The sequence below is a fragment of the Rhizobium sp. FG113 genome (assembly GCF_057809895.1).
This window is the reverse complement of record NZ_JBMDKV010000030.1, coordinates 1-46,436: the sequence shown is the minus strand read 5'-3', so window position 1 is coordinate 46,436 and position 46,436 is coordinate 1. Positions and strand designations below refer to the sequence as shown.

The 46,436-nt window shown below is 59.4% G+C and carries 38 protein-coding genes and 1 pseudogene; 19 read left to right on the top strand and 20 right to left on the bottom strand.

Annotated elements, in window-relative coordinates; all coding sequences use genetic code 11:
- Positions 1-36: 36 nt before the first annotated feature.
- From ACODTZ_RS33830 to ACODTZ_RS33815, 4 genes are read right to left on the bottom strand one after another with little or no spacing between them, the layout of a single operon-like run.
- Positions 37-1,086, bottom strand: a complete 1,050-nt coding sequence (locus ACODTZ_RS33830; protein ID WP_489031447.1) for a substrate-binding domain-containing protein — start codon at positions 1,084-1,086, stop codon at positions 37-39.
- Positions 1,087-1,140: 54 nt separating this feature from the next.
- A complete protein-coding gene (locus tag ACODTZ_RS33825) occupies positions 1,141-3,120 on the bottom strand; it encodes a hydantoinase B/oxoprolinase family protein (RefSeq protein WP_489031445.1) in 1,980 nt (659 codons plus the stop codon).
- Positions 3,117-5,174, bottom strand: a complete 2,058-nt coding sequence (locus tag ACODTZ_RS33820; RefSeq protein ID WP_489031443.1) for a hydantoinase/oxoprolinase family protein — start codon at positions 5,172-5,174, stop codon at positions 3,117-3,119. Before ACODTZ_RS33820 ends, ACODTZ_RS33825 begins: the two co-directional genes overlap by 4 nt.
- 17 nt (positions 5,175-5,191) lie before the next feature.
- The gene (locus tag ACODTZ_RS33815) at positions 5,192-6,289 is read right to left on the bottom strand and encodes an ABC transporter ATP-binding protein (RefSeq protein WP_489031451.1); all 1,098 of its coding nucleotides are present in this window, start codon (positions 6,287-6,289) and stop codon (positions 5,192-5,194) included.
- A gap of 182 nt (positions 6,290-6,471) precedes the next feature.
- Between ACODTZ_RS33815 and ACODTZ_RS33810 the strand changes: the two genes are divergently transcribed.
- Positions 6,472-7,482 (top strand): LacI family DNA-binding transcriptional regulator, encoded by a 1,011-nt coding sequence (locus ACODTZ_RS33810; RefSeq protein ID WP_489031441.1) that lies wholly within the window; start codon positions 6,472-6,474, stop codon positions 7,480-7,482.
- A 46-nt stretch (positions 7,483-7,528) separates the two neighbouring features.
- Here the strand turns inward: ACODTZ_RS33810 and ACODTZ_RS33805 are convergent, their stop codons facing one another.
- The 8 genes from ACODTZ_RS33805 to ACODTZ_RS33770 all read right to left on the bottom strand — a co-directional run bounded on the left by ACODTZ_RS33805 (position 7,529) and on the right by ACODTZ_RS33770 (position 14,367).
- Positions 7,529-7,948 carry a type II toxin-antitoxin system VapC family toxin gene (locus ACODTZ_RS33805; RefSeq protein WP_489031439.1) on the bottom strand — a complete coding sequence of 140 codons (420 nt, stop codon included), beginning with the start codon at positions 7,946-7,948 and terminating at the stop codon, positions 7,529-7,531.
- The gene (locus tag ACODTZ_RS33800) at positions 7,945-8,199 is read right to left on the bottom strand and encodes a FitA-like ribbon-helix-helix domain-containing protein (protein WP_209234147.1); all 255 of its coding nucleotides are present in this window, start codon (positions 8,197-8,199) and stop codon (positions 7,945-7,947) included. Before ACODTZ_RS33800 ends, ACODTZ_RS33805 begins: the two co-directional genes overlap by 4 nt.
- Before the next feature lie 200 nt (positions 8,200-8,399).
- Complete coding sequence (gene mnhG / locus ACODTZ_RS33795) at positions 8,400-8,762, bottom strand: monovalent cation/H(+) antiporter subunit G (RefSeq protein WP_197067351.1); 363 nt, start codon at positions 8,760-8,762, stop codon at positions 8,400-8,402.
- Positions 8,759-9,040, bottom strand: coding sequence for a K+/H+ antiporter subunit F (locus tag ACODTZ_RS33790; RefSeq protein ID WP_037185734.1), 282 nt, complete (start codon positions 9,038-9,040; stop codon positions 8,759-8,761). Before ACODTZ_RS33790 ends, mnhG begins: the two co-directional genes overlap by 4 nt.
- Entirely contained in the window at positions 9,037-9,513 is a 477-nt protein-coding gene (locus ACODTZ_RS33785) for a Na+/H+ antiporter subunit E (RefSeq protein WP_489031436.1), read from the bottom strand. Before ACODTZ_RS33785 ends, ACODTZ_RS33790 begins: the two co-directional genes overlap by 4 nt.
- Positions 9,513-11,132, bottom strand: a complete 1,620-nt coding sequence (locus ACODTZ_RS33780) for a monovalent cation/H+ antiporter subunit D (RefSeq protein ID WP_037185738.1) — start codon at positions 11,130-11,132, stop codon at positions 9,513-9,515. Before ACODTZ_RS33780 ends, ACODTZ_RS33785 begins: the two co-directional genes overlap by 1 nt.
- Complete coding sequence (locus ACODTZ_RS33775) at positions 11,129-11,464, bottom strand: Na+/H+ antiporter subunit C (protein ID WP_018897795.1); 336 nt, start codon at positions 11,462-11,464, stop codon at positions 11,129-11,131. Before ACODTZ_RS33775 ends, ACODTZ_RS33780 begins: the two co-directional genes overlap by 4 nt.
- Positions 11,464-14,367, bottom strand: a complete 2,904-nt coding sequence (locus tag ACODTZ_RS33770) for a monovalent cation/H+ antiporter subunit A (protein WP_489031433.1) — start codon at positions 14,365-14,367, stop codon at positions 11,464-11,466. The genes ACODTZ_RS33775 and ACODTZ_RS33770 overlap by 1 nt, the downstream gene beginning before the upstream one ends.
- Before the next feature lie 139 nt (positions 14,368-14,506).
- Here ACODTZ_RS33770 and ACODTZ_RS33765 point away from each other — a divergent pair, with 139 nt between their 5' ends.
- The 14 genes and pseudogenes from ACODTZ_RS33765 (at position 14,507) to fhuB (ACODTZ_RS33700) (ending at position 30,296) form a co-directional block, all read left to right on the top strand.
- Positions 14,507-14,779: a helix-turn-helix domain-containing protein gene (locus tag ACODTZ_RS33765; RefSeq protein ID WP_489031431.1), complete on the top strand. Its 273-nt coding sequence runs from the start codon at positions 14,507-14,509 to the stop codon at positions 14,777-14,779.
- 20 nt (positions 14,780-14,799) lie between these two features.
- Positions 14,800-15,480 carry a dimethylsulfonioproprionate lyase family protein gene (locus tag ACODTZ_RS33760; protein ID WP_489031429.1) on the top strand — a complete coding sequence of 227 codons (681 nt, stop codon included), beginning with the start codon at positions 14,800-14,802 and terminating at the stop codon, positions 15,478-15,480.
- 386 nt (positions 15,481-15,866) lie between these two features.
- Positions 15,867-17,984 carry a TonB-dependent siderophore receptor gene (locus ACODTZ_RS33755; protein ID WP_489031427.1) on the top strand — a complete coding sequence of 706 codons (2,118 nt, stop codon included), beginning with the start codon at positions 15,867-15,869 and terminating at the stop codon, positions 17,982-17,984.
- A 49-nt stretch (positions 17,985-18,033) separates the two neighbouring features.
- On the top strand, positions 18,034-18,924 hold the full coding sequence (locus tag ACODTZ_RS33750) for an alpha/beta hydrolase (RefSeq protein WP_489031425.1): 891 nt from the start codon (positions 18,034-18,036) through the stop codon (positions 18,922-18,924).
- Positions 18,925-18,981: 57 nt separating this feature from the next.
- Positions 18,982-19,758: an ABC transporter ATP-binding protein gene (locus tag ACODTZ_RS33745; RefSeq protein ID WP_489031449.1), complete on the top strand. Its 777-nt coding sequence runs from the start codon at positions 18,982-18,984 to the stop codon at positions 19,756-19,758.
- Between the two features lie 13 nt (positions 19,759-19,771).
- The gene (locus ACODTZ_RS33740; RefSeq protein ID WP_489031423.1) at positions 19,772-20,653 is read left to right on the top strand and encodes an iron-siderophore ABC transporter substrate-binding protein; all 882 of its coding nucleotides are present in this window, start codon (positions 19,772-19,774) and stop codon (positions 20,651-20,653) included.
- Positions 20,650-22,617, top strand: coding sequence for a Fe(3+)-hydroxamate ABC transporter permease FhuB (gene fhuB / locus ACODTZ_RS33735; RefSeq protein WP_489031421.1), 1,968 nt, complete (start codon positions 20,650-20,652; stop codon positions 22,615-22,617). The genes ACODTZ_RS33740 and fhuB (ACODTZ_RS33735) overlap by 4 nt, the downstream gene beginning before the upstream one ends.
- Before the next feature lie 51 nt (positions 22,618-22,668).
- Positions 22,669-22,767 (top strand): annotated as a pseudogene (locus tag ACODTZ_RS33730) (hypothetical protein); the annotation flags it as partial.
- A gap of 223 nt (positions 22,768-22,990) precedes the next feature.
- Positions 22,991-23,749 (top strand): DJ-1/PfpI family protein, encoded by a 759-nt coding sequence (locus tag ACODTZ_RS33725; RefSeq protein WP_489031419.1) that lies wholly within the window; start codon positions 22,991-22,993, stop codon positions 23,747-23,749.
- Positions 23,750-24,054: 305 nt separating this feature from the next.
- Entirely contained in the window at positions 24,055-24,666 is a 612-nt protein-coding gene (locus ACODTZ_RS33720; RefSeq protein WP_489031417.1) for a DUF1684 domain-containing protein, read from the top strand.
- 138 nt (positions 24,667-24,804) lie between these two features.
- A complete protein-coding gene (locus ACODTZ_RS33715) occupies positions 24,805-25,332 on the top strand; it encodes an RNA polymerase sigma factor (RefSeq protein WP_489031415.1) in 528 nt (175 codons plus the stop codon).
- A gap of 26 nt (positions 25,333-25,358) precedes the next feature.
- Positions 25,359-27,440, top strand: coding sequence for a TonB-dependent siderophore receptor (locus tag ACODTZ_RS33710; RefSeq protein WP_489031413.1), 2,082 nt, complete (start codon positions 25,359-25,361; stop codon positions 27,438-27,440).
- Between the two features lie 77 nt (positions 27,441-27,517).
- Positions 27,518-28,327: an ABC transporter substrate-binding protein gene (locus tag ACODTZ_RS33705; protein ID WP_489031411.1), complete on the top strand. Its 810-nt coding sequence runs from the start codon at positions 27,518-27,520 to the stop codon at positions 28,325-28,327.
- A gap of 10 nt (positions 28,328-28,337) precedes the next feature.
- A complete protein-coding gene (fhuB, locus tag ACODTZ_RS33700) occupies positions 28,338-30,296 on the top strand; it encodes a Fe(3+)-hydroxamate ABC transporter permease FhuB (RefSeq protein ID WP_489031409.1) in 1,959 nt (652 codons plus the stop codon).
- A gap of 393 nt (positions 30,297-30,689) precedes the next feature.
- Here fhuB (ACODTZ_RS33700) and ACODTZ_RS33695 read toward each other — a convergent pair whose 3' ends face one another.
- A complete protein-coding gene (locus tag ACODTZ_RS33695; RefSeq protein ID WP_489031407.1) occupies positions 30,690-31,433 on the bottom strand; it encodes a GntR family transcriptional regulator in 744 nt (247 codons plus the stop codon).
- Positions 31,434-31,530: 97 nt separating this feature from the next.
- Here ACODTZ_RS33695 and ACODTZ_RS33690 point away from each other — a divergent pair, with 97 nt between their 5' ends.
- Positions 31,531-32,022, top strand: coding sequence for a hypothetical protein (locus ACODTZ_RS33690; RefSeq protein WP_489031405.1), 492 nt, complete (start codon positions 31,531-31,533; stop codon positions 32,020-32,022).
- Between the two features lie 55 nt (positions 32,023-32,077).
- On the opposite strand, the gene ACODTZ_RS33685 is transcribed toward ACODTZ_RS33690, so the two are convergent.
- Positions 32,078-32,521 (bottom strand): hypothetical protein, encoded by a 444-nt coding sequence (locus ACODTZ_RS33685; RefSeq protein WP_489031403.1) that lies wholly within the window; start codon positions 32,519-32,521, stop codon positions 32,078-32,080.
- 176 nt (positions 32,522-32,697) lie between these two features.
- Here ACODTZ_RS33685 and ACODTZ_RS33680 point away from each other — a divergent pair, with 176 nt between their 5' ends.
- Positions 32,698-33,816, top strand: a complete 1,119-nt coding sequence (locus ACODTZ_RS33680; protein ID WP_489031401.1) for a metallophosphoesterase — start codon at positions 32,698-32,700, stop codon at positions 33,814-33,816.
- Between the two features lie 80 nt (positions 33,817-33,896).
- On the opposite strand, the gene ACODTZ_RS33675 is transcribed toward ACODTZ_RS33680, so the two are convergent.
- Positions 33,897-34,676 carry an IclR family transcriptional regulator gene (locus tag ACODTZ_RS33675; RefSeq protein ID WP_489031399.1) on the bottom strand — a complete coding sequence of 260 codons (780 nt, stop codon included), beginning with the start codon at positions 34,674-34,676 and terminating at the stop codon, positions 33,897-33,899.
- Positions 34,677-34,825: 149 nt separating this feature from the next.
- Here ACODTZ_RS33675 and ACODTZ_RS33670 point away from each other — a divergent pair, with 149 nt between their 5' ends.
- The gene (locus ACODTZ_RS33670; protein WP_489031397.1) at positions 34,826-35,941 is read left to right on the top strand and encodes a LacI family DNA-binding transcriptional regulator; all 1,116 of its coding nucleotides are present in this window, start codon (positions 34,826-34,828) and stop codon (positions 35,939-35,941) included.
- Positions 35,942-35,947: 6 nt separating this feature from the next.
- Here the strand turns inward: ACODTZ_RS33670 and ACODTZ_RS33665 are convergent, their stop codons facing one another.
- The 5 genes from ACODTZ_RS33665 to ACODTZ_RS33645 all read right to left on the bottom strand — a co-directional run bounded on the left by ACODTZ_RS33665 (position 35,948) and on the right by ACODTZ_RS33645 (position 43,946).
- Positions 35,948-37,813: an ABC transporter ATP-binding protein gene (locus tag ACODTZ_RS33665; RefSeq protein WP_489031395.1), complete on the bottom strand. Its 1,866-nt coding sequence runs from the start codon at positions 37,811-37,813 to the stop codon at positions 35,948-35,950.
- 13 nt (positions 37,814-37,826) lie between these two features.
- Positions 37,827-38,711: an ABC transporter permease gene (locus ACODTZ_RS33660; protein ID WP_489031393.1), complete on the bottom strand. Its 885-nt coding sequence runs from the start codon at positions 38,709-38,711 to the stop codon at positions 37,827-37,829.
- Complete coding sequence (locus ACODTZ_RS33655) at positions 38,711-39,646, bottom strand: ABC transporter permease (protein ID WP_047510939.1); 936 nt, start codon at positions 39,644-39,646, stop codon at positions 38,711-38,713. The genes ACODTZ_RS33660 and ACODTZ_RS33655 overlap by 1 nt, the downstream gene beginning before the upstream one ends.
- The gene (locus ACODTZ_RS33650) at positions 39,643-42,252 is read right to left on the bottom strand and encodes a hypothetical protein (RefSeq protein ID WP_489031391.1); all 2,610 of its coding nucleotides are present in this window, start codon (positions 42,250-42,252) and stop codon (positions 39,643-39,645) included. Before ACODTZ_RS33650 ends, ACODTZ_RS33655 begins: the two co-directional genes overlap by 4 nt.
- A 74-nt stretch (positions 42,253-42,326) precedes the next feature.
- A complete protein-coding gene (locus tag ACODTZ_RS33645) occupies positions 42,327-43,946 on the bottom strand; it encodes an ABC transporter substrate-binding protein (RefSeq protein WP_489031389.1) in 1,620 nt (539 codons plus the stop codon).
- 248 nt (positions 43,947-44,194) lie between these two features.
- Here ACODTZ_RS33645 and ACODTZ_RS33640 point away from each other — a divergent pair, with 248 nt between their 5' ends.
- Complete coding sequence (locus ACODTZ_RS33640; RefSeq protein ID WP_489031387.1) at positions 44,195-46,375, top strand: alpha-amylase family protein; 2,181 nt, start codon at positions 44,195-44,197, stop codon at positions 46,373-46,375.
- Positions 46,376-46,436 lie beyond the last annotated feature (61 nt).

Sequence of the window (46,436 nt, the reverse complement as noted above, 5' to 3'; positions counted from 1 at the left end):
GGGCTGGGTGGTTACAAGCCGCACCCCGACCGGGTTTTAGCGGCCGATCTCGCGGTTCCAGCGGTCGACCCATTCATTGCGAACCTGGGCGATCTGCTCGTAGGGCGGGAAGGCGGTGTTCTGCCAGGGCGTGATGCGCGGCTTCAGCTTGTCGCTGTAGACGACGTCGGTATTGGTCACGCCATAGTTCATGATGTCGGCGAACTTGGTCTGGTTCTGCGCATCCAGGACTTCGTTGATATAATCCCAGGCCAGCGGATTGGCATTCTTCGGCTTCTGCACGGCCACGCCGTTGAGCGAGCCGCCCTCTTCCGGGTTGATGAAGTCGATCCAGGTGGCGCCACTGTCATAGTGGTTCCAGGTGCGGCCATCGAAATAGATGCCGCAATCGGCTTCACCCGAAGACAGGTGGTTGAAGAAATCGTTCGGCCCGCCCCAGAAGACGAGGTTGGACTTCATCTTCTCCATGGCGGCGAAGAACGGATCGACATTGTCGACACCGCCGCCCAGCGCCTTCGCCATGGCCCAGATCAGCATGATCGGGGTAACGGCATAGGAAATCGACGGAACCGAGGCGATCAGATCGCCCGAGGAAACCCGGTCGACGAACTCGGCAAACGACTTCGGCGGGGTCTTGACCCGCTCCTTGTGGAAGGTGATGCCGCCGACGCCATAGTCGAACAGCGTACCCTTGCCCATGACGCTGTCGGTCAGTTCCTTCGGGATCTTGGCAAGGTTCGGCAGCTTGTCGACTGTAAAGTCATCGACAAGGTCGGCCTTGGCGGCCGTCAGCGCCAGGTCGGGCGTCATGATCAGCACGTCGACAGGCGGCTTGGCGGCATTGGCCTCGACCTGCGCCAGCCATTGCGGCGGGCCACCGAGGGAGACGTTTGCCTTGGCCTTGGTCTTGGCTTCGAACGGGGCCACGAAGCAGGTGCGCACCGCCTCTTCCCAGACGCCACCGAAGGCGGTGACGGTGATTTCGCCCGCCTGCGCATTCGCCAGACGCGGCAAGCCGCCCGCCATCAGGCCCGCGCCGAGTGCAGCGCTGCCACCGAGGAAGTGTCTTCTCTTGATTGTCGTCATCGCAGTTCTCCAAATCTGGAATGAGGTGGCATCAGCATTTCATTGGCATGCGTATCAAAAGCTGCCGGCGGCAGCCTCAAGCTTTTGCCGGGCAGCGTTTACCGCTGCCTCGCTTGCCGCAATACGCGGAAAGCCCTCCGGCAGTTCGTTCAGCACCGTATCGAAAATCTCGCGGCGGCGGCGCTGGCGAACGGCGCCGGGAAGCGCCACGAGGCCACGGTTCAAGCGATCCATGACGCTCGCCGGGAAGGCTTCGTCCCAACGCTCACGCTCGGCTCCTTGCGCAACGCCGGATTTGCTTTCACCCATCGCCTTGCGCAGGGCCTCGGTCGCAGCCGCATCGACGGCGCCTCCGACGATCGCCACGCCATAATCGCTCTCGGCGGCTTCTACCGTCACGAAACCGTTGATCACGTCTCGCAACACCGCCTGCGGATCACGGCTGGCCGGATCGCCCCAGCCGCCCGCGCCCGGCGTCAGGAAGGTGACGGTATCGCCGGCATTGACGGTCAAGACGTCGATCTTGCCGAGATGGCGCTCGCCGTCCTTTCCACGGTTGAGAATGAGCTGGCCCGGCATACCGGGCTTGCCGCCATTCGAGCCCCAGGGGCGAAACAGCAGCCGCTCCAGGCCACGGCCGAGCACGTTGCTGTCATCGGTCAAAACGCGGAACGTCAGTTCCATGCCGCAGCCGCCGCGCCACTGACCGGCGCCGCCGGAATCAGGGCGAAGCGCGTAGGTGGAAATCTCGATGCCAAGTTCGGCCTCGACCGTTTCGACCGGATTGTTGGCAAGGTTGGAAATGCCACTGTCGCGACCGTCGATACCGTCGCGGCCCTTGCGCGCACCGGTGCCGCCGATCATCGGCTCAATGACCTGCACGCGCCGTCCGCCACGGCCATCCGGCTCCGCCATGACAACGGGAATGACAGTACCGGAGGAAGCCGCCGGCATGACATCCGGCAGCGCCTTGCCGAAGGCGCCGTTCAGCACGTCGTTGACGCGGATGGCGGCCGCATGGCGCACACCGACGGCCGCCGGTTCCTGCGGGTTGACGAGGCTGCCTTCGGGAGCCGTAATCTTGACCGGCGCCAGCATGCCGACATTGAGCGGCGTGGTCGGGTCGAGCGTATTGACAAGCGCAAGCACCCGCAGCGTCAGCCAGGCGTGCGGGCGGCCGCGCGAGGGAATGTTCATCGCGGTCGCGACCTGCGGATCGGTGCCGGTGAAATCGAGATGCACCTCGCCGTCCTCGAAGGTCGCAGACAGGGCAATGCGCACTGGGAGGCGGGTCGCCGCATCGTCGTCGAGATAGTCGGAGAAGCTGTAGGTGCCGGATGGCACGCGCTTCAGCACGCTGCGCGCCTTTTCCGCCGAATAGGCGACGAGATCGACGGCGGCGGTGGCGACGGTTTCGACGCCGTGCTGGCCGATCGTCTGTTCCAGACGGCGGCGACCGGCGGCGAGCGCTGCCAGCATGGCACGGATATCGCCCATATTGGCATCCGGCGTGCGGCTGTTGGCATTGAGGAAGAGGGCGACGTCGGGGTTCATCTCCCCCTTCTTCATCAGCTTGACCGGCGGAATGCGCAGGCCTTCCTGGAAGATTTCCGTATTGACGGGCGAGATGCTGGACGGCACGCGACCGCCGACATCCGAGCAATGCACGAAACACCAGCCATAAGCGACGATCTTGCCCTCATGGAAATAGGGCTCGATCATGTGCAGGTCGGGCAGATGGGTGGCGAGACCCTCCGAACGATAGGGATCGTTGGTCAGGATGACATCGCCGGGTTCAAGCGTGCCGACGGCGGCGATCGACGGGGCACATTCCAGCCCGACAAAGCCGGAAACGCCGATCGAGCGCGGATAGGCGAAGAAGCGACCATCGAGGCCTGCGAGCGCGCAGGCGAAATCGGCGGTTTCCTTGACATAGAGCGTGCGGCCGGTGCGCTGCAGCGTCAGGCACATTTCCTCGCTGACGGCGGCGAGCTTGTTGCCGAGAATGGCGAGCGTGACGGGATCAAGCTTCATTGCGCATGTCTTTCGAGATGGAGGTTTCCAAGAGCATCGGCACGCGCCGACCAGCCGGGAAGAAGAACGGTCGTCGTATCGTCCTGTTCGATGATGGCGGGACCGATGATACGGTCGCCGGCGCCGAGCGCGCTGCGGTCGTAGACGCCGGCCGAAACCCATTTTCCGCCGCGGAAGAGCGGCCGCTCGCCCTTGGGCGAAGGCGCGCCCGTGCCGGCGGCAATTTCCGGCTGGGTGATGTTTTCGGTGACGCCGACAACGGCGAGGCGAACGGTGCCCAGCTCGACCTCCGTCTCTGTATCGCGGAAACCGTAGATACGCTCGTGTTCCAGATGGAAGGCTTCGCAGATCGAGGCGGCGTCGCGGGCGTTCTCGTCCAGCTTGACGCGCAGCTCGTAAGCCTGACCGGCGTAACGCATGTCGGCGCCACGCTCGAAGCGGCGGGTCTGGCCCGCATTACCCTCGCGGTCGAGCCAGGCGGAGCCTTCGTCTTCCAGTTCCTTCATCACGTCCAGCATCAGCGCGGCGCTCGTTTCGTCGACGGCGCGGCGCAGGCTGCGGACGAAATCGCGACGCAGATCGGCAGCCGCAGCGCCAAGTGCGCAAAACGTGCCGGCGGCCGGGGGGATGACGACACGACCGATACCGGCCTCTTCGGCCAGGAGGTTCGCATGGGTCGGGCCGGCGCCGCCGAAGGGCACGAGCGCGAAGGCAGCCGGATCGAGACCACGCGAGGCAAGCGTCTTGTAGAGCTCGGTCGCCATGCCGGCGGTGGTGACGGCAAGCGCACCTTCGGCGGCAAGGGCTGCGCCATCGTCACCGGTCAGGCCGATGCGATTGCCAACCTCGCCGAGCGCTGCGCGTGCGGCGTCGATATCGAGTTTCATGCGGCCACCGAGGAAGCCGGCGGGATCGATATAACCGAGCGCCAGATAGCAGTCCGTGACGGCCGGCTGTGTGCCACCACGACCATAGGAAACCGGGCCGGGCATCGCACCGGCACTCTGAGGGCCGACCTTGAGGAGACCGTGGGCATCCACCCAGACGATGGAACCGCCACCGGCGCCGATGGCCGAGACATCGACGACCGGCAGAACCAGCGGCAGGCCGCCGATATCTGTGCGTGTCGCAAGCTCGGCGGAGCCGGCCTGCGCGACGGCGATATCGGAAGAGGTGCCGCCCATGTCGAAGGTGATGATCGATTTCACGTCAGCGGCTTGCGCCAGACGGGCAGCGGCCATCACGCCCGAGGCGGGACCGGACAGAATGGTTTCGACCGGGCGTTCATCCGCCGAGACGAGGCTGAGCGAGCCGCCGTTGGACGCCGTCACAAGGATCGGAGCGACCACGCCATCGCGTTCCAGCCCCTTCGTGAGACCGGCGAAATAGCGCTGCATCAGCGGCTGGATATAGGCATTGAGGCAGGCAACCAGCGTGCGCTCGTATTCGCGGATTTCCGGCCAGATGGCGGCGGCAGAGGTGATCGACAGGCCACCGGCCTTTTCCGACAGCGTTTTCGCCATGCCTATTTCGACCAACGGCGTCGTATAGCCGTTGATCAGCACGAGAGCGGCGGCATCCACGCCGAGCGACTTGAGTTCCGCGGCCACGCGATCCAGCTCGGCCTCGTCGGCAGCTTTCGTTACCTCGCCATGTGCAGACAAACGGGCATCGACCTCGACGATGCGCAGGCGCGGCACCAGCGGCTCTTCCTTGCTCGCATGGAAGTCGAACGACGACGGCATGCGGCTGCGGGCGATTTCGAGAATGTCGCGGTAACCCTTGCTGACGACGAGCGCAATGGTGGCGCCGCGGCGCTGGATGATGGCGTTGAGGCCGATCGTCGTGCCGTGCATCAGCGTGCCGACATCGGCGGATGTCATGCCCGCCTTCGTCAGAAGGCTCTGCAGTCCCTCGATCAGCGCCCGCGACGGATCGTCCGGCGTCGATGGCTCCTTGTAATAGGTCAGGCTGCCGTCATTCGGGTTGGAGAGCACGAAGTCGGTAAACGTACCGCCGACGTCGATCCCGATGCGCGCACCAGTCTTTGACATGTTTGTCACTTTCACAATTACTCCGCGCTGACGACGACGCCGTCCTGCGGCGCCCAGTCGAGTGTCACGGTCTGGCCGAGATGGTAGGTGGTGGCGCCGAGCGGACCATCGGCCTGCCGGTAGACGAAAAGCTCGCGGCCGAGCGAGGGAACCTCGACCTGATAGGCGGCATAGTTGCCCCGGAAGACCGCGCCGACGATACGGCCGGAAAAGCCCTTAACCGCCTCACCGGAGATCAGCGAGATACGCTCCGGGCGCACCGAAAGAAGCAGCGACTGACCGGCAGCCTGCGGCTCCGGAAGAGGCAGGTTCACGATCCCCTGCGGTCCGGCCACGGCAAGCACACCGCCACCTTCACCGGCGGTGCCTTCGAAAATATTGGAAGTGCCGAGAAACTCCGCCACAAACCGGCTTTTCGGTCGGTCGTAAATGTCGGCAGGGGCGCCGATCTGCAGGATACGGCCACCGTTCATGACGGCGACCCGGTCAGCCATCGACATCGCCTCTTCCTGATCATGCGTGACCAGAAGCGCCGTAATGCCGAGGCGCTGCTGCATGCCGCGGATCTCGAACTGCATGCTTTCACGCAAGGACTTGTCGAGCGCGCCGAGCGGTTCATCGAGCAGCAGGACCTTGGGATTGACGACGAGCGAACGCGCCAGCGCCACGCGCTGCTGCTGGCCGCCCGAAAGCTTCGACGGATAGACGTCGCCCCTGCCCTGCAACTGCACGAGATCGAGCATTTCCGCGACCTTGTCGTCGCGCTCCGCCCTCGACATGCCGGCCATGCGCAGGCCGAAGCCGATGTTTTCGGCGACCGTGCGGTGCGGAAACAGGCTGTAATTCTGAAACACCATGCCGAGCCGGCGCTTGTGCGGCGGCAATTGCGAAATCTCCTCGGCCCCGATCTTCACCGAACCGGTATCCGGCGTCTCGAAACCGGCAACCATGCGCAGCGTCGTTGTCTTGCCGCAGCCGGACGGCCCGAGCAGCGCGACGAGCTCACCGGTAGCCACGTGCAGCTCGAGATTTCTAACAGCCGCAACCTTGCCGTAGGATTTATGAATCCCCGCCAGCAAAAGCCCGGTATCGGCCTGACGCCCTGCTCCCGTCATCAATGTCCCGGCCTTTCCTCTACGCGACGAACTCAAAAAAGATATATTCCAATCCATCTTTTGTAGCGCTACAATATTCTGCGCGTGACTTCTGTCAAGGATTGCTTTTCTGACTTTGCCGCGATTTATAGCAGTGCGTATTTCGTAGTCATCTCGATGTGGAATTCAGCTCAAGGCATGCCATGACGAAATCTCGGAACGATGAAGCCATCACCATGCAGTCGGTCGCTGTCGCGGCCGGCGTATCGCCGATGACGGTCTCGAACACGTTCCGCTATCCGGAGCGAGTGCAGGAAGAAACGCGGCGGCGCGTGCTCACAATCGCGGCGGAATTGGGCTATGTGCCAAACCACGCCGCCGGCAATCTGGCCTCAGGCCAAAGCCGGGTTATCGGCGCCGTTATTCCATCGATCAAGAATTCGAGCTTCTACAACTATGTTCGCGGCATGCAGGATCGCGTGGCGAGCCAGGGTTACCAACTGATTTTGAAACTGGCTGATACGGTTAGCCAGGAAGCGGCGGCGATCCGGACTTTCGTGGGCCTGCGTGTTGCCGGCGTGGCGCTCGTGGGCGACGAACATGAAGTGGATGCGCTGACCCTCCTGCGGAAGACCGGCGTGCCCGTCGTTGAGTCCTGGGTATACAACAACCCATTTGACATGGCGGTCGGCTATTCCACCGCCGACGCAACTCACGCAATTACATCTCTTCTCATCGAAGCGGGACGTCAGCGGATCGGGTTTGTTGGCTATGACGGCGATGTTTCCCGTCGATACACAGAGCGTGTCCCGGTTTTCAGGCGGTGCGTGGAGAATGCTGGACTTGATAGCCACCGGATCGTTCTTGTCGATCAGGCAGACGGGTTCAGTGCCGGAGCGAAGGCGCTTGAGGGGCTGTGCGCGATCGACCCGGACATCGATGCGATCGTCTGCCCTACTGACATTGTCGCCGCCGGTGTCCTGTTTGAATGCGGCCGCCGCGGCTGGAAGGTTCCTGACCGCCTCGCTGTCGCGGGCTGGGGCGACTATGAGATTGCGTCCGAAATCACCCCCGGAATTACCACGATACAACCCCATAGCTATGAAATGGGCCAGCGGGCGATGACATTGATTGTGGAACGGGCAAGCGGTATCGACCGTCGCGGCGTCAGCCATGACACGGGTTTTCAAGTCGTTCGGCGCGAAAGCGTGTGACAGCGGGCGCTTCTGAGCGGACGCGAAGATTCGACAGCTTATTCGCTTATCGCAGCCATGGATTGATCACACTTAGCCCGGCGGCCTCGAATGGGCTCGTATCGCGAGTTGCCACCCCGAAACCATTCGCGGCGGCTGTTGCTGCGATATATCCATCCGCTTTGGCGATCGCCTTTCCCGACAAACGAGCACGCGCCATCAGTTCCGCATAGGATTGCGACGCCGCGAGATCAAAAGAAAGGATACGCCCAGCGAAAAGCGGAAGTACCTCACCTTCGAGCCGATCATGAAGAATGGCCTGGCGCTTGCCCGAGGGCAGAGCAGAGATCCCAAACCGAAGCTCAGCAATCGTTACAGCGGAGAGAAAAAGCGTCTCGATCGCTTGAGCATCCAACCAGTCCACCACTGCCTGGTCAGGAACTGGCTTCCAAGGCTCGGATATCACATTGGTGTCTAGAAGGATCATTCGAAAGTCATAGGTTCGGCAGGCGTATCATCACGTGTCCGCTGCAGGGCTTCGACATCCGCATTGGAGAGCTCGGCATTGCGACCAATGCCCACCAACAGAGAACCAAGCTTAACGCGCTGAGAAGGGCGAACCGCGGCCTCGATAATATCGCGGATTTCAGCCTCTGTGCTGCGGCCATTGTGAGCCGCGCGCACGCGCAAAGCGCGATGTGTTTCATCAGGAAGATTGCGGATCGTTACGGCCGGCATTGATATCACCTCGCCTTTAGTGATGACACTGATATCAATATATGTGAAGCGACACCAACATCCAAACAGAATTTAGGTTGCGGGCAAAGCGGCTCTGTCGGGCTCGCCCGACGGTGAAACGCGCATCCGCATCGGCCGGCATGACGGCATCGTAGAAGTTCGGCATCACGACCCCAACCAGTCAGGTGGTCGACAAGCTCCTATCTGGGCTCCGGGTTGTGCTTAGGAGGCGCCTCGCCATTCCCCTCGGCGCGATCCCGGTGCAAGGCAGCGCGCGCCAGCATCATCAGCGTGATGGGTGTCGTTACCGTGACGAAAATGCCGATCAGAATCTCGTGAATCGCCAATCGCGACGACGCCACGGAAAAGAAGATCATCGAGCCGAGCATGACGCCACCGATTCCCCAGCTAGTCCCGAGGGTGGGCGCGTGAATGCGTTGGTAGAAGCTTGGCAGACGCAGAAATCCGATCGCACCAATCAGCGCCAAAAGGGCGCCGAGGACGAGAAAGAAGGCGACCAGCGCCGCCACCCAAACAGGCATATCCATAGCCGGGTGCATCATTCGATCACCTCTCCGCGCATGAGGAATTTCGCCAGCGCGACGGTCGCAACGAAGCCGATCATGCCGATGACCAGAGCAGCCTCGAAATACACCACCCGTCCCGTTCCGACGCCGAATGTCACCAGAAGCAGCATGGCATTGATGTAGAACGTGTCGAGGCCGAGGATGCGGTCCTGCGCGCGCGGGCCGACGAACATGCGGATCGAGACGATGGCCATGGCGGCGACGAGCATGATCTGGGCGACCGACACGGCCGTGAAGAGGATGATTGCACTCATGCGAATATCTCCAGCAACAGCGCTTCGTAGCGGTTCTTGATCGTATCGCGCCATACGGCCTCGTTCTGGATATCGAGAACGTGCAGCAGCACCGAATGATCATTGGAATCATACTCCAGCCACGCGGATCCCGGTGTGCTCGTCAGGATGACGGCCAATACGGCAAGCGGGAACTGGCTGCGGAGTTCCAGATTAATCGTGATGAAGCCGGGATTGTGCCTGCGTTTGCCGCTGCGCAGGATGATCCACGCGACGTCGATGTTCGACTTGACGATATCGCGAAACACCAGGCCAAAGAGCTTAGGGAGCAGATACCATTTCTTCAGCCGTATCGGCTCCGGCTGCAGCGACGCCATCGCCCAGCCCGCGAAGACCGCGACGACGAGGCCGAGAATGAAATGGCCGAGGGTGAAGCCGTTGAGCAGCAGCCACATGATGAGGAGGCATGTCGCGAGAATGGGATAGGGAAGCATCACTCGCCCTCCGTTCCAGCTTTGACGCCCTTGATCGGCAGCGCGTTGTTGACCGCGTCGATGTAGATCGATGGCTTGCTCAGCGTCCGGATCGTCGTATCCATGTACTGCATCGCCGGCCCGGCCTGCACGGTGAGTGCCAGGGTCAGAGCCAAGAGGAACATCACCGGCACGATCTCGATCACCAGCACGCGGGGAACCGTTCCCTCGATCGAGCTCCAGAAGGTGCGGATGCCGACGCGCGTCATGGAGATCAGCGCGGCGATGCCGGAGAGGATGACGAGCACGACCAGCGCCCAGATCGCGGCCGTAGGCGGCACGCCGATGGAGCCGGTGCCCATCATCGCCGAGAGCATGGCGAACTTGGCGACGAAGCCCGAGAGCGGCGGGAGGCCGGACAAGAGGATGCCACAGGCCGCGAAGCAGATGCCCAAAACGGCCATCGTGCCGGGCATGGTCACGCCTTCCTCCTCGTTTTCAGGCTCGTCGTCGGCCTCGCCATAGGCTTCCATGGTCACGGCAAGCACGTTTGCGCCCGCATCCTGGCCGCGTTCGACGAGCTCGATCAGCATGAAGAAGGCGCTGATCGTCAGTGTCGAGCTGACGAGATAGAGCAGCGCGCCGGAAGAGACGGCGCCGTCGTTGATGCCAAGCACCATCAGCAACGTCCCAGAGGAGACCAGTACCGAGAAGCCAGCCAGCCGTCCGAGCGCCTGCGATGCAAGCACGCCGACGATGCCGAAGATCAGCGTCGCCATGCCGCCATAGAGCAGAACCGGCGCGCCGAACCCGGCCGAAGGCCCTTCGCCGAACAAGAGCATCGTCAGCCGCAGGATGACGTAGATGCCGAGCTTGCTCATGATCGCGAAGATGCCGGCTACTGGCGCAGAAGCGGCGCTGTAGGCCGTGGGCAGCCAGAAGCAGAGCGGCCACATGCCGGCCTTGATCAGGAACACGACGCCCAATATGCCGGCGCCGGCCTCCATCAGCATGCGCCTGTCGGGCTCGATCTCGGGGATGCGCGCCGCAAGGTCGGCCATGTTGAGCGTCCCGGCCGTTCCGTAGATCAGGCTGACGCCGATCAGGAACAGCAGGGCGGCCACGAGGTTGACGGCGATGTAGTGCATGCCGGCCTTGACGCGCAGCGGACCGGAGCCATGCAGCAGGAGGCCATAAGAGGCTGCCAGCATGACCTCGAAGAAGACGAACAGATTGAACAGGTCCCCAGTGAGGAACGCGCCGTTGACCCCCATGAGGAGCAGCTGGAACATGCTGTGGAAATGCGCGCCGACGGCATGCCAGCGCGCCAGGGAGAAAACGAGTGCCGACACCGCAAGCAGCGCGGTCAAAAGCAGCATCATCGCCGAGAGGCCATCGAGAACGAGCACGATGCCGAACGGGGCTGACCAGTTGCCGACGAGATAGACGCCCTCGAAGCCATTCGGGCCACTTTCGATCCTGAACAGGATGAAGGCGATCACGGTGAGCAAAATGGCAGATGCCAGGCTGACCATTGCCTTGGCGACGCGGCGCCGCTCGTCGATGAACAGCAGGAGCGCGCTGGCGATCAGCGGAATGAGGATGGGTGCGACGATGAGATGATGGGACCAACCGTTCATTTCGGCTCGTTCCTTCCGTCGACATGGTCGCTGCCCGTCAGCCCGCGCGACGCCAGGAGGACGACGAGAAACAGCGCCGTCGTCGCAAAGCCGATGACGATGGCGGTCAGCACCAGGGCCTGCGGCACCGGATCGGCGAGAATGGACGGATCGTCATTACCGAGGATCGGCGGAACGTTGGCCTTGACGCCGCCGACGCCGAAGATGAACAGATTGACGGCGTAGGAGAGCAGCGAAAGCCCGATGATCACCTGATAGGTGCGCGGGCGCAGGATGAGCCAGACCCCACAGCTCGTCATGATGCCGATGGCGATCGACAGAACCAGTTCCATCACCGCTCCTCCGATTTGGCCGCTTCGATCGTGCGCAGGCGATTGATCCGCAGCGATTGGTGGGCAAGGGCGACGAGGATCAGCACGGTCGATCCGACGACCAGGGAGAAGACGCCGAGATCGAAGAGCAGCGCCGTCGCCGCCGGCACCTTGTCGATCAGGGGCAGTTCGAGATAGCGCGAATGCGAGGTCAGGAACGGATAGCCGAGCAACCAGGCACCGGCACCCGTCAGCACCGCCGTCAACAGCCCCGCGCCCATCCAGCGCAGTGGCAGAATGCGGATGCGGTCCTCAGCCCAGCGCGTACCGCCGGCGAGATATTGCAGGAGAAAGGCGATCGAGAGCGTCAATCCCGCCGAGAACCCGCCGCCCGGCAGGTCGTGCCCGCGCATGAAGAGATAGACCGAGAAGGTGATGATAACGGGGAACATCCACTGCATGATAACCGATGGCACGAGCAGATAGTCGCGCACAGTATCGCCAGCCGAACGCTCCGGCCGCTCCTCGTCGAAGCGGTTTTGCACCTGCTGCTGCTCCGGCATGCCCATGCTGTCTTCAGCCGGGCGGAAACGACGCAGCAGGCCGTAGACGGTGAGCGAGACGACGCCGAGCACCGCGATTTCGCCGAGCGTGTCGAAGCCGCGGAAATCCACGAGGATCACATTGACGACGTTTCGTCCGCCGCCGAGCGAATAGGCGTGTTCGAGGAAGTAGTTGGCGATCGCGTCAGGCACCGGCATCGTCATAACGGCATAGGCAATGGCGGACATGGCGACGCCGCAGATGACCGCAAGCGCGAAGTCGCGGAAGCGCCGGAACCGGGCGCGGATCGTCATCGATTCGCGAATGTCTTCGGATCGCTTCGGCAGCCAACGCAGTCCCAACAGGATGAGAACGGTGGTGACGATCTCGACCAGCAGCTGGGTAATGGCAAGGTCGGGCGCCGAAAGCCACACGAAGGTGATGCACACGATCAGGCCGACACCGCCGAGCATGATCAGCGCGGCCAGTCGGTGGTATTTGGCCGTGTAGGCGGTAGCGATCGCGAGACATACCCCGATTATCCACAGCGCGGCGAAGACGGGATCGACGCCGGAATAGGCAAAGGGCCGATGCTCAAAGCCGCGCAAGTAAAGTGGCAGAGCGCCAGCCAGAAGACCGGCAACCACCAGCCACCGCAATTGCGGCTGCAACTTGCGTGTTCCCAAGCGCCGCTCGGCAACCCGCGCCCACCGCCAGGAGACTTCCACGAGGATTCGTTCGAAAATGCGCTGCCCCTTCAGCCGCCGGATAAGGGGCGGGCCATCATCGCAGCGAGACAGATAGCCTTTGAGCGCCCAGTAGATCGCGGTTCCGGCGATCAGCGCGATGACGCTCATGATCAGCGGGAGATTGATCCCGTGCCACAGCGAGAGGCTGTACTCAGGCGTATCATCTCTCAGAACGCTGATTACCGCGCTGTGGAGAAATGGTCCGATCGAGAGTGCCGGGACGATCCCGACGACCAGGCACAATACGACGAGAAACTCGATCGGGAAACGCATCCAGCGTGGGGGTTCGTGCGGATGCGCGATCGGCAGGTCTGTCGGCGGCGGCCCGAAGAAAACAGTGTGAATGAAGCGCAGGGAATAGGCCACGCTGAAGGCGCTGGCGAGCGTCGCGACATAGGGCAGTATTCTGTCGAGGATTGAATCGGCATGGGTCTCGACCGCTTCCGCGAAGAACATCTCTTTCGAAAGAAACCCGTTCAACAGCGGCACACCCGCCATGGCGGCGCTGGCGACGACGGCAAGCGTCGCCGTGATAGGCATGAACCGATACAGCCCGCTCAGCTTGCGCATGTCGCGCGTCCCGGTCTCGTGGTCGATGATGCCCGCCGCCATGAACAGCGACGCCTTGAACGTCGCGTGATTGAGCATGTGAAAAATCGCCGCCACCGTCGCCAATGGGCTTCCCAGGCTCAGCAGTGTCGTGATCAAGCCAAGATGGCTGATTGTCGAATAGGCGAGCAGCCCCTTCAGATCGCGCTGGAATATCGCGAAATAGGCGCCCAGCAGCAACGTGATCATGCCCGCGGCGCCGAGGATCCAGAACCACTCGTAGGTTCCCGACAGGACGGGCCAGAAACGCACGAGCAGGAAGACACCCGCCTTCACCATCGTCGCCGAATGCAGGAACGCCGAGACGGGCGTGGGCGCTGACATGGCGTTGGGGAGCCAGAAATGGAATGGAAACTGGGCGCTCTTCGTCAACGCTCCAAGCAGAATGAAGATCAGCGCGGGCACATAGAGGCTATGATTTCGGATCAGGTCGCCGGAGTTCAGGATCTTGTCCAGATCATAGCTGCCGACGATCTTGCCGAGCAGGATCAGGCCGATCAACAAGGAGAAGCCACCGATCCCGGTGATCGTCAGCGCCATTCTCGCGCCATCGCGTGCGGCAGAATTGTTGTGCCAGTAGCTGATCAGCAAGAAAGAGAAGATGCTTGTCAGCTCCCAGAACACCGACAGCAGGATGACATTGCCTGATATGACAATGCCGATCATTGCTCCCATGAATGCAAGCAGGAAGGAGAAGAACCGCGGGACCGGATCGTCTTCCGACATGTAATAGCGAGCGTAGAGGATCACCAGAAAGCCGATGGAGGTGATCAGCATGGAGAAAATCCATGCAAAGGCATCCATTCGCAGCGTCAGATCAAGACCGAGCTGCGGCAACCATTCCGCGTTAAAGCGAATGACGCCACCATCAATGACTTGCGGGTAAAGAGAGGCGGTGAGCAAAAGGGAAATGAGGACGACGAAACCAGCAAGACCAGCGGGCAGACGACGTGATGCCGTTCTCAGAAAAAAGACCGATAGAATGCTTCCGATGAACGGCAGAAGCAGCAGCGCAACGAGCATGAACGGTCCGGCTGTTATCCCAATGCGTCGATCCTTTTCAGATTATGACTGCCAGGAGGAGCACTTTCGCAACCACCTAGAAATCTCTCAAAAACTAGCCTATATGATCTATATCAACCAATATGGGCGATAGTCGAACATGGGTCAAGCTTACGACCAGAAGATTTTGTCTCCGGCGCTCTGTAGAGCCGCTCGCGGCCTGCTCGACTGGACACAGCTCGAGCTGTCGGCGCGTGCCGGCGTGTCGCGAAGCACGGTTCGCGATTACGAAGGCGGGCGCCACGATGTCCACCGTGCGACGGCGGCACAATTGAAGTTCGCGCTGGAAAATGGCGGTGTCAATTTCGTTACTCTGGATGATGGCAAGATAGCCGTTTGCGCCAACCAATCGCCGGGCAGCCTTGACGTATAGTAAAATGTGGATCTTTGCGTATGAGTAAGAAACCCGACCACTCCGCGGACCTTCTTGTGACTGAGAAGGACGGTGTGGTGGCAAGGCTCGTCGTGCGCGGCGCGGCGCGTCGCCCCGATGCTTTACAAGGCTTTTTGAATGCCTTTGCCTCGGCCATGCTCTCCTCCAACGCCTGTCCAACGGCAAGCTTCATTGCGGGAAAGGTGCTTCAGCGAACGGAACGAACGGGGATTTTCAATCTCGAGGAAACGGCGTCGCGCAAGCAATCCTTCGAAACGGCATTGCGCCATGCGCGCCAATCATCCGGCTTTCTCCACCAACGCTTGGCCACTGAACTCGCTCAACTGAGCCCATATATCGCCTGGCAAAGCGGTCGATCCGGTCCGTTTGCGAGCGTGAACTTCTCGAAAGCGCACGCGCACAGCATTTTGATCGGTCCCTCCGGCATTGAGACTCGACCAGACATCCGAATTTGTTTGATCCTCATGGAGCCGTATACGCGGTTTCCCGATAATGTACAGGCCCGCTCCAAGGCTTTCCTGCTTCTAAGCCCCTCGGAAATATGCATCGATGGTGAAGCATGGTTGAGGGCTGACGCCGGATCGGTTTTTGCGGTCGAGGCAGGGCAGACATTCGCGATACGGTGCACCTCTCAACCGCTACTCGCCATCTGGTGCCAACTTGAAGAGGGCTTCAAGTAGCCGCTCGTTTCTAGTCCCTCCCCTCTTTACGCAAACGATTTTGCCGAAGGTTTCGGACCGAGATACGGAAATGCTGCGCGGCTTTCGCGGGCGTCGATTCCAGATCCCCTTCCGCTCATTCACGAGCATGCTCCTCCAGCGTCTCGCCGCAGGTCTAATATTTGGTCGACTGCTTCGGGCCTGCCGCGAATAGCTTGTGAAAATCGAGCAAAAAGATCGAAGAAGGGCGATAAACGCTCCGGCGATATCTTGACTCATTTAGTAATGTTTTTATTGATGCGCCCGAAAGGCGACGTGCCTTTCGGCGGCGCAAATTGCCGCCTTGAGAATTTTGGTCTTGCGTCGGCTATTTGCCGGCGCCTCTGCTTGCCGAGAAGGGTCGCGCAATGGCATTTTCTTTCAAACGAACTCGCACGCATCGCGGCCTCCTCAATTCTACCATGCTCGTGGGAGTGGTCACTGCCGCCGCTCTGAACGTGGGGCCAGCCTTCGCTCAAGACGGTAGCACCGAGCTTGAGAAAATCACCGTCACCGGCAACAGTTCGAATCCTCAGTCAATTAAAGAGGACAATGCTACGGTCGTGCCCAAGCGCACGATATCGGCCACGAAGACGGATACGCCGCTCGTCGAGACACCACGCTCCGTCTCCGTTGTCACGCGCGCAGAAATGGATGAGCGTGCGGTCACCGATATGATCCAGGCGGCCCGTTATGCATCGGGCGTCACAACCGGTGCCTTCGGTTATGATCCGCGATTCGACCAGATCTATATTCGAGGTATCGAGACAACCACCACCGGCGACTTCCGCGATGGCCTGCGCCAACCGATCATGAGCTACAGTTCGTTCATGACGGAAGTATACACGCTCGATCGCATTGAGGTCATGAAGGGCCCGGTATCTGTGATGTACGGCGCGGCGAGCGCCGCCGGTATCGTCAATCGCATCTCAAAGCTGCCGCTGGATGAAGCACATCACGAGATTGAGCTGCAATACGGCACCTTCGGCCGTAAGCAGGCAGCCTTCGATTTTGGCGGACCGATCAACGACGAGATAGATTACCGTCTGGTCGGGTTGGCCCGCGCAGGGGAAGGAAGCTACGACATTGATGATGACCGCTATCTCCTGCAGCCATCCGCGACCTGGAAGCCTAGCGAAGACACAACCTTCACCGTTTATGGACTGGCGCAAAAGAGCGAGACAGGTGCAAGCGCCTGGAGCTACCTGCAGGACAACGACGTCTTCCTCTACACCGATCCGGATTTCAACAGCCAGAAGGTCGAGCAATATCAGCTGGGGTACCAGCTGGAGCATGAGTTCGAAAACGGCCTGACCTTCCGCCAGAATGCCCGCGCAGGCGATGTGGATCTGAAAGCCCATTACCTCAACCGCATCCTGGTCAACACAGACGGCAGCTGGCCGACGACCGCCGTAACGGAGGACTTGCGCAGCTATCAGATTGACAACCAGCTAGAAGCCAAATTCGATACCGGTGACGTCTCTCACACGCTGCTCGGCGGCCTCGACTACACGTGGGTTTCGTCCGACTTCGCTATGGGCAGCGGCAGCGTCGCAGCGAATACACCTGGCTCAATCGTGCCAGTCCCTGCGCTTACCTCGTTCACGGGAAGCAGCCTCACCCAAACCGGCATTTATGCACAAGATCAGATGGAACTCGGCAATTGGCGCGCCGTGGCGGGCCTTCGCTATGACTGGGCGCATCAGGAATCCACTGTAAAGGGCGCCGGCGGCTCGACGGATGAGAAGGACGATGGCGTTCTTTCCGGCCAGGTGGGACTACTCTACCTGTTCGACAATGGTATCGCACCTTATGTCAGCTACGGAACGTCGTTCGTACCATCGACAGCTCTGTCGGAAGATGGCTCGGTTCTGGACCCCACCAAAGGTCGGCAGATCGAAGTTGGCGTGAAGTACCAGCCAGAAGGCGAGAACTACTCACTGAGCGGCGCCGTCTATCGCCTGGTCGAGACGAACAAGCCCCAATATGCCTCGAGCTTCCTGTTTTCCGAGAATTCAGGAGAAAACACCTATACGGGTTTCGAACTTGAGGGCCGCACCCAGTTCGACAACGGCATCAGCCTGATTGCCGCCTACACCTACTCCCATGCAGAGATCACCGGCAATAACGATGCGACCTTGATCGGCAATGCCCCTTCGACGGTGCCGCGCCACGTTGCTTCGTTGTGGGTGAACTACGCGATGCCGGAAACCTCCGCCATACCTGGGCTGAGCATTGGGGGCGGCATTCGCGCGATGAGCGACTCCTTTACGAGCGACTCCAACACGGCCAAGAACGCCGGCGTCGGCTATCTCGATGCAGTCGTTTCCTATGACTTCGGCGTGAGCTCTCCGGAACTCAAAGGACTGTCGCTGTCGGTAAGCGCCACAAACCTCGCCGATCGTCGCGAGCAGGTCTGCACCGATGGCTACTGCTACACCGGCCAGGGCCGTACGGTCATGGGATCGCTGAAATTCAAGTGGTAACGAGCATTGCAACCACTTGTCGATCGACCAAGCGATAATCGGAATGACTATGACTGATCAAGCCTACGCCTTGCCCGGAACAGTTCATTTCGACCTTGAGCCAACCGACGGTGGCGACCCATACCGCATCTTCCTGTTCATACCAAAAGGCGAGCCGCCCGTCGGCGGCTGGCCTCTTTTGGTCACGACCGACGGCAATGCGACATTCCCCTTCGCTTTCGCCAGCTTGGTGACGCAAGCCCCTTACCCGACTGGAACCAACGTCAACTGGGGGGTTGTTGCCGCGATCGGCTACCCCTGCGAGGAACCTTATGATGCCTTCCGGAGGGCTTGGGACCTTGGTCCTCCACCGATCAAATCCTATCCGCCCTATTTCGAGGGAGGACCGCCGGTCCGTATTGGCGGGACCCGGCAACTCGTCGACTTCATCGAGCACCGCCTCTTCCCGCGGCTCGACGCGATCACGCGCATCGATCGAACGCGCAGGTCGCTGTTCGGCCATTCGTTCGGCGGGCTTTTCACGCTTTATACCCTTTTCGAACGGCCGAGCCTTTTCACCAACTGGATTGCCGCAAGTCCAACAATCTATTGGGAGGCAAGCGAAATCCTGAACAACGAGGCCGCACGGCAGCCCATCGTTGGCCCAGCCGTTTTCCTTCATCTGTCTGCCGGCGAGTACGAAGGCGATGAGCTCGCTCCCTTCCAGTATCGCAACGACGACGCTGCTTCCCGCGCGGAGAAACGCAAGACCGAACGCACGGTCGCGCTCGCACGGGAAATGGCGGATCGGCTGCATGATCCCGCCACGGGTATTCAGACGCAGTTCGAGCTCTTCGCGGGACAGACGCACATGTCCGTGCTCGGGCCAGCCGTCAATCGAGCCGTTGGTATCGCGTTTGAAAGCGGCCGTACGGACGACAATCAACCGTCGGCCCGATAGTCAATGAAAAAGGGAAACACCTTGACCTCGCTAGAACCCGCGCAAGCGGTCACCCAAATGGTAGCGGCGTTCGACGTCAGAGGCGTTGGGCTTTCCATCCAGGACAACATCATCCTGTCCAACGTCAGCCTTGAATTCCCCGCAGGCGAAGTCGTGGCTCTGGTCGGGCACAATGGATCAGGCAAATCCAGCCTTTTGAAGATTCTTGGGCGCCAACAGTCGCCCACCTCAGGAACTGTTACCTGTAGCGGCCACGCACTCGATCACTATGGCGACCGCGACTTTGCGCGGGCGGTCGCTTATTTGCCGCAAGATCTGAGCACGGGTCTTGAGATGACAGTTCGCGAGCTTGTCGGTTGCGGGCGCTATCCGTGGCATGGCGCCCTCGGCCGTTTTTCCGAGATCGACAAGGCCAAGGTTGATGCCGCCCTTGCAGCAACACACATAGAGATGCTTGCCGAACGCCTCGTCGGCACCCTGTCCGGCGGCGAACGGCAACGCGCTTGGATCGCAATGCTGGTCGCTCAGGATGCTCGCTGTCTGCTCCTCGACGAACCCACCGCAGCACTCGACATCGCCCACCAGATCGAGGTTCTTTCACTCGTCCGGCGTCTGGCACATGAAGGCGGGCGAAGCGTGGTGATCGTCCTTCACGATATCAACATGGCAGCGCGCTTCTGTGATCGGATCCATGCTCTGAACCATGGTCACGTGGTTGCCAGCGGCACGCCGGCCGACATACTCGTGCCCGAGACGCTACATGACATCTATGGGATCGACATGAACGTTATCGCCGCGCCCGATTTGAACCACCCACTTGCCTATGCCTGCTAGGCCCGGTGGTTTGATGCCCATCTCGCGAAGGACCTTCCTGCAATATGCGGCTGCGATGGCAGCCACGTCCACGCCGGTATTCGCTCAAGCGCCGGACCAAAGAATCGTCAGTCTCGACTATGGCCTGTCATCGACGCTTCTTTCACTCGGTCTACCGCCGGTCGGCATTTCCGATCTCGCGGACTGGGGTCGGTGGGTGGTCGAGCCTGTCATGCCGGATTCCGTCGTCGATATCGGCAGCTCCTTCGAGGTGAATTTCGAAATCCTGCTCCAACTGAAACCCGATATCATCTTGACGACGCCCTACCTCGACGAATTGCTGCCCAGGCTGAAGCCTTATGGAAGGATCGTGCGCCTGGAGATATTCACGCCTGATAGTGGACCTGCTCTTCAGTCGGCGATATCGGGGACGCACAAGCTTTCGGTGGAAATTGGACGGGAGAAGGAAGCTGAGGCATTCCTGGCGCGTTCAGAGGCGTTCTTTGATCGTTGCCGCGAGCGACTGGCAGGTAAAAACATCCCGCCGATCGCTTTGGTGAACTTCATGGACGCGCGTCACGTCCGCATCTATTCAAATCCCGGACTGTTTCATGGTGTGTTCGAGCGGCTAGGCGTCAGGAACGCATGGACGAGGGAATCGAACTATTGGGGGTTCGAAACCATCGGCATCGAAGATCTCGCCAAGATCACCGACCCGGATGCCCGGCTCGTGGCTTTCGATCCCGTCCCGCCAGACGTCCTTCCCAAACTTGCGGAAAGCCCTCTATGGAACCGGCTTCCATTTGCTCGTCCCGGACACCTATCGATCCTTCCGGCGGCCCTGATGTTCGGGATGGTGAATGAAGCCATCCGATTTGCCGGTCTTCTGGCTGATCTCCTGGAGCGCGACGCATGAACATTTCTCGTCGAGACGTCCTCGGGCCGGCACTCGTGGTCATCATCTTTCTGATCGTTGGAGGCTCTGCATCCCTGTTGCTCGTCACCCCTTCCCTGAGGGCGCCTTCCGAGGCAAGCTACGACGCGACACGGCTGGTGCTCTATTACTCGACCCTACCCCGTCTTGCGACAGCGATCCTTGCGGGTGCAGCACTTGCCTTGGCGGGTGCGCTGTTCCAGCAGGTGCTGCGCAATCCGCTCGCAGATCCGACAACACTTGGCGTGTCGGCGGGCGCCAACCTCGCCTTGGTGGTGGCGTCGCTCTTCATCCCGGGACTGCTTGGAGCCAACCGCGATCTCGTCGCCCTGGCGGGGAGCGCGGCTGCCGCAGCTATTGTTCTCAGCCTTGGCGCGCGGCGTGGGTTTTCGCCCTATTCCCTCGTGCTGTCAGGGCTGGTGCTTAGTCTATGGTGCGGCGGCCTCTCCGCCATCCTGACCTATCTCAATCAGCGCTACCTTGCGAGCCTCTTCATTTGGGGAAGCGGGTCACTGTCCCAGCAGAGCTGGGTCATACCGTTGTCCCTGTTCTGGAAGATGGCGGTGGTGGCGGTTATTTGCGCCTTGATCGTAAGGCCGCTGTCTCTGCTAGATCTCGGCGACAACAGTTCAGCATCCCTCGGCGTCCGGGTGGGCCGGCTTCGTGTCATCGCCATCGGCTGCGCCGTGGCCCTTTCGGCCTTCGTCACCAGTGCCATAGGTGTGATCAGCTTTATCGGCCTGGTCGCGCCGACGCTCTCGCGACTGTCGGGCGCGCGGCGTCCCGGACAGTTGATCTTCTGGTCTCCACTGATCGGAGGCAGCCTTCTTTTCTGTGCCGACGCTGTGCTCCAGCTGGTTGCGGGCGGACTTGGGGACTTCCTACCGACGGGCGCGGTCACGGCGATCTTCGGGTCCCCCCTGCTGTTGGCGCTTTTACCCCGGCTGAAAATCCGTCACCGGATCCAACAGTCCGCCGTCTGGAACAGACCCAGACGTACCAGCACAGCGACATCAATCGCCTTTGTCGCGGTTGGACTGCTTCTGGCCGTTGGTGTGAGCATGATCGTGGGACGCGGTATTGATGGCAGCCTTTCAATTCTTTCCGGTGATATATCATCGGACATCCTCGCCATTCGAGCGCCAAAGGTTTTTGCGGCTTTGGCTTCAGGCGCAATGCTCGCGGTCGCAGGTTCGATCCTCCAACGGCTCACCGGCAACGAAATGTCGAGCCCCGAGGTTCTCGGCATCAGCGCTGGATCAACATTCGGTGTTGCCATCGGACTGTTTGCCGTCGCGCCGGGCCTGTTTGGCCAGTTTACCTTCGCGGTCGCTGGCGCGATCGGTGTGCTTGCCGTCATTTTCTTGAGCTCGCGCCGATCCGGCTTTTCTCCCGAACGCGTCCTGCTTGCCGGGATCGCGCTGAGCGCGATGGTCGATGCAGTCGTCGGCGTCTTGAGCTCCACCGGCGATCCGAGAGCTGCACTTCTCATGCGATGGATGAGCGGCTCGACCTATCTCGTCGACGGGCCGACGGCCCTCGCGGAAATGGGCATCGGTATCGTGTTGATGACCATCGCGTTCTTTACCCGACGCTGGCTCGATATCCTCCCACTCGGGCCGTCGCCGACATCGGCTGTCGGCATATCATTGGCGCGATCGAGGCTTGTTCTCTTCGCATTGGCGGGCCTGATGACGGGCGCGGCAACGCTCACTGTCGGCCCCCTGTCATTCGTAGGATTGATGGGACCGCATCTGGCACGGGAGGCGGGCCTGACGCGTGCATTGCCGCAGATGATCGGCGCAGCCCTGATCGGCGGCGCGCTCATGGTGGTTGCCGATTTCCTGGGACGCACGCTCGTATCGCCCTATCAAATCCCGGCCGGACTGGTTTCCGCGATGATCGGTGCGCCATTCCTGATGTTCATGATGCGGAAGAGAGCCTAAGTCAGGCACCGCAAAATGATCCTACGTTGCGTCTTAACACGCAGGCGCGATGCGCTCGGGTTTGCGGCAATTTCCGCGATGGACCAAGCGCTTTGGGATATCACCCGCAAGGCCGCCGGTCTGCCGGTCTACATGCTGCTGATCAGGCATGGCTTGTCAAAATACGAGCGACCTTGACGTAAACAGCCACGTCTCCAAGGCACGGATCCAAGGTTCGATCCCATCAAGAAAAACATCTGTGTCTTTACGCTGCGACAATTTGATCACGCGCCGCACGTTGAAGATCATCCTACTAGTTGGTAGATTAGATGTGTCGTCATCGCGGCTTGATGCAAGATTGCTGACAAGCAGTCCCGCAAAAGAGGCTGCTATCGTGGAGATTACAAAAATGGTGAGATTGTTTATCCTTTGGATTGGGCTCGTTCTGTCCGTCGGCAGCGCTTCTGCCCAAACACTGACAACCGAAATGCCAAACCCCGAGACAGGTAGAGCCGTGAGTGAACATGCTACCGTGAAAAGCAAGAGGATTGGCATCGTTGTCTTTCCGGAATTCGAAACCCTTGACGTATTCGGCCCCATCCAGATGTGGGGGCGACTGCCTGATCATGAGGTCGTTCTGGTCGCCCAGAAGGCCGGTCCCGTGCGCTCAGCGCAAGGCGTAGAAGCAGTTGCGACATATTCGTTCGAGAATGCTCCGCAGTTCGACATTCTTATGGTCCCAGGCGGCATCGGAACACGCCAAGAGGTGAACAATCAGGAGATACTCGACTTTGTGCGCAAACAGGATCAAGGGACGACTTTGACAACGTCTGTCTGCACGGGCGCTGCAATCCTGGCCAAGGCAGGCCTGCTTGACGGCCACAAGGCAACCACCAACAAGCTGGCTTTCAGCTGGGCGACGAGCCAGAGCACCAAGGTCAATTGGGTGGGCCATGCGCGTTGGGTGGAAGACGGAAAGTACATCACCTCGTCAGGTGTCTCGGCAGGCACCGACATGTCGCTTGCGGTGGTCGAAAAGATATACGGACGCGAAGCGGCCGATCAAAGCGCGAATTTCGCTGAATATACATGGAACGACAAAGCAGACCACGACCCGTTTGCCGTTGATGCGGTGCCAGGCTCGAAGAAATGAAAATCCGTCCATTTAGCATGACATGACGGGCTATTCGCTAACGTCAACAGGAGCAGTTAAATCCAGATTTTCCGGTTGTTTGACGTCGGTCGGAAATGGCCGTTATCATATCTGAGATTGGCTGCTCCTGAGCTTTCTCTTTCCAAGGCCTCTTAGAGACCAGCATCCGGCGGCTACTTTGGTTAAGCTGCCACGCGATGTATAGGGGCCAAATTTACAGATTGCCACAATCCCCGAGGCTGAGGGAGCGGCACGCGCGCTGCAGTACGCGAGCGTGCATAAGCGGTCGAACGAGGAGACATGAAGTGAGCGAAGCGGAACAATTGTGGGATTGGCGTCAGAAAATCGCTAACCTCTACTATGAGATACGTTCCAATCCCGACCCGGAAGCCGCATGGCGGATTTGGTGCGACACCCGCAAAACGCTATTTCGCACCCATCCTCAATCGCCCATTGAGCCGGCGGATCGTCAGGCTTTTGCGGGGCCGGTGACATTTCCTTACGACCCAGCGCTTCGTCTCACCGTGCGGATGGCTCCGGCGCATCCCGAGCGCATGACTGTTTCGACGGGAGCCGACGGGGCGGTGTCGATGCGTGCCTTTGCGCGCACGCAAGGGCTGCAAACCAAATTTGGTGGCGAATTGACGCTCTACTGGATTGAAGGTTACGGCGGCGGCGTTTTCCTGCCGTTCACGGACGCAACCTCGGGCAAGGAAACCTATGGAGGCGGCCGTTACCTCTTCGATACGATCAAGGGCGCGGATCTCGGGAATGTCCGGACGGACGGTACGTTGCTGCTTGACTTCAACTTCTCTTATTTTCCCTCCTGTGCATACTCTTCTCGCTATGTATGCCCGTTGTCGCCTTCAGCCAATGCCCTGAAAAGCGCGCTTCGAGCTGGGGAGAGACATCGCTAACTATCTCGCCAGCGACCAACCGGCTTTGCATCAAAAGCTACCGCAGGCTAGTTGCAAAATAGCCGCGCATGAAAAATATGAATTTCATAATCAACTTTAATATTGCGCCGTTCCGCTCTTGGATGCTAGCAGCGTCCTATGACCAGCGCTCACCGTCCTGAAATTCTTGATACGTTTCTTCACGTGCGAACGCGCCTTTCGGCTGTCATCTACCGGCGAGTGAAATGCTCGGCAACGACCGCGGACCTGTTGCAGGACACATTCCTTCGATTTTGGGAGCGGCGGTCGTTGTTGCGAGAGGTCGCTGACCTGGCTGGATACTTCATGACGACCGGTCGCAATCTCGCCGTGGACCATGAGCGGCGGAAAAGGATCGCGCCCTTCGTTGACGGCATCGATGGATTGGAGGGAGTATCCGATCCCTCTCCATCCGTCGAGCAGATAGCGATCGGGGTGCAGGAACTGAGACGTATCTCCGCGATCATTGACAACATGCCGCCCCGCGCCAAGCAGGTCTTCCTCATGTCTCGTATCGACGGCCTCACCTATGTGGAGATCGGGAGCCACCTGAAGCCGGGCTGTCGCGACTCCTGGCAGGGACGGGCCTCTCCTACCGCTTCTCATCAGCGAATACAGTCGTTCTGGTCAATCCGGCCGGAGGAATAAGCGTCGCCCCCTCCGATGGTTCAACCGTGTTGCAGCCAATCAGCGTGACCGGCGAACAAGCGCTCGGCCCCGTCGACGGCATTGTCGCCAGACAGAGCGCGACCGGAACCAAGACCGACACGTCGCTCAAGGAGACGCCGCAGGCCATCAATGTCGTCACCAAGGATCAGATGACGGCACAGGGGTCTGCGACGCTGACGCAGGCACTGCGCTATACGCCGGGCGTCATCAGCCAGTACGGCGACGATTCTCGCTATGACTGGTTCACCATCCGCGGTTTTCGCCCGGGCCGTTATCTCGACGGTCTCCGCTTGCCGTTCGGCTCGCGTGGCTATGCGCAGCCGCGCGTGGAACCCTACAGCCTCGAGCGAGCGGAAGTCCTGAAGGGCCCCTCGTCCGTGCTCTATGGCCAAGGCGAGCCGGGTGGCTTGATCAACATGGTGTCGAAGCGACCGAGCGCGACGGCCAAGAACGAGGTCGAACTGCAGCTAGGGACCGACAACCGCGTCCAGACGGCTTTCGATCTCGGCGGCCCTGTGAACGGTGACGATGCATTCCTCTACCGCATCGTTGGCGTTGGCCGCATCACCGATACGCAGTACGATTTCGTCAAGGAACGGAAGGCCTACATCGCGCCGTCGTTCACGTTCCAACCGGACGACGCGACATCGCTGACGATTCATGCCGACTATCAGAAGATCTATTCTCCCGGTGGCGGCGGCGCGCCGGCGCTGATCGCAAACGGAACGCTCTACACAAACATCTATCCCGAGTTGCCGCGTAGCACATTCCCCGGCGAACCCGGCTACGACTATTACAAGAGCGACCAGGCCTCGGTCGGCTACGAATTCGAGCACGAGTTCGATGATACGTGGACGGTTCGCCAGAACCTGCGTTACTCCTACATCGGAACCGACACCCAGCGCGTTCAGCCCGCTTGCATCTTTGCCTGCAGCCCGACGGGATTCGATCGATACGCCTGGGCCTTTCCGGAAAGCGCTCGCACCGTCACCGTCGATAATCAGGCGATTGCGAAGTTCTCCACCGGTGCGCTTGACCACACCGCTCTCTTTGGGCTCGATTACTCGTATGAGAGCAGCCGCTACGAAGAATCCACCCTCAGGTTCATTCCTGCGCCATTCAATGGCTACGACCCGGTTTACGGCGCCACTACCATTACACGTCCCGCTATTGCGACGAGAATCGATCAGCATCGTAGCCAGCTCGGCATCTATGCTCAGGACCAGATTGAATGGGACCGTTTCGCGTTTTCCATCGGCGGTCGCTATGATTGGGCCAACACCGACACCCGGACGCGGACAAGTACGTCCAATACGCTTGTCGATCAGAACGACGGACGCTTCACCTGGAAGACGGGCCTCGTCTACAACTTCGACAATGGAATTTCACCATACGCGGGCTACTCGACGTCCTTCAACCCTGCCAGCGGCACCGATCGTCTCGGAAATGTGTTCAATCCGACCACGGGCGAACAGTTCGAAGTCGGCGTGAAATACCAGCCTGATGGCATGAACAGCTTCGTTACGCTGTCTGCATATCACCTCACCCAGGACAACGTACTGTCTCCCGATCCGCTCAACACCAATTTCCGGGTTCAGACAGGCCAAGTCACCATGAAGGGCGTTGAGGTCGAAGGCAAAGCCGAGCTGAACGATGCCTTCTCGGTAATTGCGTCCTATGCCTATACCGACAGCGAAATCACTAAGGACAATCCGAATGCTGCAGGCGTCAGCAACGAAGGCAACCGCTTCGCCTTCGTTCCGCGCCACCAGGCGTCCGTCTGGCTGGACTACGCCTTGCAGAGCTCGACCAATTGGGATGGCCTGAGCGTTGGCGCAGGCGCGCGCTACACCGGTCAGACATTCGGCGACAACGCAAACAACTTCGACATCCCGAGCTATACCGTCTTCGACGCCGCCGTGCGCTACGACTTCGGCAAAGCGAATCCGAAGCTCGAAGGCCTGAAGGCGTCGCTCAACGTCAGCAACCTGTTCGACCGCAAATATGTATCGACCTGCATTGCCGCGACCGGGTGCTACTGGGGCGAAGGACGCACCGTCTACGCCACCTTGAAATATAGCTGGTGACGTTGACAAAGCCTCGACACACGCGTCCCGTTCAACTGACGCGGCGGCAATTTGCCGCCGCGTTCGGTGCGTTTATGATGCCGCGTATCGCTTGGGCTGAACGCCCTTCTCCCAAGATCGCTGTCCTGGACTGGGGCTGGGCGGAAAGCCTGCTTGCGATCGACGTCGCGCCGCAGTCGGTCGCGGAGGCTCCGCTCTATGGCGACCGTGTTGTCGTGCCGGCGCTTCCGAAAGACACGATCGATCTCGGTCTTCGTTCGTGGCCCAACATGGAACTGCTGAGGTCGCTACAGCCCGACCTGATCTTGTCGCAGGCCAATTACGGCGTCTCTCAAGCACGATTACAAGACATCGCGCCAACCATGGCGCTGCCACTTTATACGGCCGAGCAACAGCCCTTGCGGCGATCGCACGAGGCTTTGGTCGCGATCGGTGAGCGTATCGGCCGCTCCCCCGCAGCCGAAGCCTTCCTTGATCGCAGCTACGCAAGGCTTGCCGCCATCAAGACGGAGATGACTGCCTATGACGGACGCAAACTCCTGATCGTCAAATTCACCGATGACCGCGTGATCGACATCTATGGCGCCGGAAGCCTGTTCGACGACGTGCTTGCAAAGATCGGCATCGCAAACGCCTGGAACGAACCCACCAACAATTGGGGTTTTGCGACCACCGGCCTCGACGCCATCGCCCGATACCCTGAGGCGCGGCTGCTGATCATCGAACCCGGTCCGCCCGATGCGTTCCTGAGAAGCGCGCTTTGGCGATCGCTACCTGCGGTGCAGCGCGGCGATGTCGCCACCATTCCGCCCACTTGGGTGTTCGGGGCATTCCCATCAGCAATGCGATTTGCCGAAGTTCTTCGAAAGGCCCTTGGTTTTGCATAGAAACCAATTCTTGACGCCCGCCCGCGTGTACTGGCTGGCCATGACCCTGGCGCTCGCCTTCTGCGCCCTGGGACAACTGAGATATGTTTCGCCGGCTCACTTTCTCGACGCGTTCTTCCATCCAGATAGCGCCTCGTTCGGTCAGACCTATGTTCATTTCTCCCTTCTGCCTCGCATTGTCGTTGCTTTGCTTGCCGGGACAGCGCTCGGGTTTACGGGCACGATCTTTCAGCAAATACTGAAAAATCCACTGGCGGAGCCGTCGACACTCGGCGTGCTCTCGGGCGCTCAACTGGCAATAACATTGGTATCTCTCGCTCTTGCTGGCGTCTCCGCTGAACAGCGAGAACTCGCCGGCGTGAGCGGCGCGTTGGCTGCCGTCGCGCTCGTCTGCGGACTTTCATACAGAAGCGGGTTCGCGCCGGTCACCCTGCTGTTGTCGGGAATGATCGTGAGCTTTGCAGCTGGCTCCGCGTCTGTGATGATGGCGTTATTCCACCACGAGTATCTGCGAAGCGTGTTCATCTGGGGAAGCGGCTCGCTTATCCAGAACGACTTTTGCAATGCCACCGCGCTTTCATGGCGGATGCTGGTGCTGATCCCCGCGCTCCTGCTTTTCGTTCGGCCGCTCGCGATCGCTGGGCTTGATGATGCAGGCGCTCGAAGCCTCGGTATATCTCCTTCGAAACTACGCCTGGCCGTCCTCTTTCTGGCGACAGTGCTGTCGGCGATGGTCGTTGCCCGGATTGGCGTGATCGCGTTTATTGGCTTGGCCGCCCCTCACATCGCGCGGCTTGCCGGCGCCCGGACACTGCCGCAAAGGCTTCTCTGGGGAGCGTTGATAGGCGGCGCCGTGCTACTGATGGCGGATGGTACCGTGCTGATCATCACCCCCTTCATCGGAGAGGTGCCGACAGGAACGATAACCGCACTCGCCGGTGCGCTTGCGATGCTTTTTATGCTGCGCGAAGTGCCACCGGCCCCATTCCAGGCAAGCACCGAGGGTGCCCGCCACGCCATGGCCCCGATCGGGCAAAATCTCGCGCTGCCGCTGTCTGTCGTGTTAATGGTCGTCGTCGCTGGCCTGTCGCTGACCGAGCATGTCTTTTCCAATGACGTCGACCTGTCGGTTCTCGTGCAGGGCCGTTGGCCGCGTGTTCTCACATCCGCGTCCGCGGGAGGCATGCTGGCCTTGGCAGGAGCCGTGCTGCAGGCGGTTGCCAGAAACCCGATGGCCAGTCCGGAGGGTTTGGGCGTCAGCGGCGGTGCTGGCTTGGGCATCATCGCAGCCCTGTTTCTCGGCGGCATGAGTTCACCGATCATGCCCTTGGCGGGCGGCATCATCGGCGCGCTCCTTGCACTGGCCATAATCCTCTTTGTCGCCAAGCATCACGATTTCGCGCCCGGCCCAGTGATGCTTGCAGGCGTCGCGGTAGGCGCGTTGGTCACGTCAGTCATTTCCGTCATCGTCGCCAGTGGCGATCCGCGCGCAACATACGTTCTCGCATGGACGATGGGACCGACGTTCCGCGCCACCGGCGTGGTCGCAATCATCGCCGCGCTCATTTTACTCGTCGCACTTTTGCTTTCGCCCCTGTTCCGGCGTTGGATCGAGATCCTGCCGATGGGCGACGCGCTCGCGCGATCGATCGGCATGCATCCAGTGCGCATTCGCGCAACGCTCTTGTTGTTTTCCGCAACGTTGACTGCAGCCGCTACGCTCATTGTCGGGCCACTTAGCTTTGTCGGCCTCATGGCTCCACACAAGGCGCGGATGACGCACCCACGGGGACCCGGATCGTTCATGCTGATGTCGAGCGTCATCGGAGGGCTGCTGATGATGCTCGCAGACTGGATCGGCCGAAGCGTCGACTTTCCTTATGAAATCCCCGCTGGCGTTCTGGCGGCATTTATTGGATGCCCGTATTTTATCCTCTTGGTTTTCCGACAAGGCGCCAAAAGTAGATAAGGAGACCGGCGCCGCCGCAGGCCCGGTTCTCACACTTTGAAAGGAATCGAACCATCGGATCCCTTGATTACAGCCGTTGAAGCATGTTGCCGGCCGGCATCATCGCCGACTATCTTCAGATTGCTCAGATCAGCTCCCCAAATCTCTGGCATCAACAATTTAAGCTCTTGCTCCAATTTTCGCGGAGAGTTCAGGCTATACATGCCCGCACCGCGATGGACGCGGGATCGCTGCCGAGCGATATTCCGGTTGAGATCGAGGCAGTGTTCGACGTATCACGAGACTGAATGTAAACGATCATCCAGCACGCTAGCGATAACACTCCAGTGAACCCATAGTCGACCGGAGAGAACGCCCTCCAGCCATGATGAACGCAGATCCGGTGCGTTGCGGCTACGGATGCCGCATTAGCCTCGAAACATAGGTGAAGCGGTCCCCCGGATGGATGCTGATTGAAGCGAGCACGAGTTCACTGGTTCCCAGGAAATAGCGGCGGGTGATTTCCAGCGCGTGGCCGTCGACTGGCGCCTTCAACGCTTCGGCATATTGGGCCGGAACGCCGACGCCGCGAAGTGCTTGCTCCACCTGCGAGATAGAGCGGCCGGCAGCCTCCTCCACCAGTTCTGAGACCGCTCCCACGTGCAGCGCCATGCGGTCCGACACGAAGCTTGCATATCGCCTGTCGACGTATACGTCGGTCCAGCAGATGGGCGGCGCGGTGTTCACAAGCTTGTCGACACGGCGGTAGGAGATCTTTAGCCACTTCGAACCGGGATTGGTCTGCAGGCGGGTCGCGAGACTATCATCCAGCACGATCTGCTCAAACGTAAGACCGTCCCGTAGCGTGTTGGCGGCATATTGAACGATGGCTTCGATCGAGCTCAAGGTCTGCGAAAAGCCTTCACCCGATGTCAACGGCTGAGACGCCTCGATGCGCGTGCCGAGGCTCGGTCGCCGTGACACCATGCCAAGTTTCTGCAATTCGCCAAGCGCGGCGCGGACCGTCGAGCGGCTGACGCCCAATGCTTCGGCCAAGGCGGGCTCGCTGGGTAGGGTCGACCCCACAGGGTAGACACCATTTGCGATGTCGAGAGACAGCTGTTGAGCGATCTCCGCATAACGCTTGCTTGCCTTCATTCGCCGAAAATCTCCATCTTTACTGAACGTTATAGGCGGCGCAGCCGGAGCAGACAAGTTCACTTGACTTTGTTCGGACAATAATGGAGGACTAACTATGTCAAGCACGGTATTCGACTCTCTGCTGTTCAGGGATATGTTCGGGACGGCCGCGATGCGCGCGGTCTTCAGCGATGAGGCTCTGGTTGGCCGCTATCTTGAGGCGGAAGCCGCACTCGCGCGCGCCCAGGTCGGTTTGGGCACCATTCCCGCTTCCGCCGGCGAGGCGATAGACGCCGCCGCGAAATCCATCAAAATCGACTATTACCGCCGCGCTAATCTGGACCTCACCGATGGCCTGATCGTGGCGGAAGCGGTGATGCTGGCGGCCGCTTCCAAGCTCGGCGGCCAGGATGCCTATGACGTCGTTTACGAGGCATGCCGCACGGCAATCGAGACCTCCGGCCGTCTCGCCGATGTCCTGAAGACCAAAGCGGAAGTCGTTAGCGCCCTCGGCGGAGACGACGCAATCGAACACGGCTGCGACCCCGCCAACTATCTCGGCCTCTGCGGCGAAATGGTTGATCGAGTGCTTGCAGGTCGCGGCTGAACAACAGGATAATTGAAACTGTCACGGCCGCCATAATTTCGTTCAGCAAGTGTCTTCAGTTCGTTATCGCCTTGCCCTCGTAGCGAACTCGAAAGTTTCTTCTTTGGAAGTCTTCCGTGAAACAAACGAATACCAGTTCCAGATCGTGCTCATCATCGGCTCTCCCAAGGAGACTGAGCGAGGCTACGATGACACCGTTGTATCCGCGCGTGAGACGGAAAGCGGCATTGCGCATCTCTGTTATATCCGGATCGCTACGCTCTTCGTGGCGGTCGTATATGATCCAGAACCGAGCCGCGTCCCAAGTCAGCCGCAGCATTTCCTTGACCTGTTCAATAAACTCTCCGGCGCTCATAGATGGAGCCCAAGATAAAGTGGTCTCGCCAGCATCGCTTACGGCGTTGAAATAGCCGTCATACTGAAGCCCTGAGGCGAGCGCCTGGTCGATCATTGCAAAAGCGGAGTTCTCGGAGATGGTGGTCTTGAAGAGGATTGCCATGGAATCGGAACAGAGATGCGAGGAGGTCGTTCCAGAAGACTATATTCGGCCGCCTCCGGTAGCAACGGAACTTCCGTGCATCGTCGGCAGGCGCTTGCCCTTGTTATTCAAGGAACGAAACGCCACCTAACCGTCCCGCCCCTATGGCTCACTTTGCTGTTCTCGATAGGCACAACATGTTTCATCTGGTCTTCGGGCTGCCGTGGCTCGTCGTCGTTTTGCGTTTTCTTATGCCTTTGCCGTGGGTGTGGTCCATAAAGATAGCCGTCGCGGTCATCCTGTTGATCGCATCCCAATATCATTTGGTCAGTCGCATTTCTTCGGGATCGGTCTTCTCCCCCGAGTTCCCGCGCGCGCTGGTGATCGCTTTTAATGTCCTGTTCGGCGCGATCGTCATGCTCGCTGTGTTCCAGATTGCGTTGGACATCGTTTCACTCGGCGTGGCGCTTGTGAACCGAAGCTTCCCTTCCGTCTTACCCGAAGTCCGGTACGCAATGGGGATTGTTGCGCTTGGTCTCTCCGGCTTTGCGGTCAGTCAGGCCATTCGTGTTCCTCCGCTCAAGAATGTCGAGATCGCGATCCCGAACCTCCCGTCAGCTTTCGAAGGCTATCGGATTTTGCAACTGACCGATCTCCACATCAGCCGTCTTTTTCCAAAATCATGGGCAGAGGAAGTGGTGAAGCGCTCGAATGCTCTCCAGCCTGACGTGACGCTTGTGACTGGAGACTTCATTGATGGCAGTCTCGAAGCGCGCCGCGCGGACATTGCTCCAATTGCTGAGCTTCAAGCTCGAGACGGTGTGCTCGCGATACCCGGAAATCACGAATACTACTTCGGCTACGATGGGTGGATGAAGCATGACGCGGGTATGGGCATCCGCATGCTGCTCAATCAACATGCGGTCATCGAGCGCGGCGGCGATAAGATTGTTGTCGCTGGCCTCACCGACCTCGCGGCGTTCGGCGCCAACCTTCCACGCCCGGATCTAGACAAAGCATTGAATGGAGCGCCCGCCGGGGTGCCAGTCATCCTGATGGAACATCAGCCGAGACTGGCGAAGCGGTCGGCTGCGAAAGGTGTGGCACTCCAGCTTTCCGGACACACCCACGGAGGCATGGTCCGCGGCCTGGACCTTCTCGTTGCGCGTGCAAACGATGGCTACGTCTCAGGCCTCTACCAAGTCGGAGACATGCAGCTGTACGTCAACAATGGCACCGCGCTTTGGCCAGGCTTCGCGCTTCGCCTCGGGCGGCCATCTGAGTTGACTCTGATCACTCTGCGCCGGGCCCGATAGACCGGTGTCGTGGCTCGACTGATGCTTTGGTCGTCATGCTGATCACGCGCCCAAGAACCCAACATGGAATGAACGCGAGATTATCGATAGGCTTTGCCGCCTAGGTGAAGGGTGAACTCGCAGGCAATATCCTTGACGAACTGCGCAAGCGACGAAAGCCTATCCGTCGTTATTCTGCGTGAAGAACCGGAAACGGATATGGCACAGACCACCTCATGCCGATCATTGTAGACCGGCGCGGCGACGCACCGCAGGCCTACACGGTATTCCTCATCGTCCAACGAGTAGCCCTGGGCCTCGATCCGCTTGAGTTCTCTTCCCAGCGCATCGATGCTGGTGAGTGACTTGGATGTGATGCGGCTCAACCCCTGTTTTCGCGTCAGTGCGACGACTTCGTCCGGGTGATAGGAGGCAAGGAACGCCTTGCCCATCCCCGAGGCGCTCATGGGAGTGCGCGCGCCGATGGCAGAGATTGAATTGGAGCTCTGCTTGGCCTTCGCCTGGTCGGCAAGAAGGATCTGGCCGTCCTCAACAATGCCGATGTTCGCTGTCTCGCCGGCTTGATCTCGGAGCCGACGCAAAAACGGCCCAGCCGATGCAACGATACTACGATCCTTGAAGAACGAAGATCCAACTGCATAGGCACCCGCACCGACGAACCAAAGGTTCTCTCCTTTGGAAAATTGCACAAAGCGACGCTGTTGAAGCGTTGTCAGGAGACGATGAGCGGTGGTTAGGGAAAGTCCTGTCGTCTTCGACAAGTCAGTCAGACGGCAGCCGCTGTCGTGACTACCCAATGCCTCCAAGATCATCATAGCCCGATCCACGGACTGAATCCGACCCGAAAGATCTTTATCCATCTTAGCGCCCTCCTCGACACACGATGCACTTCAAGCCTTTTAGGATTGCGCGATGGTAGCGCTGCCATTATGGTTCGTCAATGGTGATTGATTGACCTTGAATGTCGTTCAGGCTCTAGCTGCACGACGGGATGGATGGAGGATTTTAGATGGCGAAGAGACGGTCAAGCTCACGACCTACGATTTCTGATGTAGCTTCGCTTGCAGGCGTCGGCGCAATCACCGTCTCGCGCGCGCTGCGCGAGCCTCAAAAGGTGTCTCCGGCCCTTCGCAAGGTTATCGACGATGCCATCAGGAAGCTGAATTACGTCCCAGACCTCAATGCTCGTGCACTCGCATCGAAACGAAGCGACGTCGTTGCGGTTCTGATTCCTTCGCTTACGCAGAGTGTCTTTTCCGATGTGGTACGAGGCATTTATGACGGTCTGGCCGACAGTCCGCTGCGTATCGAGGTTGCCAATACCGGCTACAATCCTGACATCGAAGAAAACCTGGTCTCCCGTATCGTTAGACACCAACCAGCAGCAATCATCGTCTCGGGCACAGATCAATCGGCAACCACACGGCAGATGTTGGAAAATGCCGGATGCCCTGTGGTGCAAATCATGGACCTCTGCGACAATCCCATCCAGCAGATCATTGGTTTTTCTCATGAAGAGGCGGGGTATCAGATGACCCGGCACCTCGTGCAGCAGGGATATCGCAGGATCGCTTTCTTGACCGCATGGCTAAGCACCCGCTCCAGTGGACGGCTGCATGGATACAAGCGAGCACTCGATGAGGCGAATCTTTATGACGCTTCGCTTCTGGTGCAACGCGGCAGCGCGTCCACTACGCCTCCACCAATTGCCGAACAGGGCGGGAGATCCTTTCTTTCGGCTCAAATGGGTAAGGAACTTATGTATGAAGCACTGGAGCATCATCCGGATATAGATGCCGTCTTCTGCAACAATGACGTGCTCGCCCTTGGTGCCCTTTTCGCCTGCCAATCTTTGGGCGTTCATGTTCCCGGCAGGTTGGGAATAGCTGGCTTCAACGATTTCGACTATATGGAAGCTTCCCACCCACCCCTTAGCAGCGTGCGTATCCATCGCTGGCGCTGCGGTTACGAGGCGATGACGGCAGTGCGCCATCGCCTCGACGGGGGAGAAATCGATCAAGCCGTGATCGACATCGGATTCGACATCATGGAACGTGAGAGCACGCTCCGGGCTAAGCCGCTTCTCGCATCCGTGGCTGCCGTTGGGATGGCAGTTTCGGACTGAGAATAGCTAGCGCGCCTCCTCCCATTCCTGCACGAAATGATCGGCGGAAATGTTTCGGTAGATCCGCTTTGGCGGACGATAATCGGCGGGCCTGATTGGGCTTTTGAGTTCATCGGCCGGCAGTGCGCGAACCATGTTTCGTCGCGACGGATCAGGGATAGGCACCGCTGCCATGAGGCGTTTCGTGTAAGGGTGTTGCGGATTAGAAAACACCGAGCTCGCAGGTCCCATCTCCACAATCTCACCAAGGTACATGACTGCCACTTTATGGCTCATACGCTCTACCACCGCCATGTCGTGCGAGATGAACAGGTAGGAGAGACCCAGCGTCTCCTGCAGGTCAAGAAGCAGATTGATGACCTGAGCCTTGATAGAAACGTCCAGCCCGGAAACTGATTCATCGGCGACGATAACCTTCGGCTCCAATGCAAGAGCGCGGGCGATGCAGATGCGCTGCCTCTGGCCGCCGGAGAATTGCTGAGGATAGCGATTGGCGACATCCGGTGACAGTCCAACCCTTGTGAGTAGGTCCGCGACCTTTTCGCGTGCTTGCTTTCGAGATCCGAGACCATAGGTGAGATACGGCTCAGCAATTGCGTCCCCTACCCGCATTCTCGGATTCAGGCTCGCGAAAGGGTCCTGGAAAATCATCTGGATGTTGCGACGCGCCTGGCGCATCTGTTTCTTATCAAGCGCGGTTATGTCGACGCCGTCGATCGTGACCTTACCACTTTGCGGTTCAACAAGACGCATGATAGCCCGACCAGTTGTCGACTTGCCGCAACCGCTTTCACCGACCAACGATAGCGTCTCTCCTGCACGAAGGTTGAACGAGACATCTTCGACAGCATGAACCCTGGCAACGGGACCGCTGAACCAGCCCTTTGAAAGGTCGAACCGTTTTACCAGATGCTCTACCGACAACACAGGTGGTTTTGCTCGATCAACGGTGTCAGGTCTCTCGGTGGGCTCTCGAAGAACACCCGTCGCCTTGTCAATCAGCGGAAAGTGCTCTGGCTGACCTGAGCCAGACATGGTCCCAAGCCTTGGCACCGCAGCAAGCAACGTCTTCGTATAGGTCTGCTGGGGATGATCGAAGATGTCGGAGGTAACGCCAGTCTCGAGCACCTCGCCTCCCAGCATGACGACGGTTCGATCGGCAATTTCCGCAACAACGCCCATGTCATGAGTGATGAACAGGACACCCATCCCGACATCGTTTTGCAGCTCCTTGATAAGCTGCAGCGTCTGCGCCTGGATTGTGACATCGAGAGCAGTCGTGGGTTCATCGGCAATCAGAAGCTTGGGCTTGCAGACAAGCGCCATCGCGATCATGACGCGTTGGCGCATGCCACCAGATAGGCTTTGAGGCAAATCCCTCGCCCGATCCTTGGCTGCTGGAATGCGGACGCGCTCAAGCATCCGAACAGCCTCGGCCTGGGCTGCAGCGCCGCTCAGTTGGCCGTGGATCGTCAGCGCTTCCGCAATCTGGTCGCCGATCGGCGATAACGGATTGAGGCTCGTCATCGCCTCCTGGAAAATCATACCCATTTCCCGGCCACGGACCCGCCGCATCTCGTGCTCTGGAAGACGGAGAAGCTCGCGTCCACCGAGTTTCACGGAGCCCTCGATCCGAGACGATTCCGGGTTCAGCAACCGCATGATCGAAAGCGCGGTCACGCTCTTGCCGGAGCCGGATTCACCCACAACCGCCAAGGTCTCGCGGGGTGCAATCTCGAAACTGATGCCCTTGACGATTGGCGTCCACGAGCGCTCGTTCCTGAACGACGTGCGCAGATCGGTAACCTGCAGTGCCGGTGCGGACGTTTCCGGACGGATGGCGGCCTGTGCGATGTTGATAGATTGAACCATGAAATACTCCGGATCAGTCAGACGTCGAGGGATCGATGGCGTCGCGAATGGCATCACCGATCAGATTGAAGGACAGGACCACCAGGGTAATCGCGGCCCCTGCGCCGATGATCGGCCAGGAGGAGCCGAATATATTGTTGAGGCCGTCACGAATGATGTTGCCCCAGCTTGGATTCGGCGGCTGCGTACCAATGCCGAGAAAGCTCAGCGACGCCTCGAGGCGGATTGCCGATGCTACCCAGAGCATCATCAAGACGACGATCGGTGCCATGATGTTGGGTATGATGTGACGGAAGATGATCCAGGGGGTGCTGACACCCATCGATACCGCCGCCTCGACATAAGGCTCGTGCTTGACTGAAAGCGTCTGCGCTCTGGCAACACGGGCGAAGCCTGGCACGAAGGCAACCGTGATCACGACGATGACGTTCCAGAAGCCGCCACCAAGGACGGCGGCAATCATGATTGCGAGAAGCAACTCGGGAAAGGCAAGGAGCAGATCGATGAGACGAGAGATGACACGATCGACGACGCCACCGAAGTAGCCCGCGATAACACCAATCGTGGTCCCGACGACTGCAGCTGCGAAAGGCGAAATCAGGCCGAACAGGAGAGAATTGCGCGATCCGTAAATCATGCGCGAAAGCACATCTCTGCCAAATTGGTCGGTCCCCAGCCAGTTGGTCCAACTCGGCATCTTGTTGACCTTGATGATTGATTGGCTCAGCGGGTCATAGGGAGCGATCCATGGAGCGAACACGGCCACAACGACGAGGGCGCATACAATAAGCGTTGCTGCGATCGTGCCGGGACGCCGGAGGAGGATGGATCTGAGAGCGTGAAACGGGCCTGGCTGCGGCGCCATCAGATGGGAAGTCGTTTCCGATACCGTGCTCATCACTGCATCCTTATTCTCGGGTCGACGATGATGTAGAGAATGTCCATCAGCAGGTTGATCAGAACCACGCACATGGCGAGAACAACGATCCCACCCTGGATGATTGCGTAATCGCGTTCAGCGATCGCGCTGATCAGCAGCTTCCCGATACCTGGACGGTTGAACACCAACTCGATAGCGACCGACCCCGAAAGCGTTGCCAGCGTGCTGAGGCCGAGGCCCGTGGTGAGCGGTAAAAGCGCATTGCGAAGTCCATGCTTATAGACAATGCGGTTTTCGGTGGCGCCCTTGGCACGGGCGGTTCTGACGAAATCCTTGCTCAGCACCTCAAGCAGCGCCGTGCGGCTCAACCGTCCGACAAAAGCCGCCTTGACGAATGCCAGCGTCAGCGCGGGAAGGAAGATGTGATACATCCGATCGATGAAGCCCTCGCCGCCGCCGTTGATCGGAAACCAGCCGAGATTGAGGGAAAAGACGATCAAGAGAAGAGCGCCGAGATAAAAGTCCGGAACGGCATAGCCGATCAGGGAAAACCCGCGAACGAAGCTGTCCGGCGCCTTGTTGCGGTTCCTTGCCGCGAACACCCCTAGAGGCAGTCCGGCTGCGACACCCATGAGCATAGCGGCTAGAGTGAGCTCGATCGTGTAAGGCAGATTATAGAAGATCAGCCCGACGACGTTCTGGTTGTTCATCATCGAAGTGCCGAGGTCGAGCGTGAGCACTCCCTTCAAGAAGTTGATGAACTGGAGCCAGAGCGGGGCATTCAATCCCATCTTCTCCCTGAACAATGCCAACTGCTCTGGCGTCGCAGCATCTCCAAGTGCAGCGATAGCCGGGTCGCCCGGCAGGATACGCATGGCGATGAAGACGAGAAGCAGAACGAGAAAGACTGTTGGGATCGCGTCCAGCAGCCTCATGAGAATGTATTTTATCACAGTGACCTCCCGTCACCATTGGCGCCCCGTTGTAGCGAGGTGGCATAGGGTTCGTTCGCAAGATCCGGGGCCAAACCAGGAATGATCTTCATCTCTCCGCCTGAGGTGTAGCTTATGAAGAACTGCAGGTGATATTTGGTTGCCGTATAGGCACCTGGAATCTCGCCAAGATAGGTGTCGCCGGACGGCTCCATCGCAACAGTCTCCCAGCGTTCGGCCTGATTGACGTGGCGATAGTGCAGAGTGACGGTCGCATCGACCGCTGCCTTGTGGCGAACCCGAAGCGGTTCACCTGCGGTGAATTCTTCTGGATACTCGAGCTCCCCAACATGACGACGCAGTGCCTTGTGGCCATTGATCGCCTTGGCGGCGGCTGATGCTGCGTCATCGGCTGGGACGCTCTCCGTCCCGCCGTAACCTTGGAGCGCGACCAGGTCGAGAAGCTCGGCTTCCATTTCCGGAAGCCGAGAATGCCAGGACCCGCGAAGCCAGGACTGAGGGCCATAGGTGATGTCGTCGTGGTAGAGCCCCTTCGAAACGCTGGAAGCCTGCCTCCAGTGCTCGACAGCCTTCGTCGCGTGTTTGACGAGCGCGGAGATCATGCTGGTCGCCTTTGTCGCGATAAACAGTTCCGCCCAGCAGGCGGCGCGGAAGCGTTCTGCGAAGTAGCCTGCGATAGCGCCGAGGATCTTCACATCGGAGACGATCCGCTGGGTCTCGGCACGGTCCCAGCCAATAGCCGAGGACGTGGTGTCTGCGGCGGCATTGCAGCCGGCAGACATCTCGTCTAACCAGTCGGCAACATCGAGCGGAGAGTATTTCTCCATCGCTTTGCCGCTCAGAAGCGCCTCGGCATATTCCCGCGCATTTGCGAAGAGCACCGGATCGAACGTCGGAGCATTCCCAAAGCGGGTTGGCCCTTCCATGTCGAATCCATAAGCTCGACCGCCCGCCTCGCCTTCAATGAAGCCGAGGTTCGTGTAGATCTCCGGCCAATAGTGATTGTTGGATGCGGATGGTCCATGTGCCAGGGTGATCAGCGGGAGTACGCGGCTCGCCCAAGAAAGCCCCTGCTCGCATGCTTCTGCAGCCTCCCCGCATTCCCGGTCCAGCCAACGCATCCATCCGTCACTGGGGCTTTCTGGATTGTACAGCCGTCGTCCCCACACACGGTACTGGTACTCGTATTTCTTCCAGTCCTGAGCTGTGGGGAGCCCCTGCTTCTGATAGCTGAAGCGCTGTCCAGGCACCGCTGTTCCCATCCGCCCCTTGAAGCTTTGCGGTTCGCACCACTCCACACCGTCGGATCCGGCAAACATGGAGCTTCTCGAATATCCTGCCGCGAAGGCAGGATCGCCCCATAGCAGGACGCGCTGGGTTCCGGGCCAGATGCGGTAGATGACCTTGTAGTCCTTGTCGCTGCCCAGTAGATCCCCGTAGGAGTAGCGAAGGAACTTGCGCGACCCTTCGCTCAGTTTCTCCCTCGCGCTTTTGGCCTGCTCAGGGGGATATTCGCGGTCGCGAATAGCGGACTGATGGTACGGTAAGCCCATGTGCTCTGCCAGATATTTTGGCGACGCTGCCACTGGCATTCCCGATCGACGCGCGAGATCGATCAGCTTGAAGTCCAGGCCCTTCCCATGCATGTCGATTTCGACTGGGCGACCGCAGGCAGCAACACCGGAAAACGCGGTCTCCCAGAAACCATACTCGCCTTCCGCAATTCCGCCTTCAACGTGCACGCGGAAGGTCAGCCCCGTTATCTGCGGGACTTCTTTCAGGACCTGCGTGATCGCATCCCGGCAATATGGCGCAAGATTCTCGCTTGTGACACCGCGAACCGTATAGTTCGCATTCGGGACATCATCGAAATCGTAGCGCTGGGTCCAGAACGCCAGCTGAAACTCCAATCCACGCCTGGCAGCCTCCCGACCTATGAATTTGAGCATCTCAAGGTTGAGATCGCGTTCATCCGTGGGCAGCTCCTTCACATCCACATTGTAGCCCGCGAGCGAGAAGAGGAACGGATACGGGAAGTAGAAGTAGACGTCTGATATCCATGGGTTGTGATAGGGGTAGTTGTAACCCATCCCGAGCGTCAGCGAGAAACGGTTGAAGCGATTGGACGCCAGCATTGACAGATATTCGCGCCATTGGTTCTTGCTGTAGAACCAGATTTTGTCCTCGTGCTCCGCACAAAAGAGACGAGCCATCGACCTGACACGTGCCGTCGGTGTCTCAATCAATGGGAACGTTCCCGCAAAGACGTCACCACCCTGCGACGTGCGCACCCTGTCTGCGAGCTCTGTCAGAGCGTAAACCAGACCGCGGATGTCTGAGCCCCAGGCAAAGATTTGCGCTCCGCTCTTGATAAGAGCAAGGCTCTCTGGCGCTACGGGCAACGAAAGCCCCTCTCGTGAGGCGACGGACAGATTGCCAATTTCCGCGATGAGATCGGCGTCTGCGCCAGATGCCACGATCTCTGCCCTGACATCATGCAGTTCAAGCGCGCGAACCACCTCATTGGCAGCCCAAAGGATCGCACCAGCGTCATCACACAATCCTGACGGAATGCAGATCTTCATGTTCGATGCCAAAATCGACACGGAACTACTCCTCCCAAAATCTGAAAGTCTGGGATTGGCCGCCTCGCCCGGCCAATCCTAACGGCAGTCGTGCGTTACGCGGAGTGCGCTTGCGATAGAGGCCAGTTCACGTATCCGGACTCCACCTGGAAGCCGAGTTCCAGTTTCGGCGAACGAACGATCATGAAACCGTTCGTCACCACCGGCATGACCACCGCGTCTTTGAGAACCTGCACATCCATCTGCTGAACGGCTGCCAACCTCTTGTCCAGGTTCGGCTCGGCCAGCGCCTGGTTCAGCTGATCGTCAATGCCGGGCATGGCGACGCCATAGTGGCTGTAGTTCGTGCCACCTTTGCCATCGGACTTCACCTCGACGGTCTTCGGCAGGTACGTCAGGAAGACTTGAGTCGGCACCGGAGCGAAAGCTGTCGACTGTTGCGTGAGGGTGTTCGTGCCCTGGTTTTGGTCCGCATGAAACGCGGTGTGGTCCTTGATATTCAGGTCCATATTGACGCCAATGCGACGCAACTGGTCCTGGATCATCAGCATGACGGACGAATAGTCTTCCCGCTGTGACGTATCGACCTTGAAGCTCAGGTTGCCATCGAACCCGGCCTCGGCAAGAAGCGCTTTCGCCTTGTCCGGATCGTACTTGTAGGCGACCTCGGCAGGAAGTGTCTCTTCCGTAAAGCCGCCCGGGAAGGTCGGAGGATTGAGGCCGTAGATGCGCTTGCTAACCGGAGCAATAGCTGTCGCGATCTCGTCGCGGTCGATGCCGTAGAACAAGGCCTGGCGAACCTTGAGGTCGTCGAATGGCTTCTTCGTCAGATTGAAGTGGATCGTGAACAAGCTTCCTGGGCTGACGACATCGAACAGCAGGGTCGGATCGCGCTGTTTCATGGAGTCGGCCCAGCCCGGAGCGCGGACGCCTTCAATCATGTGGACGTTGCCGGAAAGCAGAGCAAGCGTGCGCGCTGTCGTGTCGGCAATGTACATGCACTGGATCTTCGGCGTGGCGGCGGGTTTGTCCCAATAGTCGGGATTAGCCGTCAGCGTCACGCCCTGCGAGGGATCCGAGGCGATCGACTCGAGCATGTAGACGCCGGTTCCGATGGGATTGGTCGCGACCTTGTCTTCGCCGAGTTCCTCGACGGCCTTTTTACTGAGGATCGCGCCGTCGTAGTCGCTGAGAGCGCCAAGCAGGAACAACGGATCTGGTGATTTCAGGTGGAAGACCGCCTTGTTGGGACCATCCGTATCGACACCCTGAATGTTCTGGAACTTCGGCCGAACACCCCCTACCCGCTTCTCGTCGATGACCCGCTCAAAGGTAAACTTGACGTCTTCCGAGGTGAACTCGCCATAGTTCTTGTGGAACTTGACGCCCTTTCGGAGTTCAACGGTCCATGTCTTCGCGTCTTCCGAACTCGACCATGACGTTGCAAGACGAGGTTCAAGTTCGTCTTGCTTCGACGGGAAATGCCATCGCGGAAGATCGACGAGCTTGTCATAGATCGCGATGATGGCCCAATTGTCGACGCCTTGAATGGACTTGATCGGGTCCGTGGTACGAAGCCCGCGGGCTGCGAAGGCTATCTTGATGGTATCGGTCCCTTGCGCATGGGCCCGTCCACCCATCACTGCCGTCATGGTCATCGCTGCGGTCAGTGCACTGGCAGTCTTGAGGAAGTCGCGTCGGGTTGATTGATTCATTTGCTTCCCTCCCTTGGGGCATCTTCGATCTGCCGGAGCCATAGATTCCTCCTCCGGAATTCGGCAGACGGTAGCGCTGTCACGCCGATGTGCAAGGCTTTTGGCGGGAGTTTTTCCGCATCGTGGAAGAGATTTGAAAAAATGCTGACTTCTCTTCCGTATCGCGGAAAGGAGGGCCCGGGCGACTGGCGCGCCCGATCATTTTAAGTAGCTCTCTGCTCGACACCAACCCACTTGCGGAGGAACTAATGAGCAAGGATCCCTGGTATAAGACAGCCCTGCGATGGGGCCAAACCAATCTGGTCGAGTGTGACCCTGAGCGGTATGACAGCAGCTTCTGGCGGGAGCATTGGCGCAAGACTCGCGTTCAGGGCGTCATCGTCAACGCAGGTGGGATCGTCGCCTATTATCCCTCGAAGTTCGAACTGCATCACCGCGCCGTAAAGCTTGATGGTCGTGATCTTTACGGGGAGATCGTCAAGGAAGCTCGTGCCGAGGGCCTCGCCGTTATTGCGCGCATGGACTCGAACCGCGTCGCCCAGGACTTCTTTGAAGCTCATGCGGAGTGGGTGTGCCGTGATATCAACGGCGAACCCTATCGCCTTGCTGACAAGTACGTAACCTGCATCGGCTCCGCCTATTACACGGAGTATCTTCCGGCAATCATGGAAGAAATCATCGAGCGCAGCCAGCCGGACGGCTTTTCGGACAATAGCTGGGCGGGGCTTCCGCGCAAGTACATCTGCTATTGCGACAGCTGCAAAACGCAGTTCCGTGCTTATGGTGGCAGCGAACTCCCCAAGCAACATGACTGGGACGATGGCAATTACCGGAAATGGCTGCGTTGGAACTTCGAACGCCGCACCGATCTCTGGAAATTCAACAATGAAGTGACACGCAAGGCTGGCGGTCCCGACTGCGCCTGGATGGGGATGATCAGTGGCGAGCCGCTGCACAATTCGCAGCGTTTTATCGATCTCCAGCAGATCCTCAAGCACACCCCGATCGTCATGCTCGACCATCAACGTCGCAATGCGATCGACGGCTTCGAGCAGAACACCGAGGCTGGCAAGCGGCTTCATGAACTGGCGGGCTGGGACAAGCTCATCCCTGAATCGACACCCCAGTACCAGCTTGGCGCTCCGGTCTTCAGACTGTCATCTATGCCTAAACCCGAAGTCCGCCTCTGGGCCACCTCGGGCTTCGCCGGTGGCATCCAACCCTGGTGGCACCACATCGGATCCTCGCATGAAGATAGGCGCCAGTATCAGACCGCCGAACCGATCTTCCAGTGGCACGAGGCCAACCAGGATGTTCTGGTCAATCGCGAGCTGACACCAGAGGTTGGCGTTGTCTGGAGCCAGCAGAACCAGGACTTCTTCGGTCGCGACGACGTCGAGCAGAAGACCATTGGTCCTTTCCGAGGCGTGGTCAAAGCTCTCGACCGCCATGCGATATCCTACGTGCCACTGCACGCAGACGATATCGCCACCGCCATCGAGCGGGTGAAGTGCATCATCCTGCCGAACGTCGGCGCACTTAGCGACGAGCAGGTCCAGCACGTCGAGAAGTTCGTCGCCAAGGGCGGTTCGGTCATCGCAACTGGTGAGACTTCAAGGGCAACGCATTACGGTGACCAGCGTGGCAAGTTCGCGCTCGGCGCTCTGTTCGGCGTCCGATTGGGTGAAGGAAGTGTTGGCGGGACGGGTCCGATCAATCCCGATATCGAGACTTGGGGGCGCCACACCTACCTGCGCCTGGCTCCGGAGAACCGTTCCTCCACATATGGCCCGAAGGATCGGACCGCGCCGGAGCGTGCAGCCGAGCGCAATCCTATTCTCCAGGGCCTCGAAGAGACCGACACGATCCCATTCGGCGGCTTCCTTCCCACGGTTGAAGTCGATGCATTGACCGAGGTGCTGGCAACCTACATTTCGGACTTCCCGATCTTTCCGCCGGAAACGTCTTGGATGCGAGAACCAAAATCAAGCACTCCGGCCATCACGCTCAAAACCACGTCCAACGGCGGCAAGCTGATCTGGTTCGTGGCCGACTTGGACCGTTGCTATGGGCGTGACGCCAATCCCGACCACGCGCTGATCATTGCCAACGCAGTGAATTATGCGATCGGCGACGAACGAAAGGTGGCGCTGTCTGGCACCCACGGTGTCATCAGTGCGGAGCTCTACCGTCAGGGAGGCCGCAAGATTCTTCACCTGAACAACAGGCTCCTGCTCTCGAACGTCCCGGGAAGACAGTATGACCTCGTTCCGATCGGTCCGGTCACTGTCCGCCTTCGCATCGAGAAGGCGCCCGCGAAGATCGACCTGCGTGTTGGCGGGAAGACCGTCGAAGGAAAGACCGACGGCAACTACGTAACCTTCGTTGTCGACGCCATCGCCGACCATGAGGTCGTCGTGGTGGACTAACGAGGCTAAAGCGTGTCGCATCTATTCAGCCTCATATCCTGCTGCCTTGAAGAAGTTTCGG

Coding starts and splice junctions, on each gene's coding strand:
- ACODTZ_RS33680 (WP_489031401.1), top strand. CDS start 32,698: ATGTTTCATCTGGTCTTCGGGCTGCCGTGGCTCGTCGTCGTTTTGCGT.
- ACODTZ_RS33810 (WP_489031441.1), top strand. CDS start 6,472: ATGACGAAATCTCGGAACGATGAAGCCATCACCATGCAGTCGGTCGCT.
- ACODTZ_RS33705 (WP_489031411.1), top strand. CDS start 27,518: ATGCCGCGTATCGCTTGGGCTGAACGCCCTTCTCCCAAGATCGCTGTC.
- ACODTZ_RS33785 (WP_489031436.1), bottom strand. CDS start 9,513: ATGCTTCCCTATCCCATTCTCGCGACATGCCTCCTCATCATGTGGCTG.
- ACODTZ_RS33765 (WP_489031431.1), top strand. CDS start 14,507: ATGGGTCAAGCTTACGACCAGAAGATTTTGTCTCCGGCGCTCTGTAGA.
- ACODTZ_RS33830 (WP_489031447.1), bottom strand. CDS start 1,086: ATGACGACAATCAAGAGAAGACACTTCCTCGGTGGCAGCGCTGCACTC.
- ACODTZ_RS33690 (WP_489031405.1), top strand. CDS start 31,531: ATGTCAAGCACGGTATTCGACTCTCTGCTGTTCAGGGATATGTTCGGG.
- ACODTZ_RS33755 (WP_489031427.1), top strand. CDS start 15,867: ATGGCATTTTCTTTCAAACGAACTCGCACGCATCGCGGCCTCCTCAAT.
- ACODTZ_RS33775 (WP_018897795.1), bottom strand. CDS start 11,464: ATGGAACTGGTTCTGTCGATCGCCATCGGCATCATGACGAGCTGTGGG.
- ACODTZ_RS33750 (WP_489031425.1), top strand. CDS start 18,034: ATGACTGATCAAGCCTACGCCTTGCCCGGAACAGTTCATTTCGACCTT.
- ACODTZ_RS33745 (WP_489031449.1), top strand. CDS start 18,982: ATGGTAGCGGCGTTCGACGTCAGAGGCGTTGGGCTTTCCATCCAGGAC.
- ACODTZ_RS33695 (WP_489031407.1), bottom strand. CDS start 31,433: ATGAAGGCAAGCAAGCGTTATGCGGAGATCGCTCAACAGCTGTCTCTC.
- ACODTZ_RS33825 (WP_489031445.1), bottom strand. CDS start 3,120: ATGAAGCTTGATCCCGTCACGCTCGCCATTCTCGGCAACAAGCTCGCC.
- ACODTZ_RS33800 (WP_209234147.1), bottom strand. CDS start 8,199: ATGCCGGCCGTAACGATCCGCAATCTTCCTGATGAAACACATCGCGCT.
- mnhG (WP_197067351.1), bottom strand. CDS start 8,762: ATGATGCACCCGGCTATGGATATGCCTGTTTGGGTGGCGGCGCTGGTC.
- ACODTZ_RS33820 (WP_489031443.1), bottom strand. CDS start 5,174: ATGTCAAAGACTGGTGCGCGCATCGGGATCGACGTCGGCGGTACGTTT.
- ACODTZ_RS33685 (WP_489031403.1), bottom strand. CDS start 32,521: ATGGCAATCCTCTTCAAGACCACCATCTCCGAGAACTCCGCTTTTGCA.
- ACODTZ_RS33640 (WP_489031387.1), top strand. CDS start 44,195: ATGAGCAAGGATCCCTGGTATAAGACAGCCCTGCGATGGGGCCAAACC.
- ACODTZ_RS33715 (WP_489031415.1), top strand. CDS start 24,805: ATGACCAGCGCTCACCGTCCTGAAATTCTTGATACGTTTCTTCACGTG.
- ACODTZ_RS33665 (WP_489031395.1), bottom strand. CDS start 37,813: ATGGTTCAATCTATCAACATCGCACAGGCCGCCATCCGTCCGGAAACG.
- ACODTZ_RS33790 (WP_037185734.1), bottom strand. CDS start 9,040: ATGAGTGCAATCATCCTCTTCACGGCCGTGTCGGTCGCCCAGATCATG.
- ACODTZ_RS33670 (WP_489031397.1), top strand. CDS start 34,826: ATGGCGAAGAGACGGTCAAGCTCACGACCTACGATTTCTGATGTAGCT.
- ACODTZ_RS33645 (WP_489031389.1), bottom strand. CDS start 43,946: ATGAATCAATCAACCCGACGCGACTTCCTCAAGACTGCCAGTGCACTG.
- ACODTZ_RS33660 (WP_489031393.1), bottom strand. CDS start 38,711: ATGAGCACGGTATCGGAAACGACTTCCCATCTGATGGCGCCGCAGCCA.
- ACODTZ_RS33770 (WP_489031433.1), bottom strand. CDS start 14,367: ATGCTCGTTGCGCTGCTGCTTCTGCCGTTCATCGGAAGCATTCTATCG.
- ACODTZ_RS33780 (WP_037185738.1), bottom strand. CDS start 11,132: ATGAACGGTTGGTCCCATCATCTCATCGTCGCACCCATCCTCATTCCG.
- ACODTZ_RS33675 (WP_489031399.1), bottom strand. CDS start 34,676: ATGGATAAAGATCTTTCGGGTCGGATTCAGTCCGTGGATCGGGCTATG.
- ACODTZ_RS33740 (WP_489031423.1), top strand. CDS start 19,772: ATGCCCATCTCGCGAAGGACCTTCCTGCAATATGCGGCTGCGATGGCA.
- ACODTZ_RS33760 (WP_489031429.1), top strand. CDS start 14,800: ATGAGTAAGAAACCCGACCACTCCGCGGACCTTCTTGTGACTGAGAAG.
- ACODTZ_RS33805 (WP_489031439.1), bottom strand. CDS start 7,948: ATGATCCTTCTAGACACCAATGTGATATCCGAGCCTTGGAAGCCAGTT.
- ACODTZ_RS33815 (WP_489031451.1), bottom strand. CDS start 6,289: ATGACGGGAGCAGGGCGTCAGGCCGATACCGGGCTTTTGCTGGCGGGG.
- fhuB (WP_489031421.1), top strand. CDS start 20,650: ATGAACATTTCTCGTCGAGACGTCCTCGGGCCGGCACTCGTGGTCATC.